Origin of the sequence: Cerasicoccus arenae, from assembly GCF_014651635.1 — a bacterium.
Taxonomy (GTDB): domain Bacteria; phylum Verrucomicrobiota; class Verrucomicrobiia; order Opitutales; family Cerasicoccaceae; genus Cerasicoccus; species Cerasicoccus arenae.
Map to the genome: position 1 here is coordinate 1 of NZ_BMXG01000014.1, position 57,671 is coordinate 57,671.

At 52.6% G+C, this 57,671-nt stretch carries 49 protein-coding genes (1 of these 49 running past the window's edge); 29 read left to right on the forward strand and 20 right to left on the reverse strand.

The annotated features are described in order from the left end of the window. Positions 1 to 199, reverse strand: a 199-nt coding sequence (locus tag IE065_RS11630) for a hypothetical protein (protein WP_189515220.1), incomplete at its 3' end; no start/stop codon positions are given. 170 nt (positions 200 to 369) lie between these two features. Here IE065_RS11630 and IE065_RS11635 point away from each other — a divergent pair. Beyond that, on the forward strand, positions 370 to 1,917 hold the full coding sequence (locus IE065_RS11635) for an NAD(P)H-binding protein (RefSeq protein ID WP_189515222.1): 1,548 nt from the start codon (positions 370 to 372) through the stop codon (positions 1,915 to 1,917). Between the two features lie 26 nt (positions 1,918 to 1,943). Here IE065_RS11635 and IE065_RS11640 read toward each other — a convergent pair whose 3' ends face one another. Both IE065_RS11640 and IE065_RS11645 read right to left on the reverse strand, forming a co-directional pair. After that, on the reverse strand, positions 1,944 to 3,353 hold the full coding sequence (locus IE065_RS11640) for a GH1 family beta-glucosidase (protein WP_189515224.1): 1,410 nt from the start codon (positions 3,351 to 3,353) through the stop codon (positions 1,944 to 1,946). 165 nt (positions 3,354 to 3,518) lie between these two features. Next, a complete protein-coding gene (locus IE065_RS11645; RefSeq protein ID WP_229792103.1) occupies positions 3,519 to 4,403 on the reverse strand; it encodes a PocR ligand-binding domain-containing protein in 885 nt (294 codons plus the stop codon). A gap of 121 nt (positions 4,404 to 4,524) precedes the next feature. On the opposite strand from IE065_RS11645, the gene IE065_RS11650 reads away from it, so the two are divergent. The 11 genes from IE065_RS11650 (at position 4,525) to IE065_RS11700 (ending at position 19,084) form a co-directional block, all read left to right on the forward strand. After that, a complete protein-coding gene (locus tag IE065_RS11650) occupies positions 4,525 to 5,004 on the forward strand; it encodes a hypothetical protein (protein WP_189515228.1) in 480 nt (159 codons plus the stop codon). A 9-nt stretch (positions 5,005 to 5,013) separates the two neighbouring features. Continuing rightward, on the forward strand, positions 5,014 to 5,175 hold the full coding sequence (locus IE065_RS11655; RefSeq protein WP_189515230.1) for a hypothetical protein: 162 nt from the start codon (positions 5,014 to 5,016) through the stop codon (positions 5,173 to 5,175). After that, on the forward strand, positions 5,172 to 7,526 hold the full coding sequence (gene ccoN / locus IE065_RS11660; protein WP_189515231.1) for a cytochrome-c oxidase, cbb3-type subunit I: 2,355 nt from the start codon (positions 5,172 to 5,174) through the stop codon (positions 7,524 to 7,526). Before IE065_RS11655 ends, ccoN begins: the two co-directional genes overlap by 4 nt. A 7-nt stretch (positions 7,527 to 7,533) precedes the next feature. Next, positions 7,534 to 7,716, forward strand: coding sequence for a hypothetical protein (locus IE065_RS11665; protein WP_189515233.1), 183 nt, complete (start codon positions 7,534 to 7,536; stop codon positions 7,714 to 7,716). Further along, a complete protein-coding gene (locus tag IE065_RS11670; RefSeq protein ID WP_189515235.1) occupies positions 7,713 to 8,294 on the forward strand; it encodes a cbb3-type cytochrome c oxidase N-terminal domain-containing protein in 582 nt (193 codons plus the stop codon). The genes IE065_RS11665 and IE065_RS11670 overlap by 4 nt, the downstream gene beginning before the upstream one ends. Positions 8,295 to 8,305: 11 nt before the next feature. Continuing rightward, positions 8,306 to 9,724 carry a cytochrome c oxidase accessory protein CcoG gene (ccoG, locus tag IE065_RS11675; RefSeq protein ID WP_189515237.1) on the forward strand — a complete coding sequence of 473 codons (1,419 nt, stop codon included), beginning with the start codon at positions 8,306 to 8,308 and terminating at the stop codon, positions 9,722 to 9,724. Continuing rightward, positions 9,708 to 9,863 carry a hypothetical protein gene (locus IE065_RS11680; protein WP_189515239.1) on the forward strand — a complete coding sequence of 52 codons (156 nt, stop codon included), beginning with the start codon at positions 9,708 to 9,710 and terminating at the stop codon, positions 9,861 to 9,863. The genes ccoG and IE065_RS11680 overlap by 17 nt, the downstream gene beginning before the upstream one ends. A gap of 6 nt (positions 9,864 to 9,869) precedes the next feature. Then, positions 9,870 to 12,248 carry a heavy metal translocating P-type ATPase metal-binding domain-containing protein gene (locus IE065_RS11685; RefSeq protein ID WP_189515241.1) on the forward strand — a complete coding sequence of 793 codons (2,379 nt, stop codon included), beginning with the start codon at positions 9,870 to 9,872 and terminating at the stop codon, positions 12,246 to 12,248. 540 nt (positions 12,249 to 12,788) lie between these two features. Then, entirely contained in the window at positions 12,789 to 16,484 is a 3,696-nt protein-coding gene (locus IE065_RS11690) for a hypothetical protein (RefSeq protein ID WP_189515243.1), read from the forward strand. After that, positions 16,460 to 17,185, forward strand: coding sequence for a hypothetical protein (locus IE065_RS11695; protein WP_189515245.1), 726 nt, complete (start codon positions 16,460 to 16,462; stop codon positions 17,183 to 17,185). The genes IE065_RS11690 and IE065_RS11695 overlap by 25 nt, the downstream gene beginning before the upstream one ends. A 114-nt stretch (positions 17,186 to 17,299) precedes the next feature. Next, positions 17,300 to 19,084 carry a family 1 glycosylhydrolase gene (locus IE065_RS11700; protein ID WP_189515247.1) on the forward strand — a complete coding sequence of 595 codons (1,785 nt, stop codon included), beginning with the start codon at positions 17,300 to 17,302 and terminating at the stop codon, positions 19,082 to 19,084. A 62-nt stretch (positions 19,085 to 19,146) separates the two neighbouring features. Here the strand turns inward: IE065_RS11700 and IE065_RS11705 are convergent, their stop codons facing one another. After that, positions 19,147 to 20,961, reverse strand: a complete 1,815-nt coding sequence (locus IE065_RS11705; protein WP_189515249.1) for a glycoside hydrolase family 16 protein — start codon at positions 20,959 to 20,961, stop codon at positions 19,147 to 19,149. A 458-nt stretch (positions 20,962 to 21,419) separates the two neighbouring features. Between IE065_RS11705 and IE065_RS11710 the strand changes: the two genes are divergently transcribed. Together IE065_RS11710 and IE065_RS11715 are read left to right on the forward strand one after the other, a co-directional pair. Then, positions 21,420 to 22,226 (forward strand): hypothetical protein, encoded by an 807-nt coding sequence (locus IE065_RS11710; protein ID WP_189515251.1) that lies wholly within the window; start codon positions 21,420 to 21,422, stop codon positions 22,224 to 22,226. Positions 22,227 to 22,319: 93 nt separating this feature from the next. Then, a complete protein-coding gene (locus IE065_RS11715) occupies positions 22,320 to 23,786 on the forward strand; it encodes a GH39 family glycosyl hydrolase (protein ID WP_189515253.1) in 1,467 nt (488 codons plus the stop codon). Positions 23,787 to 23,808: 22 nt separating this feature from the next. Here the strand turns inward: IE065_RS11715 and IE065_RS11720 are convergent, their stop codons facing one another. The 5 genes from IE065_RS11720 to IE065_RS11740 all read right to left on the reverse strand — a co-directional run bounded on the left by IE065_RS11720 (position 23,809) and on the right by IE065_RS11740 (position 28,196). After that, positions 23,809 to 24,801, reverse strand: coding sequence for an adenosine kinase (locus IE065_RS11720; RefSeq protein WP_189515255.1), 993 nt, complete (start codon positions 24,799 to 24,801; stop codon positions 23,809 to 23,811). Positions 24,802 to 24,870: 69 nt separating this feature from the next. Continuing rightward, on the reverse strand, positions 24,871 to 25,446 hold the full coding sequence (locus tag IE065_RS11725; RefSeq protein ID WP_189515257.1) for an NUDIX hydrolase: 576 nt from the start codon (positions 25,444 to 25,446) through the stop codon (positions 24,871 to 24,873). A 63-nt stretch (positions 25,447 to 25,509) separates the two neighbouring features. Beyond that, positions 25,510 to 26,121 (reverse strand): hypothetical protein, encoded by a 612-nt coding sequence (locus IE065_RS11730; RefSeq protein ID WP_189515259.1) that lies wholly within the window; start codon positions 26,119 to 26,121, stop codon positions 25,510 to 25,512. A gap of 51 nt (positions 26,122 to 26,172) precedes the next feature. Further along, positions 26,173 to 27,372 carry an adenosyl-hopene transferase HpnH gene (hpnH, locus tag IE065_RS11735; RefSeq protein WP_189515261.1) on the reverse strand — a complete coding sequence of 400 codons (1,200 nt, stop codon included), beginning with the start codon at positions 27,370 to 27,372 and terminating at the stop codon, positions 26,173 to 26,175. 101 nt (positions 27,373 to 27,473) lie between these two features. Further along, positions 27,474 to 28,196 carry a CPBP family intramembrane glutamic endopeptidase gene (locus IE065_RS11740; protein WP_189515263.1) on the reverse strand — a complete coding sequence of 241 codons (723 nt, stop codon included), beginning with the start codon at positions 28,194 to 28,196 and terminating at the stop codon, positions 27,474 to 27,476. A 94-nt stretch (positions 28,197 to 28,290) separates the two neighbouring features. Between IE065_RS11740 and IE065_RS11745 the strand changes: the two genes are divergently transcribed. Then, on the forward strand, positions 28,291 to 29,364 hold the full coding sequence (locus IE065_RS11745; RefSeq protein WP_200163221.1) for a polyprenyl synthetase family protein: 1,074 nt from the start codon (positions 28,291 to 28,293) through the stop codon (positions 29,362 to 29,364). A 35-nt stretch (positions 29,365 to 29,399) separates the two neighbouring features. On the opposite strand, the gene IE065_RS11750 is transcribed toward IE065_RS11745, so the two are convergent. Further along, entirely contained in the window at positions 29,400 to 29,882 is a 483-nt protein-coding gene (locus IE065_RS11750) for a GNAT family N-acetyltransferase (protein ID WP_189515265.1), read from the reverse strand. A 63-nt stretch (positions 29,883 to 29,945) separates the two neighbouring features. On the opposite strand from IE065_RS11750, the gene IE065_RS11755 reads away from it, so the two are divergent. The 3 genes from IE065_RS11755 to IE065_RS11765 all read left to right on the forward strand — a co-directional run bounded on the left by IE065_RS11755 (position 29,946) and on the right by IE065_RS11765 (position 32,554). Then, positions 29,946 to 31,418, forward strand: coding sequence for a RimK family protein (locus tag IE065_RS11755; RefSeq protein ID WP_189515267.1), 1,473 nt, complete (start codon positions 29,946 to 29,948; stop codon positions 31,416 to 31,418). Further along, positions 31,415 to 31,876 carry an SET domain-containing protein-lysine N-methyltransferase gene (locus IE065_RS11760; RefSeq protein WP_189515269.1) on the forward strand — a complete coding sequence of 154 codons (462 nt, stop codon included), beginning with the start codon at positions 31,415 to 31,417 and terminating at the stop codon, positions 31,874 to 31,876. The genes IE065_RS11755 and IE065_RS11760 overlap by 4 nt, the downstream gene beginning before the upstream one ends. Positions 31,877 to 32,188: 312 nt before the next feature. Further along, the gene (locus IE065_RS11765; RefSeq protein ID WP_189515271.1) at positions 32,189 to 32,554 is read left to right on the forward strand and encodes a DUF805 domain-containing protein; all 366 of its coding nucleotides are present in this window, start codon (positions 32,189 to 32,191) and stop codon (positions 32,552 to 32,554) included. A gap of 54 nt (positions 32,555 to 32,608) precedes the next feature. Here the strand turns inward: IE065_RS11765 and IE065_RS11770 are convergent, their stop codons facing one another. Beyond that, the gene (locus tag IE065_RS11770) at positions 32,609 to 33,478 is read right to left on the reverse strand and encodes a sugar phosphate isomerase/epimerase family protein (RefSeq protein WP_189515273.1); all 870 of its coding nucleotides are present in this window, start codon (positions 33,476 to 33,478) and stop codon (positions 32,609 to 32,611) included. Between the two features lie 310 nt (positions 33,479 to 33,788). Between IE065_RS11770 and IE065_RS11775 the strand changes: the two genes are divergently transcribed. The 4 genes from IE065_RS11775 (at position 33,789) to IE065_RS11790 (ending at position 38,999) form a co-directional block, all read left to right on the forward strand. Beyond that, entirely contained in the window at positions 33,789 to 35,216 is a 1,428-nt protein-coding gene (locus IE065_RS11775) for a hypothetical protein (protein WP_189515275.1), read from the forward strand. A gap of 61 nt (positions 35,217 to 35,277) precedes the next feature. Continuing rightward, positions 35,278 to 36,651, forward strand: a complete 1,374-nt coding sequence (gene rimO, locus IE065_RS11780; RefSeq protein WP_189515277.1) for a 30S ribosomal protein S12 methylthiotransferase RimO — start codon at positions 35,278 to 35,280, stop codon at positions 36,649 to 36,651. A 313-nt stretch (positions 36,652 to 36,964) separates the two neighbouring features. Further along, positions 36,965 to 38,464, forward strand: coding sequence for a pyruvate carboxylase subunit B (locus tag IE065_RS11785; protein ID WP_229792104.1), 1,500 nt, complete (start codon positions 36,965 to 36,967; stop codon positions 38,462 to 38,464). Positions 38,465 to 38,474: 10 nt separating this feature from the next. Next, entirely contained in the window at positions 38,475 to 38,999 is a 525-nt protein-coding gene (locus tag IE065_RS11790) for a cob(I)yrinic acid a,c-diamide adenosyltransferase (RefSeq protein ID WP_189515281.1), read from the forward strand. A 33-nt stretch (positions 39,000 to 39,032) separates the two neighbouring features. On the opposite strand, the gene meaB is transcribed toward IE065_RS11790, so the two are convergent. From meaB to IE065_RS11810, 4 genes are all read right to left on the reverse strand, one after another. Then, positions 39,033 to 40,127 (reverse strand): methylmalonyl Co-A mutase-associated GTPase MeaB, encoded by a 1,095-nt coding sequence (meaB, locus tag IE065_RS11795; protein ID WP_189515283.1) that lies wholly within the window; start codon positions 40,125 to 40,127, stop codon positions 39,033 to 39,035. 79 nt (positions 40,128 to 40,206) lie between these two features. Further along, entirely contained in the window at positions 40,207 to 40,578 is a 372-nt protein-coding gene (locus IE065_RS11800) for a hypothetical protein (protein ID WP_189515285.1), read from the reverse strand. A 13-nt stretch (positions 40,579 to 40,591) separates the two neighbouring features. Then, a complete protein-coding gene (gene scpA, locus IE065_RS11805; protein ID WP_189515287.1) occupies positions 40,592 to 42,772 on the reverse strand; it encodes a methylmalonyl-CoA mutase in 2,181 nt (726 codons plus the stop codon). A 35-nt stretch (positions 42,773 to 42,807) separates the two neighbouring features. After that, a complete protein-coding gene (locus IE065_RS11810; protein ID WP_189515289.1) occupies positions 42,808 to 44,952 on the reverse strand; it encodes a methylmalonyl-CoA mutase family protein in 2,145 nt (714 codons plus the stop codon). A 142-nt stretch (positions 44,953 to 45,094) separates the two neighbouring features. Here IE065_RS11810 and mce point away from each other — a divergent pair, with 142 nt between their 5' ends. The 6 genes from mce (at position 45,095) to IE065_RS11840 (ending at position 51,034) form a co-directional block, all read left to right on the forward strand. After that, the gene (gene mce, locus IE065_RS11815; RefSeq protein WP_189515291.1) at positions 45,095 to 45,496 is read left to right on the forward strand and encodes a methylmalonyl-CoA epimerase; all 402 of its coding nucleotides are present in this window, start codon (positions 45,095 to 45,097) and stop codon (positions 45,494 to 45,496) included. A 41-nt stretch (positions 45,497 to 45,537) separates the two neighbouring features. After that, positions 45,538 to 47,091, forward strand: a complete 1,554-nt coding sequence (locus tag IE065_RS11820) for an acyl-CoA carboxylase subunit beta (protein WP_189515293.1) — start codon at positions 45,538 to 45,540, stop codon at positions 47,089 to 47,091. Positions 47,092 to 47,096: 5 nt separating this feature from the next. Next, complete coding sequence (locus IE065_RS11825; protein ID WP_189515295.1) at positions 47,097 to 47,495, forward strand: OadG family transporter subunit; 399 nt, start codon at positions 47,097 to 47,099, stop codon at positions 47,493 to 47,495. A 19-nt stretch (positions 47,496 to 47,514) separates the two neighbouring features. Continuing rightward, positions 47,515 to 47,910, forward strand: coding sequence for a biotin/lipoyl-containing protein (locus tag IE065_RS11830; RefSeq protein ID WP_189515297.1), 396 nt, complete (start codon positions 47,515 to 47,517; stop codon positions 47,908 to 47,910). Positions 47,911 to 48,005: 95 nt separating this feature from the next. After that, positions 48,006 to 49,469 carry a sodium ion-translocating decarboxylase subunit beta gene (locus IE065_RS11835; protein ID WP_189515393.1) on the forward strand — a complete coding sequence of 488 codons (1,464 nt, stop codon included), beginning with the start codon at positions 48,006 to 48,008 and terminating at the stop codon, positions 49,467 to 49,469. Positions 49,470 to 49,507: 38 nt separating this feature from the next. Continuing rightward, positions 49,508 to 51,034: a butyryl-CoA:acetate CoA transferase gene (locus tag IE065_RS11840; RefSeq protein WP_189515299.1), complete on the forward strand. Its 1,527-nt coding sequence runs from the start codon at positions 49,508 to 49,510 to the stop codon at positions 51,032 to 51,034. An 86-nt stretch (positions 51,035 to 51,120) separates the two neighbouring features. Here the strand turns inward: IE065_RS11840 and pgl are convergent, their stop codons facing one another. The 5 genes from pgl to IE065_RS11865 form a co-directional block, all read right to left on the reverse strand. Then, positions 51,121 to 51,867, reverse strand: a complete 747-nt coding sequence (pgl, locus tag IE065_RS11845) for a 6-phosphogluconolactonase (protein ID WP_189515301.1) — start codon at positions 51,865 to 51,867, stop codon at positions 51,121 to 51,123. 45 nt (positions 51,868 to 51,912) lie between these two features. Beyond that, positions 51,913 to 52,917 carry a glucose-6-phosphate dehydrogenase assembly protein OpcA gene (locus IE065_RS11850; protein ID WP_189515303.1) on the reverse strand — a complete coding sequence of 335 codons (1,005 nt, stop codon included), beginning with the start codon at positions 52,915 to 52,917 and terminating at the stop codon, positions 51,913 to 51,915. Positions 52,918 to 52,981: 64 nt separating this feature from the next. After that, positions 52,982 to 54,154 carry a S1 family peptidase gene (locus IE065_RS11855; protein ID WP_194500034.1) on the reverse strand — a complete coding sequence of 391 codons (1,173 nt, stop codon included), beginning with the start codon at positions 54,152 to 54,154 and terminating at the stop codon, positions 52,982 to 52,984. A gap of 106 nt (positions 54,155 to 54,260) precedes the next feature. Continuing rightward, the gene (gene zwf, locus IE065_RS11860; RefSeq protein WP_189515307.1) at positions 54,261 to 55,814 is read right to left on the reverse strand and encodes a glucose-6-phosphate dehydrogenase; all 1,554 of its coding nucleotides are present in this window, start codon (positions 55,812 to 55,814) and stop codon (positions 54,261 to 54,263) included. A gap of 12 nt (positions 55,815 to 55,826) precedes the next feature. Beyond that, on the reverse strand, positions 55,827 to 56,246 hold the full coding sequence (locus IE065_RS11865) for a YraN family protein (protein ID WP_189515309.1): 420 nt from the start codon (positions 56,244 to 56,246) through the stop codon (positions 55,827 to 55,829). A gap of 306 nt (positions 56,247 to 56,552) precedes the next feature. On the opposite strand from IE065_RS11865, the gene IE065_RS11870 reads away from it, so the two are divergent. Then, positions 56,553 to 57,671, forward strand: partial view of a hypothetical protein gene (locus IE065_RS11870; protein ID WP_189515311.1) — the 5' end (the start) only. The gene runs 2,682 nt beyond the window's last position; the window shows 1,119 of its 3,801 coding nt (coding positions 1-1,119); the start codon lies at positions 56,553 to 56,555; its stop codon lies off the right edge, out of view.

Sequence of the window (57,671 nt, forward strand, 5' to 3'; positions counted from 1 at the left end):
TGGGGGGGGGGGGGGCAATCGGTGCCGGCGCGGCTTTGGAGTCGGTCGGGTATTTAGCAACGGCAGCAAGGGTAACACCCAGGCCAGCGATGATGGATAGCGCGTTAAAGGCCAGTGCCTGAGCTGAAAGCTCAGGAACCAGGGCCAGACCGTTGAGAATTGCGATCAAGAGACCGCCGAATATAAGAATGCCTTTCATGGTTGCGAAAAAAAGTGGTCTGTCGATGAAGGCTGATTATGGAGGAAACTCAAGCAGGGAATCGTTAGGAATCCGTTGTGCCGCATTTGCTGAATCCATAAAGTAGCGCTTCTTCTTACAGTAGACTCTAAAATTGACCTTGGGTTCGCGAACGGCTAATTTTAATCCTTATGGGCGATACCACTACTGCGACGGTGGAGCACGCGTTGTGCTTTGAGCCGGAGTTATCCCCGGAAGTCGAGGCATTGCTTGAGAGCGAACCGAGCGAGCAACCCTTGGTGGTTATTGCCGGAGCCAGTGGCTTTGTGGGTGCCAGCCTGCGTATTGCTCTTGCCGACCGTTACCGCTGGCGGGCTCTGACACGCTCTGAGGCAATCGTCAACCAGCATGAAGAACGTGACAACACCGAATGGCGCCTGTGCGACCTCTACTCACTGCCCAAGGTGGAAGCCGCGATGGAAGGTGCTGACTATGCGATCTATCTGGTGCATTCGATGCTGCCCTCCAGCCGCCTCGTGCAGGCGAAGTTTGAGGACTTAGACCTGCTGCTGGCCGACAACTTCGCCCGTGCGGCAGAGGCAGCAGGCGTGAAGCATATTATTTACTTAGGCGGCCTGATACCGCCCGATGATTATCTATCGCCGCATCTGCGAAGTCGACAGGAGGTGGAGCATGTTTTGCGCAGCCGTAATGTGCCTGTAACCGTGTTGCGGGCAGGGCTGATCATTGGACCGGGTGGCTCCTCACTACGCATTCTGATCAACCTCGTGCGTCGGTTGCCGGTCATGCTAATGCCCAAGTGGACGCATTCTGAAACGCACTCCATCGACATCCGCGACACGATCCGCGCGTTCGGCATTGCTCTGGACAATCGCAACTTCTGGGATGGCACCTATGATCTGGGTGGACACGAGCCTATGACTTATCGTGCGATGATCCTGCGCACAGCAGAAATACTTAGTAAGCACCCCGTGACCATTGATTTGCCGATCAATTGGTTTGCTGTTTCGCGGCAATGGGTGGCAACGCTCAGCGGTGTTTCCTCGCAACTCGTCAATCCTCTGCTCGAAAGTCTACGCCACAGTTTGCATGCTCAGGACAATCCACTGCTGGATCGGATAAAACCGCAAGCGATTGCCTTTGAAGACTCCCTCCGCAGTTCACTCGACCCCGATGGTGCTCCCTTGCCCAACCCACGGAGCCGCACCCAGAAGACAGACGATAAGCTGATAAAAAAGGCCCGTCGTGTTCGCTCCGTCCAGCGCATGCCCCTGCCCTCTGGCTGGGATGCGCCCTATGTTGCACAGATCTATGGCCAATGGCTGACCGATAAATCAATCCACCTAATCAACGTGCAACGCGACGCCGACAACACCCTGCGTTTCATGATCCAGCTCGCGGGCATTAAAATCAAGCTGCTGGAGCTAACGCCCACCCCATACACACGCGGCGGTGGACGGAGGAGAGCGTTTTATATTTCGGGCGGATTTCTTGCCCGGCAAGTCGACCCGCCGGGCCGGTTTGAGTTCCGCATTTTCCCGGAGAACTACTGCCTCATCGCCGCAATTCATGGTTTCGCCCCACGGCTGCCTTGGTGGATCTACGAAACCAGCCAAGCCGTCGTGCATTACTTCGTCATGAAGGCCTTTGGAAAGTATCTCTGGAAACAGGCAAAAGCGGGCGTTTCCATGCCGTTCGACCATGATGTTGGCGCGTAGAAATTGGGGCCGCTAGGCCCATTGCGCTACCGCACAGGATCGGCTACGAGCAAGTTCACATCGTACTCCTTAACATCCAGTGACTCACCATTCGTTTGAATCAAATTGCGGTACCACCACGCCGAGTCTTTGAGCGTCCGTTTTTGGGTACCGAAATCAACGTGGACCAATCCGAAGCGTGATCGGTAGCCTTCGGCCCATTCAAAATTATCGAAGATCGACCAATAAAAATAGCCAGACACGTCGATGCCCTCGGACACAGCGCGCTTTACCCCCTGTAGGTAGCTGCTAATATAATCGATTCGCTGGGGATCATGAACCGCACCATCGGACGAAACCCAATCCGTATTGCACAGTCCATTCTCAGTAATGTAGATTGGCTTGGGGCCATAACGCTCAGCGAACATCCGCGAAGCCCAGTAGAGCGAATCGGGCATCACCTTTAGCCAATCCAACGTGCCAACGGGTTCACCGGGCACCGCTGCAATACTTTCACTGCCTCCGTTTGGTGATGCTTTGATCAGATAACCAGAGTAACAATTGTAACCAATGAAATCCAATGGCTGGGCGATCAGCGTCATATCCCCGTCGTCAAAATCTGGCCAATCAGCACCAAAAACTTCCGCTGCTTCTTCAGGATAACGCCCAAGATAGACTGGGTCCGACCACAAGGAATTGTTGAAGAACGTCCCTGAGGATACTTTAAAGAAGTCTTTTCTCGCCGTTTCGACATCCTCCGCAGACTCACTGACTGGGATGGCAGCAGAACAATTGGGTGCCCACCCAATTTTGGGCTTCAGCTCACAATGCTTACGAAGCGCAAGCACTCCATTTCCGTGCGCCATTAAGGCATGATGCATAGCCTTCAACGCCAAGGGCATGGGTAATTTATCACCGGGAGCATGGGAGCCCCACAAATGACCATTCCCCATGAAGCACTGCGGTTCGTTGAGCGTCATCCAATGACTCACGCGATCTCCTAGGGCTTCCCCGATGACACTTGCGTACTCGCCAAACCAGTCGACGGAATCTCGGTTTAGCCACCCACCTTTCTGATAAAGGGCCAAGGGATAATCCCAATGAAACAAAGTCACCCATGGCTCAATGTCTGCTTCCAATAGGCAGTCCACTAAGCGATCGTAAAACTCGAGCCCTTTCGCATTCACCTTCCCGATTCCATCCGGCAACACGCGCGGCCAACTGACCGAAAACCGATAAGTCTCCAAACCAATGGTTTTCATTTCGGCAACATCTTCTCGATAGCGATAATAGTGCTCACATGCGTCGTCACCTGTTTCTCCGCCATAGATTTTGCCAGGCCATTGGCACATCATATCCCACACGGACATCCCTTTGCCATCAGCTTGGGCCGCACCCTCGATTTGATATGAAGAAGACGCTGCGCCCCACTTGAAATGCTCAGGAAATGTTCTCATACACCCTTTATACATCAGGGCTATGAAAACCGTTAGTCATATACCGATCAATCAATGGCATATTTCCGACCGAAACCAGATAATGGATTCGAAGTGGCTCATGCTCGTATGATTGCCTATTCGAAACCCCCGACGAAATTGCCTACCAGAATGCAATTTGACCCGTTAAACGACACGGCGAAACTCAGTCGGAGTCTGGCCGGTAACACGTTTAAAGGAACGGTTGAACTGGGAGATCGATTCGAAACCGACACCAAAGGCGATTTCGCTAACGCGTAAGTTGAGATTGGCCAAAAGATGCTTGGCCTTTTCGACTCTAATACGCGCTAGATAATCGGTGAATGTAATGTCCGTTGCTTCTTTGAAAACCTTGCAAAAATGGCGGGTACTGGCGTTGACCGCCTTAGCTGCATCGTCCAAAGACAGCGCATCCTGATAGCGCTCCTGGATGTATTTTTTGGCGTTTGCGACAAGCATCGGGTCTTCGTTGCTCTCTTCCAGTGCGATACTGTTGCTGATTGTTGCCAGGTGTTCTGCAAAGGTGGTGAGCAGGGCAACCATTGCTTGGTATTGATCGCGATCAAAGACCTTCGTGTTGTAATATGCCTCCTCCAACTCCTTCAGATTAATCTCCGCCCCCCACTTGAGAATTTGTCGGGTAGCCTGTGAAAACTCCGCTTCGTTTGGCTGGTGCAGTAGTATTTGCCCAGTCTGAAGAAAGGCAATCAACCGGTCGCCCACGCGGATCGGCACGGCCGTATCGCACAGACCAGCAAAGCAATGTAAACTCTTAGGCTCCAGTCCTGCCTCTCGTTCCAACTGTTCCTGCATCTTCAGGCAATTTGCACAGCCGACATTTGTCTTGCCGATCAATGCACAAAACTGGTTCTCGTCCACAGCACCAGACAAGGCGCTTTCATAGGATTGAAGCGAGCGTATGGCTAAGGGCAGACCTGTTGCTTTCCGAAATGCCCGCTGGTAATCCTGAAAGAGCTGCGAATCTTTCAACTGTGCCGCTGTCCGTCGGGCGCGATCGGTTGCGGATGACACGTTGGCTAAAATAAATGGTGGCGTCTCGGAACTGTTCATACCGCAAAACTGGCGAATATATGCGCAGTGTTAGTCTGGATATGCGGAGACAGGCTAGGCCCCTGTATGAGAGAATCAAGACATGAATAAACGACTCGTCGGCTACCTCCAAGACAACCGCGACCACATCATTGAGGATTGGCTGACTGAGAGTGAATTGCCAGCGCCCGTTGGAGCACAGGCGGCTAACGGATCAGTCCCCGTTGCTTTTCTGGAAAGTGTCTTTGATCGTGTCTTGAACCGAATAAAAGGAAAAACCTGCAAATGCGGCGGCACTGGCGAATGCGCCAAGCTCAAACTTGGTGACATTCTCGGCGTCACCTGCGCCTGCCAGACCTACCGACTACGAGGTCACGTGTGTCTGGAACTGCACGAAGCTGGAGCACGCGCTTTCATGGGTATCTTTAGCGACACTTGGGATATCCAGGGCGAATTCAACGAACTTGACCGTGAGGCTTCGATGAAACTGATCGGCGAGGCGCTCGACTGGATATTTAGCCAAGAAATTTTCCGCTGCCCACAACGCACGGAAAACGAGGATTGCCCCTTCATTTTGAACTGAGACTGAACCATGGAAATACTTTTACTAACCGTGTTCCTGAGCCTGCTATTGGCAGTGCTGTTCCTGCTACTGTTTCTGCGGGACCGGCGAACGGAAACGCATCGCAGCATGGAGCAGGAGTCCCTGAGCCCATTCGCGACCGAAATTCCCGTGGAGACCGTGCGTAAGTGAGCAAGTCAACACGCACCACCACCATCGAATACGATGACAAATCGGTTCGGTGGTTTCTAATCGCTTCGGTATTCTGGTCACTCGTTGGCATGGGAGCCGGCGTTCTGATCGCCTCACAGCTCAACTCTTGGCGAGTAAACTTCGACCTACCCTGGCTGACCTTTGGCCGGCTCCGACCTCTGCACACCAATGCCGCGATATTTGCTTTCGTGGGCAACATGATGTTCGCGGGCATCTATTACTCGACGCAACGCCTTTGCCGCTGCCGACTGGCCTCCCCCCTACTCACAAAGATTCACTTCTTCGGCTGGCAGTTCATCATTGTCTGCGCCGCCATAACGCTACCGCTGGGTTACAGTCGGGGGAAGGAATACGCCGAGCTCATCTGGCCGATCAATATCCTGGTCGCCGTCATCTGGCTCGTCTTCGCCGCGAACTTTTTCTGGACGCTCGCCAAGCGCAACGAAAAGTCCCTCTATGTAGCGCTCTGGTTCTACATCGCAACCATCGTCACTGTGACGATGCTCTATGTCGTTAACCACCTGTCGCTGCCGACAAGCCTCACCCACAGTTATCCCATCTTTGGTGGCGTTCAGGATGCACTTGTTCAGTGGTGGTACGGGCACAACGCGGTAGCTTTCTTTCTAACAACGCCGATCCTCGGCATCATGTATTACTTCGTGCCCAAGGCAGCGAACCGGCCAGTTTATTCCTACCGCCTATCGGTCATTCACTTTTGGTCGTTGGTCTTTATTTACATCTGGGCCGGCCCTCACCACTTGCTTAATACTGCCCTTCCCGGTTGGCTCCAAACACTCGGCATGCTCTTCAGCCTGATGCTCTGGGCTCCTTCGTGGGGCGGCATGCTCAACGGTCTGCTGACGCTGCGCGGTGCTTGGGATAAGCTCCGGACCGATCCCGTCATCAAGTTCTTCGCCGCTGGTGTAACCTTCTATGGCATGGCGACTTTTGAAGGGCCACTGATGTCAATTAAGTCAGTCAACGCACTTTCTCACTACTCCGACTGGACGATCGGCCATGTGCATGGCGGCACACTGGGCTGGAACGGCTTCATGGCCGCGGGCATGTTCTATTGGCTCACGCCGAGACTTTGGAATACGAAACTTTACTCACAGAGCATGGCCAACATGCACTTCTGGCTCGGCATGGTGGGCATCCTGCTCTACGTCGCGGCGATGTGGGTCTCAGGCATCACGCAAGGCCTAATGCTCAACGCAACCGCGGAGCAAGGTACCATTCTCGCCTACCCGAACTTCCTCGACACCCTTCAAGCCATCCGCCCAATGATGTGGTGCCGCGTAGTCGGTGGAACGTTTTACCTGATCGGCTTCATCATGATGGCCTTCAACTTGTGGAAAACCGCCCGTAGCGGATCACCAGTCAATGGCTCAATCGAAGTAGAATCCGCAATGGAGGAAATGGTCGGTGACACAAACCGTTTCCGCAGCTACGCCAACGCCCCTGTCGTCTATTGCTTTCTGATCATTGCCTCAGCGACGTTGATGATCTTTGGCCACGGTGCTTCGTTCCTGGCTGGTGTTTTCTTGACGGCAACCTTTACCATCGCTGCCTTCGCCCACTTTGAAATGAGCGGCGCAAAATGGGGTCAGTGGTATGACGAACTGCTCAAGCACGGGCTTACCTTTACCGTGCTGACCATCATCGCTGCGGCCATTGGTGGCGCAGTGCAGATCATTCCCACGGTGACTATGCAGCGGGCGGACAACATCGAGGGTCGCCTGCAAATTCCCTATACGCCATTAGAACTAACCGGGCGCGACATTTACGTGAGCGAAGGTTGCTACAACTGTCACTCGCAGATGATCCGGACCATGACTCCCGACATCCTCCGCTACGGTGATTACTCGCGACTGGGCGAATCCATCTACGATCATCCGTTCCAATGGGGATCCAAACGCACCGGCCCAGACCTTGCACGCGAAGGCGGTAAGCGCTCCGACGAATGGCACTTCTACCACCTCCTAAACCCGCGCGACATCTCGCCTGGCTCCAATATGCCAAACTACACATGGCTCTTCACCAAGGATGCCAAGACGGGCACGCTCGAATCCAAAATCAACGCAATGCGCATGCTCGGTGTTCCCTATGACATTGGTTTGTCGGAAGAGGAAATCATGGCCGAGTATAATTCACAGGCCGCAGAGATTGTGCAGCGCCTTGCCGAAAAGGGTGCTTACACCGAACCACAAAAGCAGATCGTCGCCGTCATTGCCTACCTACAGAAACTGGGTGCCTTTGAAGACAAAGACGCGCCCAACGAAAATACAACACCACTGCCCTTTGAACCGGTCACCTCGACCCAACCCTGAGCAACCAATGTTTAAACGAATTATATACGATCACTGGACGCATATCGTCCCGATTCTTTCCTTCTGGCTAACCTTCGGCGTGTTCTTGGCCATCACTGTGCGCGCGCTATTTTTCAAGAAGGACTTTGTTCAACGCATGGGAAATCTTCCCCTCGAAGATGACGCCAACGACGCACAACCCAAAGCATGAGCGATCCATCTCATAACACCGAACAAGAAATGCTGCCCGACGGTGTTGTCCTCAAAGAGCACAGCTACGACGGCATTCAAGAGTATGACCAACAGCTACCGCGTTGGTGGCTTTTAACACTCTACGGTGCCATCGTGTTCTCTGCTGCCTACTGGCTGGTCAGCCATTACTATATGTCCTCTTTGACCAATGAACAGCGCGTAGAAAAAGAAATGCAAGCCATCAACGCGATTCGCCTAACCAATTCCATTGACGTATCCAATGATGAATTGTTTTGGGAAATGCGGCACAATCCGGCTTTTGTTCTGGCAGGTGAAAAGACTTTCCAGTCCTTCTGTATTCCCTGCCACGGTGCCAACCTCGAAGGTGGCATTGGCTTTAATCTGGTCGACAGCGAATGGGTTCACGGTGCCGCACCGCCTGCTATCTACAACACCATCTTCAACGGCGTCCCGGAAAAAGGCATGCAGGCATGGGGAGACATGCTCGGCCAAAAGCGCATTACCGAAGTCGTCGCCTACATCCTGAGTAAGAATAATGAATCAGCCATGAGGAAATCCGCCGCAAGCGGCGAGTAGAGCGAAGACTCATGCCCAAATCAGCCAGCCCGAAGAAGCCCGTACGCGCATCCGTCACGACAATCAACCGAGACGGATCACGCTTCTTTCTTCACCCAGCTGATGTGAGGGGGCGCTTTGCTTTGCTTCGCAGAGTAGTAGCCATTTTGCTCATTTCAATCTATGTCCTGTTACCTTGGATTCCCATTGGTGGCTACCCTGCCGTATTCCTCGACATAGCCGAACGACGCTTCCATTTGTTCGGCCTGACCTTTGCCGCACAAGACATGTGGCTCGCGTTTTTCTTTATCACCGGCCTCGGCTTTTCGCTGTATGTGGTCACCGCGCTTTTTGGACGACTCTGGTGCGGCTGGGCCTGCCCGCAAACCATCTTCCTTGAGCATGTGTATCGGCGCATTGAGCGTTGGATTGAAGGTGACCACACCAAACGCAAGCAGCTCGACCAACGTGAATGGGATGCACTAAAAGCCACGAAACGCGCGATAAAGCACACTGCGTTTATCTTCGTCTCAGTGCTAATTGCCCATGTCTTCATTGCCTACTTTATCTCAATCCCACAGCTTTATGTGTGGATGCGCACAAGCCCGCTGGAGCACTGGAGTGCATTCCTGTTTGTCTTCATCGCCGCCGCTGCGATTTACTTTAATTTCTCGTGGTTTCGTGAGCAGCTTTGCTTAGTAATTTGCCCCTATGGTCGCCTGCAATCCGCGCTCATCGACGACGACTCCATGATCATCGGCTACGATGAAAAGCGTGGAGAGCCCCGAGGCTCCGCTAAGCTCACGGACATTGGTGACTGCATTGAGTGCCGCCGCTGCGTACAGGTTTGCCCGACCGGTATTGACATACGTCAGGGCCTGCAAATCGAATGTATCGGCTGTGCAAACTGCATCGACGCCTGCGATACAATCATGGATAAGCTTGGCCGACCTCGTGGGCTTGTCCGCTACGATTCGATGAATGGCCTAGCAGGCTTGCCTAAACGAATCGTGCGACCACGGCTATTCCTTTACGGTGTTCTCCTGCTACTTGGTGCCACTGCAATGACCTTTTCTGCTATGCAGCTACGCGGCGCGAACATGAATGTAGTGCGCATGACTGGCGCACCCTATTTCATCACCGACACAGGACTTCGAAATCAATATATGATTCGAATAATTAATAAACAGGACTTGCCCCAAAACTTCACTGTGCAAGCCATTGGACCCGACCAGACCTTTAAAGTAGAAGGTTTCACGGAATCCGTTGTCGTTGAGCCAATGGGCGAAATCGTTCGCCCACTTATCATCAGTATTCAGAAAAAAAACTTTACGGGGAAATTTCCGCTAGTCATCGAACTCAAAGACGAAAGCGGCCGTATCGTCATAAGCAAAGACGCAGAATTCCTCGGCCCCGACCCTCGACTATTTAGCAATGAAAACGCCCAATGAACCAAACACACGACGCCTGTCACTGTGGATTCCCGTTACGATAGCCTTCCTCGTGTTGATCGCTGCGTGGACGACACTCATCGTCATTGCAGCCAAACACCCCACCGAAATCGTTCCCGTAGAGCAAGCAGCCGACTAGCGCGCGATGCCCATAACCAGTCAGACAATCCAATGCGACCACTGCGGCACGCCCTTCCACCCGAAGGCACAGGAACGCTTCTGCTGTCATGGCTGCGCCTATGTCTATGACCTACTGCACGAAGTCGGGTTCACTCGGTTCTATGAGCTCAAGGGCAACACCTCCACCCCCCCCATTGGCACACGCGCATTCCGTGCGGTTGACGTGCCTTGGCTAAAAACAGCGATCCAAACGGCCGAAGATCAGGCCACAACCCCCGTTGTAACAGCCAAACTTGGGCTACGCGGCGTCTCATGCGTCGGTTGCGTTTGGCTCATTGAAGCAATATTCACCGCGCAAGCTGGTGCCGTCTCGATCAATATCAATGCCCGCACGGGTATCATCCAACCTCGATGGGAGTGCGGTGAATTCGATGCCGTTCATTTTGCACAAGAACTGCAAAGAATGGGCTATGAAGTTGTCCCGCCAACGGACGAATCCGCGAGTAGCTCGGTCGCGCGCGAACTAGCGCATCGGGTAGGCATCTGTGGATTCTTTCTGCTCAATACGATGCTCTTTACGCTACCGGGCTACCTGGGCATGGAGGAGGATTTTTTTCTCGCACCCCTCTTTAAGCTGCTTAGCGCGTTGTTTGCCACATTGAGCCTGATCATGGGCGGTAGTTATTTCTTCCAGCGCACAGCGGAAGCTTTGCGCCATAAATTACTGTCGATCGATCTCCCAATCGCACTCGGTTTGAGCGCAGCATATCTCGGCTCACTGATAGGCTGGCTGACTGCCTCCACTGACCTCATCTACTTCGACTTCGTGGCAACGTTTGTCTTCCTCATGCTGGCAGGTCGTTGGCTACAAGAATTTGCCCTCGAAAAAAACCGCCAACACCTAAGCCGTCGTCAGCCAGAGCAACAAACCGTGACCAACTTTGGCGGCCCCAATGATGGGGAACGCAAACCGGTTGATCAGATAAAATCCGGCGAGGCCTACACGCTGGCACCGGGTGAGGCAAACCCGGTCAGTGCTCGGCTTCACAGCGACGCCTCCGTTAGCTTAGAGTGGATAAACGGCGAGCCTGACCCTGTAACTATCACGCGAGGCAAGCTCGCCCCAGCAGGCGCGATCAATGTTAACCTGACCTCAATCTCACTCACAGCAGAAGAAGCGTGGAGCGATAGTTTACTCGCGCAATTATTGGAGCCTCCAAAGGATAATTTCCATGCCCGGCGATTACAGCGAGTGCTCTCAATCTACCTCATATTGGTACTCGCTATTGCGGGCTTTGGAGGAGCGGCTTGGCTCATCCTTGGAAATCAGGCGATTACCGCACTACAAGTCTTCATCTCCGTGCTAATCGTGTCCTGCCCATGTGCACTCGGCGTAGCTCTACCTTTAACCGATGAACTCTGCCAATCCATCCTGCGCCGCTACGGACTCTTCATCAAAAACAACGATGTATGGGAGCGACTGAGCCAGGTAAAGACTGTGGTTTTTGATAAAACAGGCACCCTCACCTTGGAAACACCACGCCTGATAAATCCCGAGTGTCTCAACATGCTATCCGAGGACGCTATGCTCGCTCTTTATCGACTGGTTGAGCGAAATCTTCACCCTGTCGCCCGGACCTTGCGAGAATACTTACTCCTGCGTTTGCGCACATTCAGCGATTTGCATGATGAATGCCGAATCCACCAATCAATTGGGAATGGCGTTTATTTTACGGATGAACACGGTGCTTGCTGGAGCCTTGGTAAATCCTCATGGACACCTTGTGGTAACGAAACTGAAATCGATCAAACAACAGCCACTGAGCTTCGTTGTAATGGCATCTGCTTGGCCACATTCCAGTTCGAGGAGGAAGTCCGCGACGAAGCCAAAAACGCGATACAGTGGTTGCAAGCAACCAATTACCAAATCGCCATCCTCAGCGGTGACGCCCAACAAAACGTTGACCGTATTGCCGCTCAATTGAATATCGATTCGCCGCAATCCCACGCCCACTGCACCCCTGGTCAAAAAGCAGAATGGATCGACCACCATGCGCCAAATTCCGCATTGATGATCGGAGACGGAGCCAATGACCGGCTCGCCTTCGATCGAGCCATCTGCCGGGGCACACCCATCGTTGATCGTAGTTTACTTGAGGGCTCGACGGACTTCTTTTTCTTTGGCCGCAGCTTACGCTGCCTTCCACGTCTGCTCCAATTAGCCAATCAGCGCCGCCAAACGATCCAGATTATTTTCGCACTAGCGATCGCGTATAACTTTGCTGCGATCACTCTATGCCTAGCGGGCGCGATGCATCCATTACTCGCCGCAATCTTAATGCCACTCAGTTCTATAGCCACATTAGTAGTCCCTTGGCGACTAATGCACGCCGATTCCGCCTGATCAAGGCGAGCGCCATGCACTGGGACAGCCACTCCGTTCGTTGCTGTCTGCTACCAGCACCAATAAAATGGTGACCAGCCTCCGCAGAGGGGGGGCTTGGCCCAAGTATGATTATAATGTAGCTCAAATCGTAGACTCACAAGCTTGGGCAATGCGAATTAAGAGACATAATGTCCCAGTCTCTTCATTTTCTGTATTTCATCGGACATTAGCAATAAAGCGGTCAGCGACTGACTACTATATGTTCATCCCATGTGGTAGAATGTAGTGAAATCATTCCTATTGCTAAAAATCACCGTTACGCAAAAGGATCGGTCAAACTCAGCCCCCCCCCTCGATCGAAAACGAAACACCCCAAAAATTATGTTCCGAACTCTGGCGCTATGGGAAATCGATCAGTAACGAGAGACTCGTTAAGGCTCACTGACCACACCGTAGCGGTACTATAAACAATATTGTCCCACATGTCCGATGCACTTACCTCCAAAAAACGTTAAAAGGGGATTCGCACTGATAGTAAGCTTGGTGCTTATGGGTTTCATGGTAGTTCTGCTTCTGTCGATGACGACAATGCTTTCCGTAGAAGTCCAAACAGCGGGCCATACTCATAAAATCGCCCGCGCAAAGCAAAATGCGATTCTCGCCCTCAATGTTGCCATTGCCGAATTGCAGAGAACAACCGGCCCAGACCAACGAGTGACGGCACCCGCCAACCTTCAATTAACCGACTCAGCAATCAGCCCTCACTGGATCGGCGTATACGCTCATGCCCTAACCCCATCCTATGAGCTAATCCCCGGCAATATTGCCGACGAATTGACCGATTCAACCTTGGTAAATAGCCAAGGTTCATCCGCAAAATTGCTCACTTGGCTAGTCAGTGGAAACGCGCCAAACAATTCATGGCCAGAATTCCAACCAACCGGCCAACTTGCCGACCCAAGCGTAAATGTAGAGCTAAGCTTTACGCCTGACGCCAGTATCAGCAACCTAAGCCAGGACAGCCCAGCGAATGCCAGCGACATTCAAATCCAGGACGCGAACGGGGCAAATCATCCAGGACGAATCCTCGTAGGGGGGGGGGCAGTCCACGACCTTGAAGACTATGTCGTGGCTCCGATGGTTACCCTGGAAAGCGAACCGAACGACAGCATGATCAACAGCTACGCTTGGTGGGTATCCGACGAAAACGTAAAGGCGCGGGCAAATCTTGCCATCGAAACCGATCCAAATTCCATATCCAATGCGTTTATCAGCTCAAGCAGGAATGCCATCGAACTGATGAGCCAGGGTGCCAGTGACGGCGCGTTGGACGAGCCACGCATCGATGAACTCTATGACCCCAGTGGCGGCGTGGAACGAGCGCTCGGCCTAGGCGACCTAGCCATGCTGTCAACCGATCCTAGCAACTTTTCATTGATAGAAAAGCGACGTTTCCACGACATTTCACTGCACTCGACGTCACTCCTGACTGATAGCTTTGCTGGTGGTCTAAAGCGCGATCTGTCAACTCTGCTAGACGATACATACACGCCCAGCGCCAACGACCCTACGGTGGACAGTAATCGCTTGTGGACGCCGCATCAGGAGGACACGACTGGCTATGGCATCCCGACTTGGGGCCACTTGCGTTCATTTGCACACACCCGAGTCCCTAACTCGCGCACACTCGACGCCCAACTTCCTGTTTTTGACAAGCTAATCAGTGATGATCATGTGGGCGTATCTCCAATACTGACCTATTTCTCCCTTGGTATGGGATTCTCGGCTAGTGGCGTCAACAGCGGCGCTGATATTGAAATGAACTTGTACCCTTTGGTTGTCTTATGGAATCCGTATAATTTCACTATAAAGGCCCCCAGCTACGACGCCCATGGCGCGAACTACGAAGTCGGCATGCTGCTTAGTCTTAGCCTAGAAGCAAAAATCGGAATTGATATTTTTGATCCTGGTTCAGTGACTCAAGGGGAAGGAGCTGAAACGGTTACCGAAGAATACATTTGGCGGAACATAGGTAATATTGACCTACGAAAGAATATCGAAAAAAGCTTAGACGATCCGAATGATAAAGACTTCGAATACATCCGCTTTTCTCTGGACTGCCCTGACATTCCCCCTGGACAAAGTCTTATTTTTAGCATTCCTCATTCAGATAGAGGCAAAGCTTATGATTCACACGTCGTTCTAAAAAACATCGAGCCTGAACCAGATGCTTTCGTATCTCTTCCCGTGGCCACTTTGGATAAGGATTTTACAGCAACCACTCTCTTCCGTGTAGGGCCAAGGTTTAGCGTTAACTCCGAAGGCGTCCCGACAACAAGCCTGAGCGCAACGCTTCTTTCGGGTGGAGACGGTGGCTTGTTCACTTATCTGGGAATGCCACGCGAAGATCGTACTGTTGCCTATTCAAAGGACAACGCCATGGACTTCAATCCGTCCAACCCAGACTTAAGCTGGTATCAAACGCAACAGAGTATTACTTGGGATAATGCTATCGTGCAAGATATGCCAAACGAGTCTGTATTGGTACAGGTGACCGAAGGAGGCAAAAAGGTAGACAGAATTTTCAAACCGGAAGAAATCAATGGTGGCAACCCCATTTCTGCCATCCAGACGCCAGCTACCTTAAGTTCTGACCCGTCCATTTCCTACGTGATCATGACTCATGCGCTCTTCTCAGGAGGTGGCAACAATGCTCAGTACAATGCCAACCAGTTTATGTTCCCCACTCGGTGGATTGCACAGGGCAGTATGAGGGCGACGCGCACCGGTCGCACCCGGCGTGATCAAAATTACCTTCCGCTCTACATTGCAACTGCTGGCAGTGAAGGCAATAGCAGCGCTTGGCAGAAATTCGCCAATGATGAAGGCTCAGAGAGTAATCGAACCTCAGCTGGCTCCGGCCATGATTGGGGTTCCAGTGGTCCAGTTGACGTCACCCTCTTCGAGTTTCTGCCCGAAGACCAGCCCCTGCTTTCTATTGGGCAACTCCAGCACGCCAATCTTTCGCTCATCGGCGCTTACCCATCCTACCCCATCGGCAACAGCCTCGCAGATTATCGCCTGCACGAAAAGTCACCAAGCGGCGCTATATTGCCCCCATCTCAATACGAACTTGCCCGTACTGATTCGGTATCTGGCAACACTCTGCTAAAAGCGGACCAGATTGCTTACTACGATATCTCCTTCCTGCTGAATCGCACTCTGTGGGATGCATACTTCGTCTCCAGCGTCCCACAAAATGGAAACTTGCCAGATAAATTGCCCAACTCCCGGATGAGCCATACCGGCAATGAAGCGAATTTGCGCGATCCAGACAAAGCCGCCGCCGAGTTGAGCCTAGTCGGTGGATTCAATATCAACTCAACTTCTGAGCAAGCTTGGCGAGCGATATTGGGCGGCGACCGTGGGTTACAGTACAATCCGGAAACCGGCAATTATAGCACCAACCAAAGCTTGCAGGCGGCATTCCCTCGATTTGCGCGACCAACCGCCGACGATAGCTGGGTAGATCCTTGGGAAGGCTATCGCAGCCTGACAGATGAAGAGACTGCACAATTGGCGCGCAATATCGTTACTGAGATTAAGAACCGCGGGCCCTTTATTTCGCTCTCCGATTTTATCAACCGACGTTTGGTAGACAATCCAAGCACCGATGATTCTGGCGTCGAAGATGCACCCTATGAACACGAAGACTTACGCGGTGTGATCCAGGCGGCACTAGATAGAACTTGGAGCTCCACCGACCCCGACAGTAAAGCCAATGGGGACTCAGCCGCTTATCCTGCGAATGATGGCGCTGATGATTTCTGGAAAGATGATCCTCTACTTGGGCATCCATACAATAACACAAAGCACCAATTTGGCTCTGGTTCCAAATACGTTTACAATCTACAAAGAATGCAAGGTGGAGACACCGAACGTAGCCCGTATAGCAACCGCTCTGCTTTTTCTCCCAAATACGTCACTCAGGCCGACGTACTATCCACCATCGGCGCAAGCCTTACCGCTCGTTCAGACACCTTCACCATTCGAGCCTACGGAGAAGTGACTTCCGCCTTTACCTCCAATGATCGAGTGGGTGCTTGGTGTGAAGCGGTCGTTCAACGTACCGCTGAGTATGTTGATAACCAAACCGACAATCCCGAAGATCGTCCGACATCCGTAGTCAATCAACACTTCGGACGTAGATACAAATTAATTAGTTTTAGATGGCTAGAACCAAGCGAAATTTAATCCTCCTGTCCCTGTTTTTATTCGTCTTCTCGACAGGCTACTCAGCACCCGAATCTGGTGAAGATCTCGTCAAGTTTCGACTTCTCTCCATTTCGAATGCAGTGAGCTTCTTGTATGACCAAGGAGGCACGACTGAGCGCGTTTACACCAGCTCCACTGCATTCACGGGTTGGTATGTCGCGCCCCCAAGCGGCAAGTTAGTTTTTTATCAGGAAGAGGCGATGCCGGACGCTCCCAAGACAAAGTTAAAGAAGATCCTCGCCAATGTCCAGCTCCCCAGCGGACCTGGCCCATTCTTGATTATCGTAAAACAAAAGCCTAACAGCCAGGAACTAAGCACGGTAGTGCTGGATCATTCCATCGCGATGCATCCAGAGATGAACTATCGGGCGTTTAATCTTTCCAAGCGTCGCATGGCAGTACGGCTGGCCGATCAAGACATGCTGCTAGAATCTGGGAAATCCGCACTGGCACCATACCCGAACAATCGGAAAACATGGCTAAAGATCGCCGTCGATGATAAAGATTCCGGCTGGATGAAAGTCGTTAGCAAGCCACGGCCAGTAGATAACAACAGCCGTACGACGATTATCATTCTGGACATACCCCCAAGTGATCGAGATCCCGAACCAATAGGTGTCATTGTACGTGAGGTGCGAGAGCAAATAGTAGAAAGCGAATCTGGGACTGAAATCCTGTAGGGCGCGTTATTCAACGATCCTTGCTTGAGAAAACGGGGACAAACACACGCGATTGTCTTTTTCTGACTTTCCACTCAGTCAAAACTACTGTATGTATCAATATGCGTATCCAGTATGAATTCCTCCCCTCCCCCTACCCTTTTTCCCGAAAAATTCGCTTGGGGCGTATCCACGTCGTCTTACCAAATCGAGGGTGCTTGGGATGAAGCCGACAAGGGACTTTCCGTATGGGACCACTTTTGTGAGTCAGAGAAAAGGATGTGGCGTGGCCAAACTGGAGAAATAGCCTGCGACCACTATCATCGATATAAGGAAGACATTGGCTACATGGCTCAAATCGGCGTTAAAGCGTACCGGTTTTCGTTATCCTGGCCGCGCCTCATTCCGAACGGAGTCGGTAAAGTAAGCAAAGCAGGCGTTCGATTTTACAATGCGCTCATCAACGAGCTGTTGGCGAATGACATTGAGCCTTGGATTACCCTATTTCACTGGGATTACCCCTATGAGCTTTTTCGACGCGGAGGTTGGCTAAACAGTGATAGCCCGAAATGGTTCGAGGAATACACAAGAGTAGCCGTTGACCATTTTTCCGATCGAGTAAGCAAATGGATGACAATTAACGAACCACAGTGCTTCCTCGGCTTAGGCCATTTCGATGGCTTACATGCCCCCGGCTTAAAGCTTAGTATGCGTGATTGCCTGCTAGCAGGGCACCACACGCTATTATCCCACGGCAGAGCAGTCGCAACAATTCGCGAGCGCGCAAAGATCAAACCCACCATTGGCTGGTCGCCATCCGGCTCTGTCTATCGCCCAGCAACCAATAGCCTGAACGACGTCAATGCAGCGCGGGAGGCCACATTTGCAATATACCCGGATAGCCTCTGGAATACCTCTTGGTGGGCAGACATGGTCATCGAAGGAAACTACCCCGAGGAGGGGCTTAAAGCCTACGGAAAATCCGCTCCTGATACGTGCGAATCTGATAGAAAGTTGATCAGCCAACCGATCGATTTTTATGGCTGTAATATTTTTCAAGCACCTTCAGTTCGAATGAGTGAAGATGGCTTGCCTGTCGGGGTCGAACTTGAGCCCGGCGAGCCGATCTCAATGTATGAATGGACTCTAAACCCAGATGCGCTTTATTGGGGACCTCGATTCTTTTACGAACGCTACGGCTTGCCCATTGTGATTACGGAAAATGGCTGTTCCCTGCTCGACCAAGTCAGCCTCGACGGAGCTATACACGACGTTAACCGCAAGGACTTCCTCATCCGTAACTTGCTCGCACTTCGCCGTGCGATTGATGACGGTGCCGATGTTCAAGGCTATTTCCACTGGTCTCTGTTGGACAACCTCGAATGGCAACAAGGCTACAAGCATCGCTACGGCCTTGTTTTCGTGGATTTTAAAACGCTAGACCGAACGCTTAAAGATTCAGCATTTGCTTATCAGGAAATCATAACGACAAACGGTGAATGTCTGCGAAAATATACCCATAGCCAAGAAGAGCAGGTCCCCTATGTCGTCAAGGAAGCTCAGCGGTATATCGAAAACAACATCTCCGAAACGTTCAACGTCAAGACCATCGCTGCCCATTTGAATTGTCATCCCGATTTTCTAAGCCGTCGGTTTAAAGAATATACAGGCATGAGCCTCAGCGCCCACATACGCCGCGTTCGTCTTGAATGCGCACGCAACATGCTTCGCGATCCAAATATCCTGATTGGAAACGTATCAGATAGCTGTGGCTTCTCCGATCGCATTCATTTCTCTAAGGTATTCCGTAAAGAAATGGGGATGACTCCAGGCCGATTTCAGCGACAGTTCCGAACTCGTGAGAGCTCAAATGACATTCCCGCCGCCGAGATATCCAAAAACCCTCGGGCGAGAGATTAAAACTGGCCGTGAAAACAATGAGTAAACACGGCCAGATTCAAATCATGTTCCGGTTAGCGCCATTACGGCTTAAAGCCGTCTACTTCCGAAGCGAGATCAGCCCGCTGCCATACTCGAACGTAGTCGATGACAAATTCTTCGGGCAGTTGTTTGTCGTCCATGGGTTCATTATCCCATCCTCCTGCAACAAACGTAAAGATGATGATCGATTCCACAGTGGAAATTCGATCGGACTCCCAGCGGACAATTTCCTCACCGTTATTATAGATAATAGCGAGGCCGGGCAGCCAAAGGAGACCCGTAGTCACATAGCCCTCTTCATCATGTCCGGTATATGAACCTCCGCCCTTAGCCTTATGATCTTTACCATACCCATCGTAGTGAAACGCGGTGGTAAAACGATACGCCCCCCAACCGGATAGGAACTCCATAATATCGAATTCCATACCGCCGGTATTCACACCGATGTCTTGCCGGCGCCATTGCTCACCTGCCTCGACACCACGATCGGGCATCAGCCAAAATGCGGGCCATAGACCTGGTGCCTTCGGCAGCTTCATCCGCGCCTCAAAATATCCATACTTCTGCGCCCACTTGCCGTAGCTATGCAGGAATCCAGTCGTATAATCATTGTGGCGCTTATGGTTAGGATCGTCGTTGTGTGGGCCTGAGCGCTTTTCATAAACGAGGACCGCTTTGCCGTCCTCAATCCTAACATTATCTTTGCTGAATCGAGACACCTTATCCCAGAAGTTAGACGCATAGACATCCCACACTGATGCATCCACTACATCGCCATCAAATTCTTCGTTGAGCGTCATGACCCAATCACCTTCTACTGGCGGGCGCTTCCCCACCCATTCTGGTAATTGAATCGGAGGAGCAACTAAACGAATCGAATCAATTTCGATTTCTTGACTACCAGCCGAATCCTCAGCACCAATAACGACATATTTCACCTTATTACTTTCAAAAAACGGTTTCTTAACTGCGGCATTACGCACTTCTTTCTGAATAAAGGAAACCACGAGTTTTCCGCTTTCACCAGGGGCAATTGGCGCGGGCATTGACCCCAAATCCGTCTTCCCTGATCCACCAACTGCACGAGCAGTAGGCTGCGCAGGGGTTTGGCCAACATTTCGAATTGCGAGTTCAAGCTCGTAGCCTTGGCGCAAATCCCATTGTGCATTTCCTGCGGGCATTATTTCAACGGCTTGCTTAGGATCTTCCAAGCGAATGTGTAACGGTTCACCTTGAGCACCGCCACTAAAGCTAGCCCCACCGCGAGCGACATATTCTTTGGGCACGTCATTCGATGATGCCTTGAGCAGATATCCATCCGGTGGCGCTACGTTATCCTTAAAAGGAACCGGTGTTTTCCCAGCAATAATGGAATCAATTCTCAGCGCCTGTCCTTCAGAAGCTTTGCCAGTGAAAATTAGAATCTGCGATATCTTGGATGTATCCAAGGGGTAAGATGCTTTCCTTCCGTAGTAACCAAAAAATATCCGTATTTTTTTCGTACTTCCTTTTTCTAACCGAACCGCACCTGAGTTCCATTTTTTGGCTTTCCAATCACCTGGATTATCCACACGCGCGGTTACATAAATTGGCTTCTCGGACAGACTAGTGATTGTGAAGTCAATACAGGTGTATTCAGAAAAATCCCAAGTATCTCCATCTAATGGAGAAAGATGAACGCCTGGGTAACTTCCACCATCTGGCTGAAACTCTAGCAATAAGCCTTCCGGCGAGTTTGGTGTCTTAGGCTTTAAAGTCACAGAGCTATTCGATGGGCTCATCTTTGCCTCGAAGTCCGTAAAGTCTTTATCCCAATTCCGCGCACTAACCTCCTGCGAAACTAAAAGTAAAGCCATCGTTAAGAAGAGGAGCCTTAAGGCACATTTTGAGCCAACGTTAAACATAGATAACATAATGCAATTTCGGATTGAGGATAATTCAAGCATTTGGAAATACTAACCGATTTCTTATACAACATGCTAGTCATTGCCTGATTGCATTTATGCCATAACCTGACGATAAAAGCGCGTCATTTCAACACTATCTCAGACACCGTTTCCCCTTACACTACAGTTCCATTCTCCAAGAAATCGGCGGGGTATCGATCTCCACAAGTTATCCTTGAAGCGCACTCAGACTTAACGCGCAAACGAAACTTCCCAGCGAGGGAAGCTATTTGAAATCAGTAAATGACATATTTCAAATCGATTATAAACTACCTCCACTCGTAAAAATCCTGATATTCTAGGGTAAACATTCGCTCAAATTTAGGCGCTTGATCCGTCTTACCTCAACAACCCTAAAATCATCAACAATGAATAAGTTAATTACGATTATCTCGACATTAGCAATCACAACGCTTGCTCATGGGACCTTGCTTCTAAACGAAGATTTCAACAGTCTATCCACTGGTGACCTAAATGGCCAAAATGGCTGGACTGCAGTATCCCAGCTCGATGTCCAGTCCGGAGGACTATCCTATAGCAGCGGTGACATCAGCATTTCAGGGGGCACCAATAACGCCGTTTGGTCCGGCGCAAATACTCAGCCAATTGGATCGAAAGGATTCGCGAGCCAGGACGGCGATGTCTGGTTTAGCTTCACCATAAATGTTAGCGCCACAAACAATTCCAACCGATTCTGGTTCTATGTAAGTGATGACGCCGACTTGGGCAACTCCGGCGTGATGGGACAGATCAATAGCGGCAGCGGCGCTCTTCTATCTGGCTACCGCGCCACCACCTCTCAATTCACTTCGGGTAGCAATAGCTTACCCAGTGACGAAACACTGTTCTTAGTTGGTAAATTTTCCAAGGACGGCATATCGGGCACGGGAGATTACGACAAAATGGAGATGTGGATCAACCCGAGCTCCACAACTCTAGGCGCAGGATCCATCGCTCAAAATGTAACCAGCACGGGTATCAGCGATGGCATCGACACATTTGCGATTACCGCACTAGGCGGTGGCTCCACTGTCCTCTGGGATAATCTATTGGTCGGCACCACACAAGCAGACGTGCTCGATGTTTATTCAATACCTGAGCCTTCGACCATCACATTCATGATTGGCCTCTCCGCGTTAACCATCGCTTGGACACGGCACCGTTCCATCGTTTAAAGAACGAAGCCGATTTGGTTAATCAAGTTTCGAATCCCACATTTTCAGCCGTCGCCTCAAAGCGGCGGCTGTTTTATTCTCCATAAGAGTATTATGACAAAAATACTGACAAGCAGCGCAACTCGCCCTCGTAGCCAAACCTACCGGCAATGCGTCGGATCATGCCATGCATACATTACCCTCCGTGAGGATTGGCGGCAGCATTCTGCTATGGTACAAAAGGCCGTCGGCTTTAAACAGTGCCGCTTTCACGGTATATTTAACGACTGGATGGGCTGTTGTAAAAGAACTGACGAGGGCGCAATTGTAACGAACTTCGTCAACGTCGACAAAGCCTACCAAGGGATTCTGGATTTAGGCATGAAGCCATTCGTCGAACTTGGCTTCATGCCTGAGGTACTCGCTAGCGGTAGCCAGACCTGCTTCCACTATAAGGCAAATGTTACCCCACCGAGGGATTATACGGAATGGTGTGATTTCATCAATGAATTTGTCCAGCACCTCATCGATCAATTCGGCAAAAACGAAGTGTGCACATGGAGATTTGAAGTGTGGAACGAACCCGACCTGAGTTACTTTTGGGAGGGTGCCGATATGGACGAATACTTTAAGCTCTATGAGGCAACGGTGCGCACCATCAAAAGCATTGATGCTGGAATTCGGGTAGGTGGCCCAGCCACGTCAAAGAACGCTTGGGTGCGTGAAATGCTTGCCTACTGCGAGAGCACCAACACTCCGCTCGATTTCATTAGCACCCATCATTACAGTTCTGATAGCGCACTGGAGATTGGCCTGCCCTCGACTGAAATCATGTATTTCGGACAGAAAAAAATGCTCAATGATGTCTCGATGGTTCGTCAATTGATTGATGATTCCGCATTTCCAACGGCCGAACTTCATTACACAGAATGGAACATCTCGCCAGTTCACAATGACCGCTTCGGTAAGGATAGTGAGTTTACCATGACTTTTATCCTACAAACATTGAAGGACCTAGGAGACATCCCCGATAGCTATTCATTCTGGGCAATCAACGACATTTTCGAAGAAAGCGGCCCCGGCGAAGGGCCTTACAGCGGAAAGTATGGACTTGTTAACATCCATGGCATTCCCAAGCCGGCATTCCATGCTTATGCGTTTCTCAGCCAGCTTTTCGATCACGAGCACTTAACCGACAACGAATCGTTGATTGCGACCACGGACGGAGAAAACTTTCGCCTGCTGGCATGGAATCATTGTGAGCCAAGCTCCCACGACTTCAGCGGTGCAGACTGGATCATCAACGAAAAAGAGCACCACGAAACGATTCAGCTACATGGCCTCAATGGTCGTTATCGCATTTGTGCCTGGCAGGTCGACCGAACGATGGGCAATAGCTACCGCGCGTGGCAAGAAATGGGCGAACCCTTTTATCTCACGAAAAAGAATATAGAGGCCCTTAATCAGGCAGCGGAACCAGTCTTAGTGAAAGATGAAATAGTTATCGCCGATTCTGATCTTCAAGTGATGCACACACTCCCGACAAATGCTCTAATTTACTATGAAATTTCTGCCTGCTAAGCGGCAAAGCTGCATTGCTCGATCAATTGCCCCCAAGTTGCTTGCGAATCACTTCCCAGCGCTCTTCTGAGATAGCTCCGCCCATCACCTGAACGACTTCAGCGCCCAAAATCGATCCGTATAGGCCGCAGGTCGGCAAATCCTTACCACTCAGCCAACCGTAAAGAAAGCCCGCAGCCCAGAGATCACCTGCACCAGTGGTGTCGATGGCATTGTCGACCACAACCGGCTCAATCCGATGGAGCTGGCTACTCGATTGGACCAATGAACCAGACTTGCCAAGCTTGACCGCAGCAATGCCGCAAAGCTCGGATAGTTGCGCGGCCATCCCGACATAGTCGTTGCCCATGTCCGTAAAGGCACCCGCCTCGTCTTCGTTGGCGAAAACGATGTCCACCGAATCACGCAAGACATCCGGTAAAATATCCTTGGCTGCCCCAACCACCTCAAAGGACGCCAAATCGAGGCTGATCGTGCACCCTGCCTGCTTAGCACACTCCAGCACGCGATAGAGCAAATCACGGTTGAAAAGCAAATAGCCCTCAATATGTGCATGATCAACACCGGCAAAGTCTTCTGACGAAATCTCGTCTGGGGAAAGCGTCATCGCTGCACCCAAGTCCGTACGCATCGTGCGCTGGCTATCAGGAGTCACCATTGAGAGGCAGTGGCCATTGCTCACGCTCCCCACCTTAAAGCGCGAGATATCCCCCCCTATCGCCTTAAAGCTGTCGCGATAAAAGGTGCCATTCGCGTCATTGCCCAACTTACCGAGGAAAGTCGTGGGCAGACCAAGCTGCGCCACGCCGACAGCAGTATTACCCGCCGAGCCGCCTGGTGCCTGCACAAGGGGGCCATCCATCTCACCGATAATTGTGGTCAACGCAGCAGCGTCAACCAGCTCCATGCCACCTTTAGCTCCGGGCACATGAGAAGCAAGAAAGGCGTCATTCACCGACGCAAGTGTATCAACGACCGGCGATCCAACGCCGATTAATTTAAAGGGATTTGCCATGGTCGGAGGCTTTCACGCCAAGGCTCATGAAGGCAAAGCAAAATCGCACAACTGTGCGTATTACGTTCTTTATCGGCCCGGCGTCGGCTCGCCGGCAAGATAGCGTTGTAGCCAAAACAGGGCGTTGATCGCCATGGAGTGGGTAATCTCGCAATGGGTCATCATTGCATATGCCTCGTCGACCGGAATCACTTTCACTTGGAGCTCTTCATTGGGGTCCAAATTCTGCCCTTGGCGCAGGTGACAATTCTCCACGACGATAAAATGCGCACGATTATTCTGAAGCGCAGGATTGGGATGGCACCAGCCCAAATAATGTGGCGGATCGCCCTCATAGCCTGTTTCTTCGACCAACTCGCGCGGGCCAGCAATCATCGGATCGGCATCTTCGTCATCAATCACGCCGCCAGGCATTTCCCATGAGGAACTACGCACGCCGAAACGAAACTGATTCACGAGTACCAACTGCTTATCTGCGGTCAGGGCCAAAACGAGGACCCAGTCCCGGCATTTCATCGTATAAAAATCGTCTTCACGCTCATCGCCAGGATGGCGGAAGCGTTCCTTAACGACTTCGTAGACTTTGCAATCAGCGTGATGGGTGGAACGGATCAGGTCCCAATTCGCGGGCGGCAGGTGACTCATTAACGCGAAGGCCTAGACAATGATAGTGACAGAAGCAAGTTTCGGCGCAGTTAAGTTGCCTAGTTAGTAGATACTCTCGTCTGCATGTTTCAACAGCAGGTCCACGTTATCCAGAAAACCTTGTTTCGTCGTATTGGCAAAGACTCGGTTACCATAGTACCTATGTTCCTTAATAATCGACATACAGGGACGCTGGCTCGTTGTCACATAATCCATAATAACACCTTCTAGGTCCGTGTCTTTCTCACGGACAATCGCAATAAAGGCGCGATCTTTAATTTTTTCCTGAAACTTCGGATCGATCAGAAATTTTTCGATCAACGCATCAAACTCAGCATATCCGCCCTGATTCCGGTAAAAAATGAGCGCAGGCATCTCCTCCTTGATACTCTTGTCATACGCCTTGCTGTATGTATCGGGAACATCCTTGAGGAATTTCTCGACAAGCTCTTTGCGAATCAATTCATCCAGGTAGACGTTGTCAGCGGCAGAGAGTTTCGTGCGCTCCAGCTTGAACTGTCGCTTGTCGTCAGATCGCTCAATACGAACGAATTCCGCATCATAGCTAATCATCAATCCCTCAAATGACCGGCCTTCTTTGTCAGTCCAATTACGGCTTTGCGCCAACAATGGAACAGTGACGACTAGGAAAAACAGCGTTATCCAAGCTTTCATTGGGCGGGATGCGCGCGTCATCAAGACGCGTAAGCGGGCAAGAAAAATTAGCTAGTTGCGACTGATCGGCTCTTCGCCGGTCTTGACCTCACTCTGACCACGAGAGGAAGCCATGGCTTCCATCAACTCGTCGCGGCCCGATGGCTCACTAGAGCTGGAAGCACAAGAATGCGCACCTTCGTAAGCAGGCTGGCTGGCCAACAATTCCTCTTCTTCCGCAGACAGGACCGCCGTACGACGGAAGTTGCCAGCGGCTTTAAGGAAACGGACAAGGCCCATTGGCGAGAAAGTATCGTTGACGGCAGTCGCTTCATGACCGCAATGGACCATGCAATTAAGGCAACGCTCGTCAGTGCCTTTGCCAGCACGGCCATACTTTTCCCACTCAGTCGTATCGATCAGTTCCTTGAAGGTCTTCACGTAACCGTCGGCGAGGAGATAGCAAGGCTTCTGCCAGCCAAACACGTTGTAAGTCGGGTTACCCCAAGGCGTGCACTCGTAGTTGATGTCGCCACGGAGGAACGCCATGAAGCTGGCCGAGTGATTGAAGCGCCAGCCTTTCTTGGCGTCGCCGAGAATCTTCTTGAAGAGCGCCTTGGTCAAGGTGCGACCAAGGAAAATGTCCTGCTTGGGTGCCTTTTCGTAAGCGTAGCCTGGGGAAAGCATCATGCCTTCAACGCCGACTTCCATCATTTCGTCAAAGAACTGACGAACGCGCTCAGGATTGGCAGTATTGAACAGCGTGGTGTTTGTGGTCACACGGAAGCCCATATCGACAGCCTTACGGATGGCTGAAAGCGCGATCTCATAGGTACCATCGCGGCAAACCGATTGGTCGTGTTCTTCCTTGAGGCCGTCCATGTGAACCGAGAAGGAAAGCTGCTTGTTCGGCTTAAACTTCTTGAGCGCACGTTCCAGCAGAAGAGCATTCGTGCAAAAATAAATATATCGGCCCTGCTTGATCAGCCCCTCGACAATCTCCTGAATCTCCGGGTGGATCAACGGTTCGCCGCCTGCGATGGAAACCATCGGTGCGCCACATTCTTCAGCCGCGGCCAAAGCCTTCTCGGCCGAGACACGCTTTTTCAGAATGTGATCAGGAAACTGGATTTTACCGCAACCTTCACAGGCTAAATTACAGCGGAAAAGCGGCTCCAGCATCATCACCAGCGGATAGTGCTTACGGCCCGAAAGCTTTTGCTTGAGGACATAACTGGCGACGGTTGCTGCTTGGGAAACTGGTACTGGCATAGCTTAAAGGCGGAATGCAATAGAGGATTTAGCCATCTGTCAAGCTAAGGCCGTGCCAAGTGATAACGTCAAAATACTACTTAAATCACTTCATCAAGCGCCTACCAAAGCCCCACTACGTGGCCCTGAACGAGCTTGATCACGAATACGCCAACGTTACTCGCGCAGTGCGCGGCCATACAAGGAATTAGCGAACGCTGCGGGTTAAGTTTCGTACACAAACGCATTGCGTAAAACCAGAGCGAATTAATGAACAAAATTGCGCTCGTAAACCACGGTTTGACCGAAAAATCCCACGTCACAGAGCCTTCCCAGAATTTCCAACCGGGCACACCCTCAGGCATGTCGATGTCCCAGAAAAAAGGGTGAAAGATAGTGAACAGCAGCGAAAAGCCCACCACACCGCCGATCAGCGCCGCCTTGCCCTTGTTGTCGATGACCAGGAAACCGCGAAAAATCAGCTCTTCAATAAAGGCCGCAGTAATGATTGAGATCAAGAAGAGCCAGGTGATGTCCGATTGCTCACCCGCAATGCCCAAGGCAATCTCGCCACCAGTCTCAACCCCCAAGATCACCAGAGCGCCAATAATCGCCACCCAAACGGCCTTCATCGAGCATGGGAACGCGCCCGGGAAGGCCTTTTCATTCGGTTTCCCCTGCTGTTGAGCCCGTAAATCGTCGAGCCACATTTTAAAGATGTATATCGCGACTGCCGCCGAAATGATGATCATCGTGGGATCACTCTGCATATCAGAAACATTGTCCGCCTCGGGCGCGGCCTGTGCCAATGGAAAGAAAATCGAATAAGGGTAATTAATTGCCATAATTCTTTTTGGTGTTAATCTACAGATACAATTGTTGCAGCTTTTGACATGACTCGTGGTTGTAGTTGACTATCCAACAGTTTAAAGTCTCTTTTTGAAACGAATTTCGGTTTTTTCCACCAACGACATGCTCGCCACCGATCCAAAACGCACTGCCGCGCTCTCCTCCATTGCCGCGATCATGGAGCCAGTGTCCGAACACATGGACGCCCTGAGCGCATTCCTTGACGAGCAGGTTGAGACCTTTGAGCCTGAACTGCGCGAAATGGTCCGCTATTGCCTAGTCAACCAAGGCAAACGCATCCGCCCGATGCTCTTGTTTTTCAGCAACTGGTCAACGGACGAAGCCCCCCCCTCCCCCGACGCCATTCGCGCCGCCGCCGTCGTGGAACTCGTCCACTTGGCCACTCTCGTGCATGATGACATCTTGGATGACGCCGCGATTCGCCATAACTCAGACACCGTCAGCGCAAAATGGGGGCCACATGTCGCTGTGCTGCTCGGAGACGCCCTGTTCGCTCAAGCACTCAACCTAGCGACACACTTTGACACCATTGAGGTCTGCCGCGCCGTTTCAGCCTCCACCCGCCGCGTTTGTGCGGGGGAAATCCGTCAGACCTTTGAGCGGGGTAACGCCGCCCTCTCGCTCGACGACTATTTCCACGTGATCGACCTCAAAACGGCCGAACTCTTTAAAGTGTCCTGCTTTCTTGGCGCTCATTTGGCGAATTTTGAGCCCACTGTAGTTGAAGCCTATGCCGAATTTGGCCGCCGTCTCGGCGTAGCCTACCAGATTTTTGATGACATGGCTGACATCCTTGGTGATGAGACCAAAATCGGCAAAACGCTCGGCACGGATCTCGCCAGTGGTAAATACACTCTGCCAATAATTTTGCTCCAGCACCGCGCCGAAGGTCAGGCCAAAGCCGCACTGGAAGCCGCGACCCACTCCAGCGACACTGCCGACCATGCCGAACTGGCAGAATTGCTCCAGCAAGCTCTCCGCGATCTTGGCATCCAAGAAGAGGTCAGCCAGCGCTTCGAAGCCGAGCTTGCTGCTGGAGACGCCGCCTTGGCTCCATTTTCCAATCAGCCTTCCGCCCAGCGCCTGCTCTCGCTAAGCAAATTCGTCCGCACTCAGATGGGCCGAATTTCGCCAACATCTTGAGTCGCAGAGGGGGGGGGGAACCCTCCTCGAGTGAATCACTCTATGTCTTTTTCCAAGATCAGATCGTAGGGCGTATAGCCCAGCTTGTCGTAGAGTCGAATTGCCTCATTATTGGCCGCTGAGACACGCAGAGAAATTTTAACAGCGCCCTGCTCCTGCGCCCAGTCAAGGAAAGCGTCCATTAACCGCCGCCCTACCCCCCCCCCTCGCTGGTCCGGGTGCACAAAAAGCGTCTCGGCCTCGACAAGACAAGCCGGGCGTCGGTAGCTGGCAACTTCGCTCATCGCGCCTAAGAGACTGCCAACAACGACGCCATCAGCCTCAGCCACGAAGCAAACGCCGTCACCACTCAGTCGCCCTACGAAGAACTCCGTTGCTTCGACCGATTCCGACCACGAAGCATCCAGCGACGGGTCGAATTGGCGATCATGGGCAATGAGCAACTGGTCAAGCGTACGAATTGCGGCCAAGTCATTGGGCTGACCTCGGCGAATAGTCACTTCGGGTGTATTTTTCATTGAGATTTTTGTAGAATTTGTCTGACATCACGCCCTTTAGCAATACCGGCTTAGCCCGGCCCAATGATACCTTATTTATTCGTCACCGACCGGCCTGAAAAGTGGGCCGACCTTTTTCCCGCAGAGTCACTTGTGACGGCGAGGGACTACCTGACCAATGCCGCCTATACCAGCGGACGAGCAGCACGTGTGATCAACCTGTGCGCGTCCTACCGCTACCAGAGCAAGGGCTATTACGTGTCACTGGTCGCCGAGGCACGCAAGCACCGCCCGCTGCCCGCCATTGACACCGTGCAGGACACGAAGCTCCCGTCCATCATCCGCCTGCTCTCCTCCGAGCTGGATGACGCCATGAAGCGCGCCCTCGCCGCGATTGATGGGACCAGCTTTGACCTCGAAGTCTTCTTTGCCCGCACCAAGGAGAAAGTCTTTGAGCGCTTGGGTCGGCAGATTTTCAATCTCTTCCCCGCCCCGCTGGTCAAGGCCCACTTCCGTAAAACATCGGACGGCTGGGGCCTGGTCAACATCGACCTCGTCGCGCTGACCAGTGTCGGCGAAAGTTCTCGCCAGTTTCTGGCTCAGGCCGTTGAACGCTTCATCACGCGAGGCCATCCTGCGGCACCGCGCAAGCAGCCACCTCGTTTTTACGTGGGCATTCTTTACGACCCCACCGAAAACTCGCAAAAGGCCTCCAACCCTCGCGCGATTGAAAAATTCATCGATGCTGGCCGCAAACTGGGCATCGAATGCGAACTGCTCGACAAAGACGACTACGGCGAGATCGGCGAATACGACGGCCTCTTCATCCGCGAGACGACCGCCGTCAACCACTACACCTACCGCTTCGCCCGCAAAGCCGAGCGTGAAGGCCTTGTAGTCATCGACGATGCCCAGTCCATCCTCAAGTGCGCTAACAAGGTTTTCCTCGCCGAGCTCCTTTCCCGCCTAAAGATCCCCACCCCGCAAACCGTCCTTTTCGACCGCGATATGCGAGACGCGACCTTGGCACAGATTGGCCTGCCAGTTGTCATTAAGAAGCCGGATTCCTCGTTCTCAATGGGCGTCAAGAAGGCCGAAACCAAAGAGGAATGGCTGGCGGAAACCACGTCGATGTTTGAATCCTCTGAGCTCCTCGTGGCCCAGCAATTCACTCCCTCGGCCTTTGACTGGCGCATCACCGTGCTCAACGGCGAATTACTCTTTGCCTGCAAATACTTCATGGCGCACAAGCACTGGCAGATCTACAAGCAGACGAGCCAACGTAACACTCGCGCCGGGCGCAGCGAAGCGATCCTGCCCGGGCAAGTTCCCGCCAAGGTCCTTCGCACCGCCCTCAAGGCCGCCAACGCAATTGGCCGCGGCCTCTACGGCGTCGACCTCAAGGAAGTGAACGGCGAAGTCGTTGTCATCGAAGTCAACGACAACCCCAGCATTGATGCTGGGGTTGAAGACGAGCTCCTCCGCGACGAGCTTTACCGCCGTATTATGAGCGACTTTCTCCGCCGCATGGAAAAGCGCACCGCGCTCAAATCATGATCCTCCCGCGCTACCGCATCGCCGCATCGGGCATTCCCGGTGCAGGTCAAGGAGTCTATCTGGAAGAAGACGTTGCCGCGGGCGCTGTCCTCGTTGCCCCGGACAAAATTGACCGACTCTACACCCGGGCCGAGCTAGACGCCTATGGGCCGGACTCCCCCGAAGACGCAGCCTCCGTCCGCTGGTTTGAAGGCCGCTACACCGTCAGCCTCGATTGGCCTGACGAGTGTTATTTTAACCATAGTTTCGCGCCCAACGGCCTATGGCACCTCGGCTTCATCTTCGCCGCGCGCGACCTCGCCCCCGGTGAAGAACTGACCATCGACTACCGCCTCATCGTCGGCGACGGCGAAAAGCTCCCCTTTGACGACGCCGCCACCGGCCACCCCATCATTGGTCTCCCCTGGCGCGAAAACCTTCGCACCACTGCAGCCGCATTGGCCGCATTGATCGGTTAGAACTCACGCCCGCTTCGCTCAAGACGCCGAGACGCTAAAGTATTTATACGTCCAGTTTCTTCGCGCCTTTGCGGGTGAACAGTTTTTGCACATTTAAGCTACACCACATTATCCCATGCAACGAAATCGCGGGCATTCTGTTGGTTGCCGACTCAATCTTTGTTTATTCAATAGCATTGCATAGTCACAAATTTTCCGATTAGACAAGTGGCAGTATTTGGCCTGACTACGTTGCAAACCGCAGGAACAACGAGACAGACTAAACGAACTGCTCGCCTCCCTATACCGCAAAAACTCGCTACATAAACCGCTATGAATTATTATTTAGAAGCACTCAAAAAATATGTCGTATTCCAAGGTCGATCACGTCGCTCGGAATACTGGTTCTTCGTTTTATTCAATACAATCGCCCTCATCATTTTGGGGGTCATTGATAATGTAATCGGAACAAACTTCGAAGGCGTACCATATGGAGCACTCTATTCAATTTATTCGCTAGGAGTCTTTCTCCCGTCAATCGCGGTCTTCGTTCGCCGAATGCATGACACCGGAAGGAGCGGCTTTTGGATATTCATTAGTTTGATCCCACTAATCGGGGCTATCGTGCTTCTGATTTTCTTGGTCCAAGACAGCCAAGAAGGTGACAACAAATACGGGCCAAATCCAAAACTCGCGTAGCCTTACAGCGCAAGCTCTCACTTCGAAACCTACCAATTTTAAGCTTCCTCTCCCCTACCCGCCTGGCGTCTCGATGTAGTCGCGGCAGGCGAATTTGACTTCGTGGAGGAAGTGGACGGGGTCGTCTTGGGACCAGCGATTGGAGAAGACTTCGATCTCGCAGAGGCCGTCAAAACCGGCGTCTTCGACCTGTTTGCAAATACGGCGTAGATCGATGCAACCCTCGCCGGGGATGCCGCGGTCGTTGAGGAAGTCTAGCGTGGGTGTTTTCCAGTCCGCGACATGGAAACTGAAGAGTTTTTCGTGCTCACCAGCGCGGGCAATTTCGTCGTCGAGGGAGGAGTCCCACCACTGCTGATAAGTGTCCACGCAAACGCCGAGGAAAGGCGAGTCCAACTGTTCGACGAGGTCATTGGCCTCGCGGAGGGTGTTGATGCAGCCGCGCTCGTCGGCGTGCATAGGGTGCTGGGCCTCCAGCGCCATGCGAATTTGCTTCTTCGCGGCGTAAGGGATGAGCTTTTCCAGTGCCTCGCGGACTTGAGCGCGGCTCGCCGCCATAGGTTGGTGGGGGTCAGCTCCGGGAATAATGAGCAAAGCGGCGGCACCGACGGCCTCAGCTTCGTCTAGACAGCGCTCGGTGTCGTAGATAGCGGAACGGCGCGCGTTGGCGTCTTCGGCAGCAAAAAAACCACCCCGACAATAGGAGGCGACCTTGAGATTATGCTGCTTGAGGAGCTTGCGGATTTCGCCCGGCGACTTCTCCATCACATCCTGACGCCAGAGCGACACCCCAGCAAAACCAGCTTCCGCAATGACGCGGAGCTTGTTTTCGATTCCCTTGATGTCGAGAGAAATGGTATGGATTGCCAGTCGCGACTGCAGGGGCTTCGCCCGCTTTTTGGCAAAAAGGGTCAGGGGATTCATTGAAACTTACTAAAAGAAATACTAGGTCAAAAAAAACAATCAATGAAGCATACGCCTTTGGGTGCCTGTTTGGAAGCCAAAGCGTCACCGCGACGACACATTTTACAATCGAGAAAAACTTACGCTGCCTTGTCCAATTAACCTAACCTCGCCTATTTATTATGTTGCTGGTACAGCTTGCCGCACACGTCGGTGCCGTGAAATACCGTAAACCCTCTGTAAAAGCTCCCCAACAGAATGCCAACTGGCCCTATCGATTCGCCTTTTTTCCGATAATATGCCAAGCAATAAGGCTTAATCGTTCTGATAAATGAAATACCTCTGCACGATCTTACTACTCGCTGGCTCCAGTCTTCAAGCAGATGACCTGGCACCCTTCAGTGATGAATTTAACAACGCCGCCACCTTCAGCAAATGGCAAGATCTGGCCGCTGTCGAGGGATGGGTAGCACCCGCCTACGAACTCGCCGATATCGACACCACCGAAGATGGCTATTTCCACATTGTCCCGGCGCAAAACACCTGGTTCGGCCACCTGCGCGGGCTGCTTTTTTATAAGGAAGTGACGGGCGACTTCGTGGTCACGGCCAAGCTGCGAATCCTCAGTCGGCACAATCCCGGCGACCCAACCGAGGTTCCCAGCCGAAGCTTCTCTCTGAGCGGCATCTTCGTCCACGGCCCACGCAACATCACCCACGCCGCTCCCGACCCTTACACGACGAGCGCCGTCTGGCCGCCGCAAGATTTTGGTAGCGATTACCTCCCCAACACCGAGAACTATATTTTCCTGAGTTACGGCACCGCGGGCAACCCCGGCACGCGCCAGTTTGAGATCAAATGCACGCGCAACTCCAACTCCCAGCTCTACTACAACAACACCGGCATTGATCAGAATGAGACCGAAGTGTGGCTGCAAATGGTTCGTGTCGGCGACACGATTGTCTGTATGCGCAAACATGGTGAGGCCGAGCCTTGGATCGTCGAAAATCGTTACCCCAACGCACATCATCCCTTCCCGGCTTTCGGAGACACGCTCCAAGTCGGCGTCACTGCCTACACCGACTGGGAAACCGCCGGGCCGTTCAACTCCGCTGGCCTCGAAGCCTGCTTCCACTTCAACTACGCCCCCCCCGCTGGCAACCCGGACCTGATTTCCCAGGTTGATTATTTCCGCTTTCGCCGTCCCGATCCCGCCCTGACCGAACTCGTGCTACAAAGCATGAGCGTCAGCTACGATGACATCGCACACTCCACCGCCAATCCACCCATCGAGCTCTCCGCCTCCCCCGCCGCCGCCGTCCATCTCGGCGACAACGCCAACCTCGTTTACGATCCGTACGGCGACTGGGTAACCGCGCAATTCGGGATCACCCCTGACCCGGCGGATATCACTCCAGACGCCGATCCCGACAACGACAACGTCGTCAACCTGATCGAATTCACCCTCGGCAGCGACCCGCAAACACCCTCCCATGCCATGGCCCCTATCGTGCAACCGAGCGGCTCCGACCTCGCTTTTAGTTTCACTCCCAACATCACCGACGGTGCCACGCTCGAAGTCCGCCACTCCACAAATATGATCGACTGGACAACCATCGGCAGCCGCGCCTACGAAGGCGGCGACTGGACTCCGAGCGGCCCCGCCTCCGTCAATGTCAACGGCCTCACCGACGAAGTCACGGTCAGCATTCCCGCCGCCGAAACGCCTCAGTTTCTCATGCTGCAGGCCAGTCAGTAAGCGCAAAATCGCGCATTGCTTTCCTGTATAAAATCCATCCTAATGGCGGGCTTTTTATATTATGGAAACCACTGTAGGCTTTGTATCGCTGGGCTGCGCCAAGAACCTGATCGACTCCGAAATCATGATGGGCTATCTCGCTAAAGCGGGCATGGTCCTCACGCCGGATCCAGAGCTGGCCGACGTGCTCGTGGTCAACACCTGCTCGTTCATTGACGCCGCTAAGCGCGAGTCCATTGCGGCAATTCAAGACGCTGCTGCCGACCGCGAATCGAGTGGCCGCAAAGGCGAGCAAAAGCTGATCGTGGCCGGCTGTCTTTCTCAGCGTTTCAAGACGGAGCTACCAACGCTCATGCCCGAGGTGGACGCCTTTATCGGCCTAGACCAGATCAAGGACATCGTGCCAATCATTCAGGGCCTCACTGGTAAGCAAAAGGCAGACGACGAACAGGGCGACGACCTTGTATCCGTTAAGCCCGTCTACATCCCCGACTACGATACACCACGTTTCCGCCTGACGCCCGACCATTCGGCCTACATTAAGATCGCCGAGGGCTGCAACCACCCTTGCTCGTTCTGCATTATCCCGAAAATCCGAGGTCGCCACCGCAGCCGCACCGTGGAAAGCGTCGTCAAGGAAGCCCAACAGCTCGTTGCCAACGGCTGCAAGGAGCTGAATCTCATTTCGCAGGACACCACCTATTTCGGCATGGACCGCTGGGAAGACGCGCGCCCCAATCCGCGCAGCCCCGTCGACTCGTCCAAGGGCGACTCCCTCGCCTCCCTCCTCCGTGAGCTCAACGCTATCGAAGGCGATTTCTGGATCCGCCTGCTTTACACGCACCCCGCACATTGGAGCGATGAGCTCATGCAAGCCATTGCTGAGTGCCCCAAAGTCGCGCGCTACGTGGACATGCCGCTTCAACATATCTCAGACAATATGCTCGGCCTAATGCGCCGGGAGACTGACAGCGCCTACATCCGCGATCTCGTCAAGCGCATGCGCGCCACCATCCCAGACATCGCTATTCGCACGACATTCATCGTGGGCTTCCCCGGCGAAACCGACGCCGACCACGAGGAACTACTTGAGTTCATTGAAACCGCCGAATTCGAGCGGGCGGGCGTGTTTGAATATTCTAAGGAAGAAGGCACCCGCGCCTACAAAATGGGGGACCACATTCACCACATGACGCGCAAAAAGCGTTGGAACTCCGCCATGGCTGCCCTCCAACGCGTCGCGGAGCGCAAAAACGAGTCCATGAAGGGCCGTACGGTCAAGGTGCTCGTTGAGGAACCCGGCGTCGCTCGTACCCAGTGGGATGCACCCGACATTGACGGCTCTGTATTCGTCGACAAGAAGCTACCGATGGGAAATTTTGCCGAGATTACGATCAAGGACTGGCGCGGCTACGACCTCGTTGCTGCCCAATAAGGGACCAACACGCTCCAATTGCATCGTAGCATGACTACGATGGCAATTTTTGCGGCCATCGAGGCACGTTGAGTTCTCGTTCCGCGATCATTCAGCCTCCATTCAGGCATCGATTGTCATCAACTCATCGTGCCCAGAGATATTGTGCGAACTGTTCGTCTGTATTTTCCGGGAATGAGCAATGTGCTTGGGACAATTTCCAGAGCCCAAGCGCCCAGATTACATCCGGTGTTGTCCCACACGGTTAAATAACCGATTATTTCCTTGTGCCTACACGACACGAGTGATTCAATTTACTTATTCAAGGATTGCAGTGAATAAAATTATCTTCAACAATAACGTCCTCCGTGACGGGCACCAGAGTCTGGCGGCAACACGAATGAAAACTGAGCAGATGTTACCAGTCTGCACAGACTTAGACGAGATCGGCTTCGGTTCGCTTGAGACTTGGGGAGGTGCCACCATTGACGCAGGCCTACGTTTTCTGGACGAGTTTCCGTTCGATCGACTCGACGCATTGAAAAAGGCCTGTCCCAAGACCCCCCACATGATGCTCCTACGTGGGCAAAACATCGTCCAATATGCGCACTTTCCAGACGATGTAGTCACGGCATTCATCCATGCATCCGCCAAGCACGGCATGGACATCTTCCGCATCTTTGACGCCCTTAATGATCCGCGCAACATGCAAACTGCCATTGATGCCGCGAAGTCAGCAGGCAAGCAAGCGCATGGCACAATTTGCTACACCACAAGTCCGGTGCACACGACGGCCAAGTTTATCGAACTCGGCTGTCAACTCGAAGAAATGGGCTGCGACGCGATCGTGATTAAGGACATGGCGGGCCTGATCCCCCCTATGCACGCGAAGCAAATCATTGAGGGCCTGAAAAAGCAGATTAAGATCCCTGTTTGGATTCACACGCATGACACTGCTGGCCTCGGTGCAACGACTTATCTCGCCGCTATTGACGCCGGAGTGGACGCAATTGATGTCGCCGTCTCACCATTTGCCAACGGTACTGGCCAACCCGACACCATCCGCATGCTCGCCTTGCTGAAGGACCACACACGTTGCCCCGAGTATTCGAAAGAAGACTACGAACGTCTGGGCCGCATCCGCACGCACCTCCAAAAAGTTTACCAAGAACTGTCCACCTTCACCTCCCACATCAACGAAATTGTCGACAGCGACACCCTCCTCTATCAGGTGCCCGGCGGCATGTTATCCAATTTTCGCGATCAATTGAAGCAGCAGAAGATGGAGGACAAATTCGACGCCGTCTTTGCCGAAATCCCTGTTGTTCGTGAGGCATTGGGCTGGATTCCACTGGTCACGCCAACTTCCCAAATCGTTGGCATGCAGGCTTTCCTTAACGTCAAGTTTGGGCGCTGGAAACAAATCTCGCCGCAAGCCGCCGACATCGCGCTTGGCTATTACGGTGTGACGCCAGCGCCGGTGAATCCTGAAATCCAAAAGCTTGCCGCCAAACAAGCTGGTAAAGACCCTATCACGTGCCGCCCAGTCGAGGCACCAGGTTCCAACCACACCCACATGGCCGATCTGCGCAAGCAGCTCCAAACCGCGAATCTACCCGACAATGACGAACATTGCGTCATCCAAGCCATGTTCCCCGCACAGTTGGCGACACATTACGCGAACAAAAACAAGCCCAAGGCAGAGACAACAGTCCCAGTACCCGCCGTCAAGCCGGATAAAGCGCCTGCGAGTCCCTCACAGCCAATCAATGCCAAGCAATATGCCCTGACAATCGATGGTAAAAGGCTTGAAGTGCAAGTTGAAGAACTTTAACTAACTCTCTATGTCCATCGCGACAAAGGGAGGGGACCAAGGAACCACAGCACTGATCTACGGCCGCCGCGTCCAGAAGGATCATCCTCGTGTCTGTACCTACGGAACCGTGGACGAGCTCACGTCCGCGCTTGGGCTTTGTCGGGCACATGCCACCAGTGCGCCAAGACGAGAATATATCCGCACCACCCAACAAGAGCTAATCGGCCTGATGGCAGAACTCGCCGTCGAAAACGACGACCAAGAGCGCTATCTCGCCAAGGCCAAGCACCCCATCACCGAGGCCAACCTTGCGCGCTTGGATAGCATGGTCGGCGAGCTGGAGGCCAGCAGCAAAGGCTTCAATGGATGGATTCTTCCTGGAGAAAATCCAGCGCATGCTTTCTTCGACCAGGCGCGCACCACATGCCGTCGCGCCGAACGAAGCGTGATTGCTCTGCAATCGCAAGGTGGCACCGTTCGCCCCATCATCTTGCAGTATCTCAATCGCCTTGCCGACGTGCTCTGGTTACTGGGCAGCGAAGCAATCGATTAAGGCGATTTAGGCTAAATGTCCCCCCCCCTTCAACTACCTCAACAGTAACTCCACTGCCTCCACCACAGGCAGTTTTCCAGAAGCTACATCGTGTTCGATTTGGGGAAGTTGCTCAATAACGGACTTGCCCTGATAGAAGCGTTGCAGGACAGCGTCGCGCAAGAGTGAGTGGAGCCATTGACGATTTTGCTCCACCCGGATAGCGGAGAATTTTTCCGCCGCTTTTAGCTCGCTGCAAAAACGCAAAACCATCGCCCAAACGTCATCCACGCCAGAGCCATCCAGCGCAGAACAAGTCATTGCCTGCGGAGCCCAACCGTCGGTATAGGGATTGAGATAATGCAACACGCGTTTGAATTCGCCACAGGCGATCTGAGCCGGGCGGAGGTTCGCGCCATCGGCCTTGTTAATCACGATTGCATCAGCCATTTCGATGACACCTTTTTTGATGCCCTGTAGGTCGTCGCCGCCACCAGTAATTTGTAGGAGCAGGAAGAAATCAACCATCGTGCGTACAGCAACTTCGCTTTGGCCAACGCCGACCGTTTCGATGACGATGTGATCAAAACCCGCCGCCTCGCACAATAACATGGCCTCACGTGTTTTAGCCGCAACACCGCCTAATGCACCCCCGGAAGGAGATGGCCGAATGAAAGCATTCGGCTCGCGAGTGAGCAATTCCATCCGTGTCTTGTCTCCCAACACGCTGCCCCCAGTACGCGAGCTGGAGGGATCGACCGCCAATACCGCAATTTTTCCACCCTTGGCACAAATCTGCTGACCGAGGCATTCGATAAAAGTGCTTTTGCCCGCACCCGGCGTACCAGTAATGCCCAGACGCACGGAATTACCAGCGTGTGGAAGACATCTGCGGAGAATCTCACGAGCCGTTTCGCGATGCGCCTCAGCTCGACTTTCGATCAAGGTCACGGCACGTGCTAAAACCGTTCGGTCGCCTGCGAGTACGCCATCCACAACTTCGTCGGCAGAGAGCGTGCGCCGTTTTTTGCGATGCTTTTTAACCGTGGGTGCTCCTTGCACACCCAACATCACTTCGGTCGTGAAACCGGCATGATGCTCGGCGGGCGTCCATTCAGTGCGGCGAGTTTTCTCCGGTTGCTTAGGCATTGGCTGATTAGCGATATTTATTTCTTAAAGATAGAGAAAGCTGCCTTTAACCTTACTGAATTCCTGATACATTTTAAATCTATTCCACGCTAAGCAAAAAGTCAGCGATGTAATTCAGCAGAATTTCTTTGCCCTCGTCGGATCCAAGCTCGCCAAAGAATGGGAACATGACATGCTGGACACCATTGCGCACACGGATGTCGGCAAAGACATATGGAGTCGCCCGAACCTCAGCAATTTTCAGATACAATGTCAGTGCGGAACCGCGATAAATCGAGTTAATCTGAAACGTAGCAAATCCACAGTAGTCCTTCTCGCAATCTGCGAAATGAAATTCCACCTGAGCAGTCTGAAGCTGTGTTTTTAACCAGTCAGAGGCCGCGCTCACGACATCATGAGCGAGTTCCGGGTTGGCCTTCTTGGCCTGAAGCAGCATGGCGAGTTTTTCCATAATGGAGGGGGGGTTATTCGGTTTCGGTGTCTTCTAACAAGAGTTGCAAGATCGTGCGGGCGGACTCCGGAATAATAGTCCCCGGACCAAAAATGGCGCTCGCACCATTCTTCAGCAGATAATCGTAATCCTGTGCAGGGATAACGCCACCGCAAACGACCATGATATCGTCACGACCAAGTTTGGTTAATTCTGCCACGAGCTGTGGCAAGAGGGTCTTGTGACCCGCAGCGAGCGAGCTCATTGCGACGATATGCACGTCATTTTCAACAGCTTGGCGAGCGGCCTCCTCTGGGGTTTGGAAAAGCGGCCCAATGTCCACATCGAAACCAAGGTCGGCATATGCAGTGGCAACCACTTTTGCGCCACGGTCATGTCCATCCTGTCCCATCTTGGCGATCATGATACGCGGGCGGCGGCCTTCCAGTTTTTCGAATTGCTCAATCAGTATTTTAACAGCTTTCACATTCATGTCTTCTCCAAATTCTTTGGCATAGACACCCGAGATCGAGCGAATCTTTGCTTTGTAGCGACCAAAAACTTTCTCCATTGCATCAGAAATTTCTCCCAGGGTCGCCCGTTGACGAGCGGCCTCCACGGCGAGTTCAAGCAAATTTCCCTTACCTGATTCAGCACAATTCGTGATGGCCTCCAGCGCGACACGACAGGCGGACTCGTCACGCGAAGCCCGAAGCTTTTGCAAACGCTCAATCTGCGAGATCCGCACCGCGGTGTTGTCGATGTCGAGAATATCGAGCGGATCTTCCTTCGCCATACGATACTTATTCAGGCCGACGATGGTTTCCTTGCCGCTGTCAATACGGGCTTGGCGACGGGCCGCTGCCTCCTCGATACGCAGCTTGGGAATGCCCTCTTCAATCGCTTTAGTCATACCACCGAGCGACTCGATTTCCTCAATGTGTGCCCATGCTTTTTGCATGAGCTGGTGCGTGAGTGATTCCACGTAATAACTGCCGCCCCACGGATCGATAACGCTTGTCATCCCAGTTTCCTCTTGGATGAAAAGCTGCGTATTACGAGCAATGCGAGCGGAGAAATCTGTCGGCAGCGCAATCGCTTCGTCGAGGGCATTGGTGTGCAGTGACTGCGTGTGTCCACAAGCCGAAGCGAAGGCCTCAATCGTTGTGCGAATGATGTTGTTATAAGGATCTTGCTCAGTCAACGACCAGCCTGAGGTCTGTGAGTGGGTACGTAGAGCCAGACTTTTTGCATTCTTCGGATCAAACTGCTGAACGAGTTTGGCCCACAGACAACGCGCCGCCCGCATCTTAGCAATTTCCATGAAGAAATTTTTGCCAATCGCCCAGAAAAATGACAAACGCGGCGCAAAAGCGTCAATGTCCAAGCCAGCCGCCACACCCGTACGGAGGTACTCTAGTCCATCCGCCAGCGTATAGCCCATCTCGAGGTCTGCCGTTGCACCTGCCTCCTGCATATGATAGCCAGAAATGGAGATGGAGTTAAATTTCGGCATTTTTTGCGATGTGTATTCGAAGATGTCGCCGATGATTTTCATCGATGGAGTCGGTGGGTAAATGTAGGTATTACGCACCATAAATTCCTTTAGGATATCGTTCTGGATCGTGCCTGCTAAATCTTTGAGTTCGCAGCCTTGCTCCAGTCCGGCGAGAATGTAGAACGCCATCACTGGGATAACGGCACCGTTCATCGTCATCGATACAGAAACACGGTCCAACGGTATACCGTCGAAAAGCACCTTCATATCCTCGACTGAATCAATGGCAACACCAGCCTTGCCCACATCGCTTACAACACGCGGGTGATCACTGTCGTAACCACGGTGTGTCGCCAGGTCGAATGCCACCGATAAACCCTGTTGGCCAGCGGCGATATTACGCCGATAAAAAGCATTGGATTCTTCTGCCGTCGAAAAGCCAGCATACTGTCGGACCGTCCAAGGACGTGTGACATACATTGTCGCGTATGGCCCGCGCAAAAATGGTGGCAAACCAGCAGTGTAGTCGAGGTGCTCCATCCCTTCATAGTCCTTAGCTGTGTAAAGCGGCTTCACGGGGATTTGCTCCATCGTGTCGGTCAGCATATCATCTGGCGATTTGCTGGTACGCTTTTCAAACGCTGTTTTCCAGTCCGCTTCGTTCGTGGCGCTTTTGGGCGCTTCATAATCCAGAGTTGTAAAGTCTACGGTTCTCATGGCTTAAAATTTTTGCTGCGTTAAATGGTATCGGGTTAGAGTACTTCCAGAAGTTCAAGATACTTCCGGTTGGCCGCGTAGTTATCCGTTTTGATAAAGATGAAATCATCCAAACCCGCCTCGCGGTAGGTTGCCTCGTGAGCACAAGGATCACCAGCCAAGATCACTATCGTATCCGGCAATTCTGTCTTGATTGCGCGAATCAAAGCAGGAGCTTGCTCCACGTAATCATCATCAATACCGCAAATTACAGTGATCTTAGCTCCTGATTCCTTCAATGCTCCGACTGCTACATCGGGGGCTGAAAATCCTGCTGAAGAGACCATTTCGAAGCCCCCTGTTTCGAAGAAATTACGTGTGAAGTCTGCCCGTATTTTGTGGCGACGCAATGCCCCCAAATTAGTCAGGAAGATTTTTGGCCCATGTCCATTAGTGGCTGCGTATGCGGCAGAGGCCGAGCGCAGCTCTTCATAATCTTCAGCGAGACGGTGATTTGGCAACGCTTCAATGCAGATTGCCGGGCCAGCATTGGCACGTAACGCGCGGGAAATTTCACCTAGAGTTGCACCAGTGGTTACAGCCTCGATCATCTTAGTGATTTTTTCCTGCTTGGGAGATTCCTGGATTTCCACCAGCAAGGCCATAATCAACTCATCAGTCTTCTCATCGTTTTGCATGCGGCGGCGCTCAACTTGGCTCGCCCGCTTCTGCCGAATCGCAGCGTAATCCGGGATGCGACTCTCAAGCGGCTTCTCGCCAAGGTTAGGGTATTGGTTTGCTCCCACCAATGAGAGACGGCGCTGCCCCACCAGTTTTGATTTCTTTCGGGCAGTATCGGCAACCATGTCTTGAATTACTTTGCGGTGCAAAGCTTCTAACATCCCGCCTGCTGATTCGATTTCCTGAAAGAGGCCCCAGGCCTTACGGGCAACCTCTTCGGTCAGACTTTCAATATACCAAGAACCACCAGCGGGATCGACAACCGCCGTTAATTCGCATTCCTCCTGTAAGATGACTTGCGTATTACGCGCAACACGGCGCGAGAATTCGTCAGGCTCGCGAATAATTTCATCAAAGCTTCCTACGCAAAGGCTGTCCACGCCTGCCGTCACACCGCAAAGCGCTTCCGTAGCGGAGCGTAGCATATTCGCATAAGGATCATGGCGCGTCTTGTTGTTAAAGCCAGTTCGCGCATGCAAGCGCATAAGCTGGGCTTGAGAATCGCCGCCCAACTCCTTGACAATTCGCGCCCAGAGCTGGCGTGCAGCCCTAAGCTTAGCGAGTTCCATAAAAAAGCTGCCTCCGATAGCGGCGCTAAAGCGGATCTGGCTAGCAGCCGCGTTAATATCCAAACCGCGTGAAGTCAGTGCGCGTAGATATTCCAACCCTGTCGCCAACATTGCTGCTAGCTCTTGAGTGGCGCTGGCACCCGCACAATGATAAGGTAGCCCACTAACACCCATGGAGGTGAATTTCGGCATCTCGACCGCATTCAACTCCGCAATGCAAAACATTTCATCGTAGAGTTGATCCGGTGAGGTCGGTAGAGCACCAGCACTGGCCAGAACACTCATCGGGTCAACCCCCAGCCCGCCCTTAATCTCTGCTAAATTTGCTTCATCCTGACTGGCCAGCCAGGCGCGGAATAACGCGTAAATCGGAGCGCCTGCGCAACCACTCTGAAAATAGATTGAAATCGCGTTTGGATAGATGTTAGCAAACGCGGTATTGAAGTCCCACAGAGTCGCAAGGGAAAGCCCACAAGCAGCAACCTCGCCATCGCGAGCAGCATCAGGATCAAGCCCTTTCAAAGTGGCGATGTCCAAAGTGATGTTCAAGGCATCCTGTCCACGGTGCAGATCACCCAAGGCAATACGGTTAAACTCCGCAGGGTCGCCATAGGGCAATTCTTGCGCTATTTCCCACGGAATAGAGCGATAACCATCAGCCCGTGCTCCCCGAGTGTAGCCATCAAAGCCTGGCATAGTCGCAGCAGCGGAGGCCGTCGCCAAGTCCTCTCGTCGATAGATTGGCTGCAGTGTAATGCCCTCTGGCGTCAGAGTATATAGCTTTTTTTCAAACGGCGCGCCCTTGAGCAGCGATACCGCAGCGTCCTTCCATTCATCATAGCTCGCGGCTTTAAACTCAGCGAGCAAGGGTTTGTTTCCTGCGTTTTTCATCAGTGATTTTTCTCCAATTAGAGTGTCTCAGTATTCGCAATGCTGTTAATTGGTAAGCGTGCTGTCAATCAGTAAATTTTATACTTATTCTGTTTGACTTTAGTAAAGCTAATCGATGAAATTGCCATAAATAGGAAACAAAATGATTCAAAAAATCGACCATCTAGGCATTGCAGTCAGGAACCTCGACGAAGCGACTAAGTATTACGAAGAGGCGCTCGGCCTTAAATGCGAAGGACGCGAGGAGGTTGCATCGCAAAAAGTTAAAACCGCCTTCTTTACCGTAGGAGAAGTGCATTTGGAGCTATTGGAGCCTACCGCAGACGACAGCCCCATTGCTAAATTTCTCGCAAAAAACGGCGAAGGCATTCACCATATAGCCTTTGGCACGGATGACATAACAGGCCAACTCAGCCAAGCGGCCGACCAAGGCATCCGCCTGATCCACGAAGTTCCTTTTGAGGGAGCAGCGGACAAACTCGTTGCGTTCCTTCACCCAAAATCCACCCACGGTGTACTGACTGAATTTTGCATGCCAAAATAACTTAACCACTTACTATTAGTTAATCTTAAACCACTACGTCCATGGCTATTGACCCCCAATTAATGGAAGAACTCAAACGGCACCGTGAAACTGCCGCTAAGGCGGGAGGCGAGGACAAGCTCGCCAAGCGGGCAGAGAAGGGCCAGCTTTCAGCCCGTGCCCGGCTCGAATATTTCTTTGAAGACGGTTCGTTTCAGGAATTTGGGATGCATGCCCAACACACCTGCCACCGTTTTGGCCTCGCCGACAAGCCACTGCCCTACGATGGCGTCGTCTGCGGAACGGGCTACGTCAACGGGCGCCCCGTCGCTGCATTCAGCCAAGACTTCACAGTCGGCGGCGGGGCGCTGGGCCGCATTCACGCCAAGAAAATATGCGACCTGATGGATTACGCTCACGATGCTGGCATTCCGGTAATTGGCGTCAATGACTCTGGTGGCGCTCGAATCCAAGAGGGCGTCGACTCACTTTCGGGCTATGGCCAAGTGTTCTTTAAGAACGTCCTTCTCTCCGGCGTGGTCCCACAAATTGCAATTATCGCTGGGCCTTGCGCAGGGGGTGCCGCTTATTCCCCTGCCCTGACGGACTTCATCATCATGACGAAGGACAACGCCAATATGTTCATCTGCGGACCAGACGTCATTAAGGCAGCGACTGGCGAAAAAGCTGAATTAGAGCAATTTGCCAACGCATCGGCACATGCTTCAGTGAGTGGAAACATCCACATGATTGCCGAAGATGATCAGCACGCGATGGACCTTACCGCAGAGTTGCTCTCATTTCTGCCTAATAATAACATAGCCGATCCACCCCATAATTTGGAACTCGGCATTGATCTGGCAAAAGACATCGGCATGAACGAGCTCGTGCCCGCCAGCCCCAAAGAAGCCTTTGACGTACATGACGTTATTGGGCGGCTGGTCGACGACGAGCATTTTTTCGAGATCATGCCAGACTTTGCTAAAAACCTGGTCGTGGGCTTCGCCCGCATTTCCGGTGTGGTGGTTGGCATCGTTGCTAACCAACCCAAGGTAAAAGCAGGCACGCTAGATATTGATTCATCGGACAAGGGGGCGCGCTTCATCCGCACCTGCAACATCTATAACATACCGATCGTCACCTTGGTCGATGTCCCCGGATTCATGCCGGGCTTAGCACAGGAGCGCGGCGGCATCATCCGCCACGGTGCCAAAATGCTTTTCGCTTACGCGGCCGCAACCGTGCCTAAGATCACCCTGATTATGCGCAAAGCTTATGGCGGGGCCTATCTGGCAATGTGCTCATCCGACATGGGGGCCGACTTGGTCTTCGCTTGGCCAACGGCAGAAATCGCGGTCATGGGCCCCGAAGGTGCAGTTAATGTGCTCTTTCGCCGAGAGATAAAAGAAGCTGCCGATCCTGTCGCCAAGCAAAAAGAGCTGGTCGACCACTATAAGGGCGAATTCGCTTCGCCCTATCAAGCAGCAGCCAACGCCATGATTACCGACGTGATTGAGCCATCGGAAACACGCTCCAAAATAGCCCTTGCTCTCCGGTCAACGCTCAACAAACGCGACAACCGGCCTCCCAAAAAACACGGTAACATCCCACTCTAGGCAACATGATGCACACCACTGCCATAATCGCTTCCTTGCCCGCTCATCCGAGCATTGGTGAGAATATGACATTCATCGTCGTCGGTTTCCTCTTCGTCACCTTTGTTCTACTAACCTTGGCGGGCGTTACGCAGATGATTAGTCTGCTGTTCCGCCAAGCGGATAACGCAAAAAAGAAGCCCGCGCCTGCGACGACTCAGCAACCCAACGTCAGCACATCTGTCGAAACAACCCCTGAAGCAGAGGATGCGTCACTTGATCCACTGACTGCCGTTGTTATCGCCGCAGCTGTGCACGCTATCATTGGCGAGAAGCCACACCGTATCCTGAACATTCGCCCATCGAGTCACGGCTGGGCCCAAGAGGGCCGTCGCGCAATATTCACCTCCCACAAAGTCCGCTAACTGCAATCGCTATTTTCTCATGAAACGTTTAAAAATCACTGTTGAAGGCAAAACCTACGAAGTCGAAATCGAGATGCTTGACGATGATGGGCAGTCTATGGCAACTACGCCCACCCCACAAAAAGCAACGACACGCAGAGCCTCGGCATCAGCGACACCAACAGCCGCCGCTCCTGCCACTAAGCCGAGTGCCGGTGCCAGCGCGGGTGACGTACCCAGCCCGCTGTCAGCAGTCGTCATATCGATTGATGTTCAGCCGGGCCAAGAAGTCAACGAAGGCGACCGACTCATCACCCTTGAAGCCATGAAAATGAATACGATCGTCAATGCACCATCCGCTGGTGTGGTGAAGGCTATCCATGTGAAAGCCGGTGACGCAGTCGAAGAAGGCCAAGGTCTGATTGCTTTGGGCTAAGCCCAGCAATCCTTATACAGGAAGAAACACCCATGGAACTATCCGAATTATTCAGACTGACGGGCTTTCCCGACTTGAGTTGGGAGATGATTGTCATGTGGCTCATTGTCGCTGGCCTGCTTTACCTCGCCGTATTTAAAGAGTTCGAGCCACTGCTGCTTGTACCGATAGCATTTGGTGCACTGCTCGCAAACCTCCCAACGGAGAACATGGTAAACCGACCGGCGGGCGAATTATTCAGCCCAACCAAGGGTATCGTAGTCGCCGCCTACGCTGAGCCGGGACAAACCATCACCCTACCCCGAACGCCACGCTATCAGCCCAATCACTTAACCGAACTAGGCACTGAGGACGACATTCAGCGTCTCTTTGCAGAAGAAAATGCGCTCTATGGCGAAGGCAATCAGACACTGCTCTATGTCATTCGTGGCGAACATTCCAGTGAGCACGAGCCATTGAATATCGTGGTCCCTTGGGCGGCTGGCGGAGATGAAGCCAGTATTTCAGTGATCGGTAATGAATACCTCATCTGGGCAGACGCCAGCGGGCGCGTCACTCAAAACAATGTCCATGTAGGCGACGCTGTCGTGAAAGGTCAGCCACTGGCCCGCGTCCACAGCGACCATACTGGCGGATTATTTCACTACATTTCTCTGGGCATTATTCTCGAAATATTCCCTCCGCTGATCTTCCTCGGAGTGGGCGCACTGACCGACTTCGGCCCATTGATTGCGAATCCCCGCACATTGTTGCTGGGCGCAGCGGCGCAATTTGGCGTGTTCGCGACATACATTGGAGCCATTTCGATGGGCTACTTCACCGCAGCAGAATCCGCTGCCATCGGTATTATTGGTGGAGCCGACGGGCCGACGTCCATCTTTCTCGCCAACGCCCTCGCCCCGGATCTATTAGCACCGATTGCCGTAGCGGCCTACAGCTACATGGCGCTGGTGCCCGTAATCCAGCCCCCGATTATGCGAGCGCTCACGACCGTAAGTGAACGCAAGATTCGTATGAAGAGTCTTCGCAAAGTATCGCGTTTGGAAAAACTCATCTTTGCATTGGTCGTCACGATATTCTGTATTTTGCTAGCCCCTGCGGCAGCACCGCTGATCGGCATGCTCATGCTCGGTAATTTCCTCCGCGAGTGCGGCGTGACACAACGCCTCTCCAAGGCCGCGCAGAATGAGTTGATTAACATCGTGACTATCTTCCTGGGTGCCAGCGTGGGCATCACTATGACTGGTGCCCGATTCCTGAAGGCGGAAACTCTGCTGATTCTTGCACTGGGCGTTATCGCCTTTGGCGTCGCAACAGCCTCTGGCGTCCTGATGGCCAAGTGCATGAATATGGTCAGCAAAAATAAGATTAATCCGCTAATCGGCTCCGCTGGGGTATCCGCCGTTCCCATGGCAGCCCGCGTCAGCCAGGTCGAAGGACAGAAGGCCGATCCGAGCAACTATCTGCTAATGCACGCAATGGGGCCGAATGTCGCAGGGGTCATTGGCACCGCCCTCGTTGCTGGATATTTCATGTCTGTTCTCCTAGCCTCACACTAATAAAATTTCACAATCAATCATCGAAATCCGATAAACCAATGAAGACTTCCACGGCTATTCCTGAACTAACCGCAGCAGAAGCAGCCGCGCTTATTCAAAACGGAAACACGATCGGCTTTAGTGGATTCACCCCCGCCGGTGCCGCCAAAGCAGTCCCCAGCGCTATTGCCAAGCGAGCCATGGCAGAGCATGAAGCCGGGCGTCCGTTTAAAGTCGGCGTTGTTACCGGAGCCTCAACGGGCGACTCGCTCGACGGCGAGCTTGCACGCGCCGACGCCGTCGCTTGGCGGACGCCCTATCAGTCCGATAAATATCTCCGCCGTTCGATCAACGCTGGTAAAACGCATTTCTTTGATATGCACTTATCAATGCTGCCGCAGAATGTCCGCTACGGCTTCCTCGGCCCCATCCAGTTTGCCGTTATTGAAGCCTGCGATGTTTCACCTGATGGTGACATTGTGCTGACGACCTCTGTTGGAGCGACACCGACCTTCTGTCACGTTGCGGAGAAAATCATCATTGAGATCAATGATCACCACCCAAAAGCATTGCGTGGCCTACATGACATTTATGAACCACTAGACCCCCCCCACCGCAAAGCGATCAATGTCAATGCATGCAGTGACCGCATTGGCTCGGACGTGCTTAAGGTCGACCCCAGCAAGATCGTGGGCATCGTGCGCACCAGTCTGCCCGATGAGACTGGCGGCTTTAAAGCACCCGATGAAACTACGTTGCAGATTGGCGAGAATGTGGCGCGTTTCTTGGCCAACGAATTTAAGATAGGGCGTATCCCGCCGGAATTTCTGCCAATCCAATCGGGCGTCGGTAACATCGCCAACGCCGTTCTGGGAGCCATCGGCAAGCATCCCGACATTCCTGCGTTTGAGATGTATTCAGAAGTCATTCAAGACTCCGTGATTGATCTCATAAAGGAGGGCTGCATCAAATTCGCGAGCGCGACCTCGCTCACACTTAGCCCCCCCCGCTTGGCAGAAGTCTATGAGTCTCTGGAATTCTTTAAGGAACGCATGCTACTGCGCCCGCAGGAAATATCAAACCACCCAGAAGTCGTTCGCCGCTTGGGCATTATCTCCATTAATACGGCGATCGAGCTGGATATATTCGGCAACGTCAACAGCACGCATGTAATGGGCAAGGACTTGATGAACGGTATCGGCGGCTCGGGCGATTTCACACGCAATGCCTTCATCTCCATTTTCACCTGTCCATCAGTCGCCAAAGGCGGGGCCATCAGCACCATTGTGCCGTTGGTCAGCCACTTGGACCACAGCGAGCACAGCGTTCAGGTTGTCATTACCGATCAGGGAATCGCGGATCTGCGCAATAAAGACCCCCACGAGCGTGCACTTGCAATCATCGAAAATTGCGCCAACCCTGAGTATCGTGAAGACTTACATCATTATCTAGAATCCGTCAAAGAGGGGCACACCCCGCAAAGCTTGGCCCTCGCCTATTCGATGCACCAAGCTTACTTGAAAAATGGCGACATGCGCACAGTGAATTGGACTGACTGCGGTTGCGCAGAGTCATCTAATTCCTAGGCATTTGCCCCCCCCTCGTCCAAACAAGTGCGGGGGGCGGCAAAAGCCTTACTAAAACGTTCCAGCGGGATGTCCTAAACGCCCTCTCAAACGCCCATATCGAGGTCAAGTCCAGTAGCGGCGGCAGGATCGAGGAGCCAGAGCACCTTGTGCGAGTGAGCCTTGAGCAATTGAATTGGCTTATGGCGCGGATTAAATTCGCCATGAAAAGCCTGGAATAGCGCCTCTTCCTTGCCCTCGCCAGTGACCGAAACCACGATCAACTTACAGCGGGAAAAGCCCTCCGGTGTAATGGTGACACGCCAACCGCGCTCAGGCCAATTTATCGCTGCAAAGTTCTCATGATGTTGCGTACCAATAAGCGGGCAATTTGGAAATAGTGACGCCGTGTGGTTGTCCCCCCCCATACCGAGGAAGCAAATATCGAAGCAATGACTCGGGCCAAAGCGTTCATTCCAGCGGTGGTTGAACTCGTCCGCGCAAGCCTCGGGATCTAACTCTACGGGCCAGGGGAATTTGTTTAACTCAGGGACGTCCAAAGGCTGCAGCATATCACGGTTGGCGTGACCGAAGTTACTGTTATCATCGGACTCCGGGACACAACGCTCATCACTGGTGGACCAAACCACACGTTCCTTAAGTTCGGAGGAAAGCGCTTGGTGCTTGGCCGCCCAAGCGTAGAAGGCCTTGGGCGTAGAACCACCCGTCAGCCCGACGGCCACTTCGCCGTCTGTATTCTTAAGGGCATTCTTGATGAGACGCATTGTTTCAACAAACAGCGCTTCTTTGCCAAGCACATGGACTTGGCCCAACGAGGTAGAGAAAGATTTCATATCAGGTTGTTCTTCGAGGGTTGTCATCGTATTAGCAGCGAAAATTTAAGCAAAAAACATAGCTTCAGCGAGAGCTTTTTCTGAATCGAGCAATTGCACCTGCATCGGTGCACTCATGTGGCCAACTCCAAAGTCGGCAGTGATCTGCGCAACAGCACTGTCTGCCTCATGCGTCCAAAGTAAATGCCGACTGTCGCTGTAGGTCCACTCTAGCTCAAGGGAATGATCCTTCGGACAGTCGCCCATAACAAATTCCACACTGAGCGGGTTTTTGGTGCACTTTTCCAGACACTCCCGACACCAACGCAACAAGTTGGCCGCTTCCCCCTTCAGAGGCGCTTGGCCACGGGCTTCGACCTTCAGTAGGCCATCCACCAACTTCTTTGGCTCAACCGCGCTGAGGAACTGCCCCAAAGACTGACGAACCGGTAGCAGGCGCGCCCAAGCGAGATCAATCACGCCTTCGGGCCGCGGCCATTCAATGGATAGAAGGTCATTGCCATCTTCAGCCTCGATGGAAGAGTCAAAAATAACACGTCGGCAGCGCTTAACAAAGTCCATGTGCATCTGCGTGATGCGTTCCGCCGGTATGCGATTAAACCAGTGATATGTCGGCAGGTCGTTTTCCAGCCAGATCGACACTTGGCTGCTGAGGAAGCCAGCCTCACGCGTCGGATAACCCAGAATAACCGCCTCGCAACAGCACATATCGCGCATGGAATCACCAATGTAGCAGAGGCTGAAAATCTTGCCTTCGAGGAGGCGGTCACTGCGCTCACGGCCCATTGGACAAAGCGTAATAATGCGGCAAGGATACTTCTGCGCGAAAGAGATCGCAGTCTCAAATCGGGCTTTGGCCTCTTCAGGCGAGGTCTTCAATCCAAAGTGCAAAATAACGTTCATTTGCGAAGCCCGAAACTCGCTCGGGTTCTCGCTGGATGGGTCAAACGTGGTATTCCACATTTGAGACAACATGGGCGACACTTCGGAAACAGGCATGCGCAGGCCCGGCATTACGTCGAAAATAGTAGGCGGCTCGGCAGTAGACATGCATGAATCCTAGCCCAGCAAGGTCCCGATGGACAAGCCTTTGTGCAAACGAAGTGATAAAATTTTATGGCTGCCCAGTGGGTATCAACGTCATTCGGAGAAACGGCGCATCATCAATCGGAAGCGAGGCCCGCACAGTCAACTGCTCAGTCTTGGAGTCGAGGGTCGATTGCGACTCCGTCTGGGTGGTGAGCGAAACTTCCTGCCACGGGCCATTCAGCGGACCCTGCTCCAAACGAAAAGCGAATTCCCGCATGTTACGGCGACGATTAAAGCTCAGCGTTGCATATGTTTCACCCTCAATCGTCATGTAACTGCCAACCGGACCACCCGCAAGACGGCCGTTATTTGGATCCATGTTATAGCCGTATTCCTGCAGCAAATTTAATGAATCCCCATCGGTATCGAAACCCAATGAAAACTGGCCATAGCCATTGGCGTAAGAATAGAAATTGGGATACAGAATCGCGTAGATGTAATCCCGAAAGCTGTATACTCGCGTATAAATACCCGGTGGATCTTCCGTACCACAACCATCGCCATAACTAGTGATTCCGGCGACTACCCAAGCATTGTCATAAGAGCGCCTCACCAGCAATGGGCCACCGCTATCGCCAAAGCAGGTATCTGGGTTTCCATCAGGATTGCCCGCTGGCAACATGCTTTCAATAAGACTAATATTAAAATCACCCCACGCTGCCTTCGCTTCCTCAAAGGGCAGAATCGTCATATCAGCCTCCTGCAAAATATCAGGATAGAAACTCGGCTCTCTGGTCAATCCCCACCCGATAATCCGACCAACAACTCCCTCTGCCTGCCAAGCCGCTTCATCCGCAATCCCGATTGGCTCGATGTCTGCAACTGGCGTCGACAAGCGGAGCAGCGCTAGATCGTTTTCGTACGTTGGCCCGCCAGAATAACCGGGATGCCGAACAATGCTGGATATGGAAACTCTGCGCCCGCCACTGATTAAACTGTCGGTTCCAACAAGAATATCACGCGACTCAGTGGTCTGGCCATCAAAGCAGTGAGCCGCCGTCAGCACATAATAGGGGTGCACCAGCACGCCACCACACTTTTGCGCTTGGAAGTTGTCTGACTGGTTCCGATCCATGATACCTACCATCCATGGATACTCACCGGGAATGGCGTCACCGCCACCAATAATGTTCACCGTGAAGTCTCGAGCGGATAGTCCCAACGCCGTAAGGCACCCGATGATGATAAGGTAACGCACAAGATAGGATACCACTTCAGGAAGTTTTATTCTCAGAAAATAACAATTCAACCAGTTAACCCGTCGACAAACCGATGGCAGAAAAAATCTGAGCTAACCAACGCGCCTAAGGGCCGGCACGACGCCACTCGTGCTTACCCTCCCAGAGGAGACGGTCGGCTGCGAGTGGGCCCCATGAGCCCGATGTATAGCTGTCCAGACCTTTGCGTCCACACTCAGCCCAATGGTCAAGAATCGGAGTGTAGAGCTTCCACGATGTCTCCGTTTCGTCTCCACGGATGAAGAGCGTAGAGTCGCCCACCATCGCATCAAGAATCAGGCGCTCGTAGGCCTCTGGCGTATTCGAGCCAAAGGTCGTCGCATAACGGAAGTGCATCTTTACCGGCTGAGTCCGTGTTTCCAGACCCGGAATCTTCGAGTTCATCAACAAGGTGACGCCCTCGTCAGGCTGAATCTGAATGACCAAGGTGTTCGACGCCAAATCAAAACGGGCCGGGTCGGAGAACAGACTGCCGGAAGCCTGCTTGAACTGGATTGCGATCTCAGACACACGACGCGCCAAGCGCTTACCACTACGAAGGTAAAAAGGAACACCCTGCCAACGCCAGTTGTCGATCGACATGCGTAATGCTGCAAACGTTTCCGTGCACGATGTCGCCGGGATGTCCTTTTCCTGCATGTAGGCAGGAACACGTTCTCCGTCGATCAAGCCTTCGCCATACTGTGCACGGACGACATCGCCGTCGGGGCCAGTCTTCATTGGCTGAATCGCCTTGAGGAGCTTTACCTTTTCGTCGCGAATGTCCTCTGCTGAAAGCGATACCGGCGGCTCCATCGCAGTCAACGCCAGCAATTGCATGGTGTGATTCTGGAGCATGTCGCGGGTTGCGCCACTCTGGTCGTAGTAACCGCCGCGGGTTCCTACACCGAGGTTTTCCGCCACCGTGATCTGCACGCACTCCACGTAATTACGGTTCCACAGCGGTTCAAAAATGCTGTTGGCAAAGCGCAGCACCATCAAGTCCTGCACGGTCTCTTTACCTAGGTAATGGTCGATGCGGTAGACCTGCTTTTCGTCAAACTCGTTCGTAATGATCGTATTGAGCTCCTGAGCGGTCGCAAGGTCGCGGCCAAAGGGCTTCTCAATGATCACCTTAGAGGCTAAATCGCTTTCTTCGCCATGCTTTGCCAAGCCACTGGCACCTAGATTTTCCAAAATCGGCTTGAAGACAGAGGGGGGGGTGGAGATGTAGAATAAGAACTGCACGTCCCGACCCACTTCCTTCTCGATCGCGAGCAATTTCTCACGCAATGACTCAAATGCCTTAAGGTCATCATAGCCGCCTGCGTGGTAAGAAATATTCGGGCGCAAATGCTTCCACAGCTCATCGCTAAGTGGGCGACGGGAAAACTCTTTGAGTGCAGCCTCGGAATCATTACGGAAATCTTCGTCGGGGATAGGCTTGCGGCCATAGCCGATCAGGTGAAAATCACGCGGGAGTAGATTGTCGAGTCCTAGATTGTATAGTGCAGGGATCAGCTTGCGAGAAGTGAGGTCTCCAGAGGCACCAAAAATGACGATAACCGTCGGCGGTGCGCCTCGGTGCTTACTGAGACCTTGCAGGAAGGGATGGCGATCGGATGCGTCCGTATCTAACATAGCGAATAGTGTTTAAGTGAAGCTGTCTGGAAACAGTGGAACGTTCTCGTAATGATGAATAGAGAAATCCTCACCCATGCCAAGCCTGACTTCCACAATATCGAATCGAAAATACGGAGGCCGAGGCCGTAACTGGCGTAAATACGCCCGACAAGCCCGTAAAAGGCAGGTTTTTTTCTTCGCGCTAACACTCTGATAGCCATTGACGACGGCCTCGGCAGCTCGACTCCGGACCTCGACAAACACCAGCATGGCACCGTCTTGAACGATTAGATCCAGCTCATCTTTTCCATTTCGCCAATTGCGTTGTAAGATGCGGCAGCCTTTTTTCTTCAATAATTTGGCCGCTTCACGCTCACCAAATACTCCCCTGGCCGCGCGGTCCGTTGGCACACGCGTTTGACCCAAAAGACGCCATATATTACCCAGCATTCCGGCAAAAATCCAATATACCCCTCCCAAAGGCAAGGCCGAAGCGCCCATAGACACACTACTGAAGCCGGAAAGCTATACTTATCGGCCAATCTGACTTAGCCAATAATCCAATGAAACTATTAACGCTATTTTCATTGGGCAGGCATGTTAACTGACACAGGATTATGACGATAGTAACTAGCAGATGAAAATCGTTGACTATGTCAGTGAATCATGTCATGAATATAAGAAACCATGCCCCCTTTACGCTGAACTCGCGAAAAGCAGGCAACTCACTCCCCCCCCCTCCCCCCGTTCCCTGAAATGCACCGAATATCCCGCACAATTTTACCGACAAAGGGTTTTGCGTTGGTCGTGGCGCTGTCATTGATGGCTTTTCTGTTCCTGCTATCTCTCGCACTCACCACGATCGTTAACCTCGAAGTATCCCTCAGCAGCACATCCGCTGCAAAAAACCAAGCCCGTGAAAATGCTCGTTTCGGCCTTTTAGTCGCTCTGGGCCAATTGCAGCAGGCCACAGGCCCTGACCAACGCGTCACTGCCGAAGCCAATATCTTCACCCCCGTCAGCGACGACCCAAATGCCCTGGGCGACATCGTTTCCCCACACTGGATGGGCGTGTGGGACAGCACCACTGAAAACTGGAAGAACCTCACCCCGGCTGAGCGCATCGCTCAAGCACGCTGGTTGGTAAGCGGTAATTCACAACTCGAAATCACCGACGCAGACTACCTAACGCCATCCACCAAGCTAAATAGTTTCACGGACGAACAAAAAGTCGTAATGGTCCATGACACCAGCCGCACCAACAACGATGTTACCGTGATCAAGGAATCCGTGGGTGGCCAAAGCTCGGGTAATTTCGCCTATTGGATTGCCGATGAAAACATGAAGGCCCGCATTGATCTCATTGATGAAACCAATGCGAGCACGGACCATTTTGAACTGACCGAAGGTTTCCAGAGCAGCCAGCGCTCAGGCGTCGAATATCTTGAGTCGCTAGAGAATTATCCAGCCAATGAAGCCCGCACCAACCAATTGCTTGATTTACCAAGCTTGGTCCAGCTCTCGCAAACTAGCGGCTCGACCGAGACAAAAGCCATTGAAGACCGCTATTTTTATGCGCTCAGTCCGTGGTCGAAAGGCCTGCTTGTTGACGTGAAACACGGTGGCCTCAAGCGTGACCTTACCCAAGCTTTCGAGTATCGCCATATTTTTGATAAGCACTTCGTCCTCGAGCCCAACAAGGATGCCGTTGATCCAGATGACATCACACCAGTGAACTACGAGGAAGCCCTTTACTTCATCGACGATGAAGTGATGACGGCTAACGGCCTCGGCGAAGATCAAGTAAGAACAAGCGGCCCCAACTGGAGTATCCTGCGTTCCTATTATCGACAGTATATCCCAGGATCTAGGAGC

Excerpts from the sequence above, each read along its gene's own strand:
- IE065_RS11635 (WP_189515222.1), top strand. The coding sequence starts at position 370 with ATGGGCGATACCACTACTGCGACGGTGGAGCACGCGTTGTGCTTTGAG.
- IE065_RS11640 (WP_189515224.1), bottom strand. The coding sequence starts at position 3,353 with ATGAGAACATTTCCTGAGCATTTCAAGTGGGGCGCAGCGTCTTCTTCA.
- IE065_RS11650 (WP_189515228.1), top strand. The coding sequence starts at position 4,525 with ATGAATAAACGACTCGTCGGCTACCTCCAAGACAACCGCGACCACATC.
- IE065_RS11655 (WP_189515230.1), top strand. The coding sequence starts at position 5,014 with ATGGAAATACTTTTACTAACCGTGTTCCTGAGCCTGCTATTGGCAGTG.
- IE065_RS11665 (WP_189515233.1), top strand. The coding sequence starts at position 7,534 with ATGTTTAAACGAATTATATACGATCACTGGACGCATATCGTCCCGATT.
- IE065_RS11670 (WP_189515235.1), top strand. The coding sequence starts at position 7,713 with ATGAGCGATCCATCTCATAACACCGAACAAGAAATGCTGCCCGACGGT.
- ccoG (WP_189515237.1), top strand. The coding sequence starts at position 8,306 with ATGCCCAAATCAGCCAGCCCGAAGAAGCCCGTACGCGCATCCGTCACG.
- IE065_RS11680 (WP_189515239.1), top strand. The coding sequence starts at position 9,708 with ATGAAAACGCCCAATGAACCAAACACACGACGCCTGTCACTGTGGATT.
- IE065_RS11685 (WP_189515241.1), top strand. The coding sequence starts at position 9,870 with ATGCCCATAACCAGTCAGACAATCCAATGCGACCACTGCGGCACGCCC.
- IE065_RS11690 (WP_189515243.1), top strand. The coding sequence starts at position 12,789 with ATGGTAGTTCTGCTTCTGTCGATGACGACAATGCTTTCCGTAGAAGTC.
- IE065_RS11695 (WP_189515245.1), top strand. The coding sequence starts at position 16,460 with ATGGCTAGAACCAAGCGAAATTTAATCCTCCTGTCCCTGTTTTTATTC.
- IE065_RS11700 (WP_189515247.1), top strand. The coding sequence starts at position 17,300 with ATGAATTCCTCCCCTCCCCCTACCCTTTTTCCCGAAAAATTCGCTTGG.
- IE065_RS11705 (WP_189515249.1), bottom strand. The coding sequence starts at position 20,961 with ATGGCTTTACTTTTAGTTTCGCAGGAGGTTAGTGCGCGGAATTGGGAT.
- IE065_RS11710 (WP_189515251.1), top strand. The coding sequence starts at position 21,420 with ATGAATAAGTTAATTACGATTATCTCGACATTAGCAATCACAACGCTT.
- IE065_RS11715 (WP_189515253.1), top strand. The coding sequence starts at position 22,320 with ATGACAAAAATACTGACAAGCAGCGCAACTCGCCCTCGTAGCCAAACC.
- IE065_RS11720 (WP_189515255.1), bottom strand. The coding sequence starts at position 24,801 with ATGGCAAATCCCTTTAAATTAATCGGCGTTGGATCGCCGGTCGTTGAT.
- IE065_RS11725 (WP_189515257.1), bottom strand. The coding sequence starts at position 25,446 with ATGAGTCACCTGCCGCCCGCGAATTGGGACCTGATCCGTTCCACCCAT.
- IE065_RS11730 (WP_189515259.1), bottom strand. The coding sequence starts at position 26,121 with ATGAAAGCTTGGATAACGCTGTTTTTCCTAGTCGTCACTGTTCCATTG.
- hpnH (WP_189515261.1), bottom strand. The coding sequence starts at position 27,372 with ATGCCAGTACCAGTTTCCCAAGCAGCAACCGTCGCCAGTTATGTCCTC.
- IE065_RS11740 (WP_189515263.1), bottom strand. The coding sequence starts at position 28,196 with ATGGCAATTAATTACCCTTATTCGATTTTCTTTCCATTGGCACAGGCC.
- IE065_RS11750 (WP_189515265.1), bottom strand. The coding sequence starts at position 29,882 with ATGAAAAATACACCCGAAGTGACTATTCGCCGAGGTCAGCCCAATGAC.
- IE065_RS11755 (WP_189515267.1), top strand. The coding sequence starts at position 29,946 with ATGATACCTTATTTATTCGTCACCGACCGGCCTGAAAAGTGGGCCGAC.
- IE065_RS11760 (WP_189515269.1), top strand. The coding sequence starts at position 31,415 with ATGATCCTCCCGCGCTACCGCATCGCCGCATCGGGCATTCCCGGTGCA.
- IE065_RS11765 (WP_189515271.1), top strand. The coding sequence starts at position 32,189 with ATGAATTATTATTTAGAAGCACTCAAAAAATATGTCGTATTCCAAGGT.
- IE065_RS11770 (WP_189515273.1), bottom strand. The coding sequence starts at position 33,478 with ATGAATCCCCTGACCCTTTTTGCCAAAAAGCGGGCGAAGCCCCTGCAG.
- IE065_RS11775 (WP_189515275.1), top strand. The coding sequence starts at position 33,789 with ATGAAATACCTCTGCACGATCTTACTACTCGCTGGCTCCAGTCTTCAA.
- rimO (WP_189515277.1), top strand. The coding sequence starts at position 35,278 with ATGGAAACCACTGTAGGCTTTGTATCGCTGGGCTGCGCCAAGAACCTG.
- IE065_RS11790 (WP_189515281.1), top strand. The coding sequence starts at position 38,475 with ATGTCCATCGCGACAAAGGGAGGGGACCAAGGAACCACAGCACTGATC.
- meaB (WP_189515283.1), bottom strand. The coding sequence starts at position 40,127 with ATGCCTAAGCAACCGGAGAAAACTCGCCGCACTGAATGGACGCCCGCC.
- IE065_RS11800 (WP_189515285.1), bottom strand. The coding sequence starts at position 40,578 with ATGGAAAAACTCGCCATGCTGCTTCAGGCCAAGAAGGCCAACCCGGAA.
- scpA (WP_189515287.1), bottom strand. The coding sequence starts at position 42,772 with ATGAGAACCGTAGACTTTACAACTCTGGATTATGAAGCGCCCAAAAGC.
- IE065_RS11810 (WP_189515289.1), bottom strand. The coding sequence starts at position 44,952 with ATGAAAAACGCAGGAAACAAACCCTTGCTCGCTGAGTTTAAAGCCGCG.
- mce (WP_189515291.1), top strand. The coding sequence starts at position 45,095 with ATGATTCAAAAAATCGACCATCTAGGCATTGCAGTCAGGAACCTCGAC.
- IE065_RS11820 (WP_189515293.1), top strand. The coding sequence starts at position 45,538 with ATGGCTATTGACCCCCAATTAATGGAAGAACTCAAACGGCACCGTGAA.
- IE065_RS11825 (WP_189515295.1), top strand. The coding sequence starts at position 47,097 with ATGATGCACACCACTGCCATAATCGCTTCCTTGCCCGCTCATCCGAGC.
- IE065_RS11830 (WP_189515297.1), top strand. The coding sequence starts at position 47,515 with ATGAAACGTTTAAAAATCACTGTTGAAGGCAAAACCTACGAAGTCGAA.
- IE065_RS11835 (WP_189515393.1), top strand. The coding sequence starts at position 48,006 with ATGTGGCTCATTGTCGCTGGCCTGCTTTACCTCGCCGTATTTAAAGAG.
- IE065_RS11840 (WP_189515299.1), top strand. The coding sequence starts at position 49,508 with ATGAAGACTTCCACGGCTATTCCTGAACTAACCGCAGCAGAAGCAGCC.
- pgl (WP_189515301.1), bottom strand. The coding sequence starts at position 51,867 with ATGAAATCTTTCTCTACCTCGTTGGGCCAAGTCCATGTGCTTGGCAAA.
- IE065_RS11850 (WP_189515303.1), bottom strand. The coding sequence starts at position 52,917 with ATGTCTACTGCCGAGCCGCCTACTATTTTCGACGTAATGCCGGGCCTG.
- zwf (WP_189515307.1), bottom strand. The coding sequence starts at position 55,814 with ATGTTAGATACGGACGCATCCGATCGCCATCCCTTCCTGCAAGGTCTC.
- IE065_RS11865 (WP_189515309.1), bottom strand. The coding sequence starts at position 56,246 with ATGCTGGGTAATATATGGCGTCTTTTGGGTCAAACGCGTGTGCCAACG.